This window comes from Streptomyces sp. HD (assembly GCF_028369295.1).
Taxonomy (GTDB): Bacteria; Actinomycetota; Actinomycetes; order Streptomycetales; family Streptomycetaceae; genus Streptomyces.
In genome coordinates this window covers 170,718-228,388 of record NZ_JAQMYP010000006.1, presented here as the reverse complement: position 1 = coordinate 228,388, position 57,671 = coordinate 170,718, and the positions used below count along the sequence as shown (strand labels likewise).

Below are 57,671 nucleotides of genomic sequence, written 5' to 3'. Positions count from 1 at the left end.
GTGGGTGAAATGACATTTGATTCGTTCTATTGGGCTGCATACGGCACCCAGGACGCCCATCTTGACGAGGTTCGTGCCCGCCTCGCCTCCGGGACGGTTGGGGTCGACGGATTCCTGGAGCTGCTGCAGAGTGACTCGGTCGTCGCTGTCGGGGTAGCTCTTGATCACTATCGGTATGAGCAGTCGCTGACCCGGTTCGGCGGGCCTCATCCGTACGAGGAATATGAGTCGACCGTCCTGGAAGTTGCCCGCCGGGTGCTGACCATGCCGCCCTATCCGCCCAGGGATGCCGGGGATGCCGAGGGTGGCGATGTTGGGCTGAATCACGCTAGCGCTTTGCGTGTCCTGGGAGACCTTGGGGATTCCAGTGACGCAAGCGTCATCTCTGCGGTGCTGAGAGCCGACAACTCTCCTGAGGTGTTCGGTGCCGCTCTTTGGGCGGCCGGTGCCGCATTGCTTGATTCGGACGATGTGGACCCCCCCGATGCCCAACTGGTCGATGTTATTGCGGAAGTCATCTTCGATGAATCCAGGAGGATGAAGGACCGGGTTGACGCACTCCTCGCCTTCAATCACGTGCAGAATGCCGACGTGGGGGAGATCCTGGCCAGGGTCGCTCGCTTGCCGCACAAGGAACTGGAGGTCGAGGCGCTCGCCCTCCTCATTGGCTACTACCTGGATGCCCATCGCTCGACGGTTGAAGAAGTCATAGGTTCCTGGTCATCCCACGATGTCGACGGAATCAGGAAGCAAATTTTGCTGGCATTCGAGGCAGCGAAGAATAGGCGCGGCGAGGATGTCTAGTTCATTGGGCCTGAACGTGAATGGAGTAGGTGCATGACCCGCTACGCCGACATCCCCAAACCCATCCGCTCCGGAATAGTCGTGGTCAACCCCGACACCGGCACCCCCCAGCGGATCATCGTCCTGCAGTTCAACCCGGACACCCTGGAGCGCAGCGTCGCCCCCCAGTCCGCCGGGGACAGCGGCGACGCCGGAGGTGGCGGGGCCGGTAGTGGTGACCGCAACGAGGCGCTTCGCCTCAAGGGTCCTGCCCAGGAGACCTGGAAGTTCACCGCCGAGATCGACGCCACCGACCAGTTCGAGGTCGCCGCGCCCGACGGGATCCACCCGCAGCTCGCGACCCTCGAAATGCTGGTGCAGCCGACCGTCGCGCAACTCCGGGCCGCGAGCAAGCTGTCGCAGAAGGGCGCCATCGAGATCAGTCCGATCGAGATGCCGCTGACGCTGTTCACCTGGGGGAGCAAGCGCGTGATGCCGGTCCGGCTCACCGAACTCTCCGTCAATGAGTCGGCCTTCGACGTGAATCTCAATCCGATCCGCGCCTCCCTCAGCATCGGCATGAAGATCCTCACCGTCAGCGATCTGCCTGCCGGTCACCGGGGTGCAGACCTGTACATGGCCCACCTCGCCCAGAAGGAGCGGCTCGCCGCGGCGGCTCGCGGCGGCAGCCTCGGCTCGATGGGGCTCGGTGGAATCGGCACCGGCACCAATGTCATGACCGGAAGGGGCTGAGGAGACACCCATGGCCGAGATCGAGCCCTACGAGAACGCCCTGGACGCCATCCCGGGTGCGCATCCTTACCCCCGCACCAGCCGGTATCACGACGCCGAGATCGGGATCCATCGGCAGCCCGACGGGACCGAGGTGCGGTACACCAAGCGCCGCCTGCTGCCCCCGCTCGACCCGACCGGCCCCGACAGCGACCTCACCCACCCCCACACCGTCGGCGCCGGCGAGCGCCCCGACCTGCTCGCGCAGCGCTACTTCGGCGATCCGGACCAGTGGTGGCAGATTGCCGACGCCAACCCCGTACTCGATCCACGGGAGTTGACCGACGAAGCCGGGCGCGTCATCGACATCCCGCTCGCCGGCGGGTTCCCGGGCGGCAGGGGTGACCGGCGTGTTTGATCTGCCCGTGGGGCAGGGCCCCGTCCACATCACGCTCCTCATGGGGCCCAAGCTCGCCCGGCCCGTCCCGGCCGAGGTGACCGAGGCCCTGCTGTCCGCCCAGATCACGGCCACGGCGGGGGAGCGGAGCGGGTTCCAGCTCGCCTTTGACCTCACCAAGAACGGGATCATCAGCCGACGGCTGCTGCCGGAAGGGTTCTTCGACCCCAAGACGCGGATCATCGTCACCGTCTCGGTGAAGGGCACGCCCGACGTCCTCTTCGACGGGCTCGTCGTCCGGCACGAGGTCGGCGCCAGCAACCAGCCCGGCCACTCCACCCTCACCGTCACCGGCGAGGACCTCACCCTCCTCATGGACCTGGAGGAGCGCACCGCCCGGTACCCGAACCTCCCGCCCTCCGAGCGGGTGCTCGCCATCCTGCGCCGCTACTCCGACTACGGCATCCGGCCCGACGTCTACAACGAGAAGGTCGCCCAGCCCCCGCACCAGGACCTGCGCGTGCACTACCAGACGCAGACCGACCTGCAGTACGTCACCGAGCTCGCGCGGGCGAACGGCTACACCTTCTATCTGGAGCCAGGGCCCAACCCGGGTCAGTCCTCGGCCCGTTGGGGGCCGGAGCTCCGTCTCGGCATCCGCCAGCACGCCCTAAGCGTCAACATGGACGCCAACTCCACCGTCGACCAGCTGACGTTCGCCTACGACGGCACCGCGCGCGAAGAGCCGCAGGCCCGTTGGCAGAATCCCGAGACCCGGCAGTCCGCCCTGCTGCCGCAGCCGTCCATCAGCCCCCTGCGCCCGCCCCTCGGCAAGCGGCCCACCCCCGCCCTCAAGCGCAGGACGCTGGCCGGCACGGCCAAGCAGCAGCGCGAGCAGGCCGAGGCCGAGCTCCTCGCCCGGGCCGCCGTGTCCGCGGACGTCGTCTCCGGGTCCGGTTCGCTCGACGTCATCCGACACGGCTACATCCTCCAGCCGCGCCAGCTCGTCGGCGTACGCGGCTCGGGACGGGCGTACGACGGCGACTACTTCGTCAAGTCCGTGACGCACAACCTGCGTCCGGGCTCGTACCAACAGAACTTCACCCTCTCCAGGGAGGGCCTGGAAGCGCGCAGCGACTACGTCCGGCCATAACGACACACCCAGCAACTCACGACCCATCGACCAGGAGCACCTCCACCATGGCGGCACCCAGCAATCGCTACCTCGGCAAGTTCCGCGGCCGGGTGGTCAGCAACGACGACCCGCTGCGTATCGGACGTATCACCGTCGAGGTCCCGGACGTCCTCGGCGACGAGCCGTCCACCTGGGCGCTGCCTTGTCTGCCGTTCACCGGGCCGGAGTCGGGGCAGTTCGTGGTGCCGCCGCCGGGCGCGGGTGTGTGGGTGGAGTTCGAGCAGGGGGATCCCAGTTTCCCCGTGTGGACCGGGTGTTGGTACGGCGCCGCCGACGAGCTGCCGCCCGACGCGCGCCGTGAGCTTCAGGCGGGCTCGCCGAACAAGCCCGTCGTCGTGCAGACGCCGCAGGCGCACAAGATCGTCCTGAACGACACGGCGGGTGCGGAGCAGGGGATTCTGCTTCAGGCCCAGGGCGGCGCATACATCCGTATCACCAAGGAGGCCGTGGTCATCGCGACCGGCGCGGGGGCGGAGGTCATTCTGCGTGGCCGTGAAGTGACCATCAACGAGGGCCAGTTGACCGTGCTCTCCAAGCGATAAGAAGGACGGGGGACCTGAGAACATGCCCGGGAGTCTGCTCGACGCCGACACCGTGATCGGCTGTCCGCACGGCGGCCGCGCCGCGCCCGCCACCACACCCTCCGGCGGCGTACGCAGCGCGGGCGCCGCCGTCGCCACGGCCGCCCACAGCCACGTCGTCACCGGCTGCCCGCACACCGTCGACGGCGTCCCCTCGCCGTGTGTGGCGGTCCGCTGGACCGCCGACGGCACCGGCGTGACCGTCGACGGCGCGCCCGTGCTGCTCGACACCTCCGCGGCCCAGTGCTTCACCGCGGCCTTCGTGCCGCAGGGACCGCCCGTCGTCCAGGCCGCGCAGCGAAAGGTCACCGTTCGATGAGCCGGCACACCAGCAGGCGCCCCCGCCCGCGCAGCGACATCGCGTTCCCCTTCCACCCCGACCGCCGGGGCCGCACCGCGCACGCCACCCACGGCGAGCACGTGCACGACCTCATCGAGCAGCTCCTGTTCACCAGCCCCGGCGAGCGCATGATGCGTCCCGACTTCGGGTGCGGGCTGCTCGACCTGGTCTTCGCGCCGACCAGCCCCGAGCTCGTCAGCACCCTCGAACTCTCCGTCCAGGCCTCGCTCCAGCGCTGGCTCGGCGATCTCATCGACGTGGAGGCCCTCGACGTGGTCAGCGAGGACAACGTCGTCCGTGTGTACCTGTCGTACGTCATACGCGCCGACGGTGCGCGGCGCGACGACGTCTTCGAAGGGAGGGCCACGGCATGACAGGTACGACCACCACCTCCCGCCGGGCCAAGGTCCGTGCCGCTCAGCTCAACGGAGTCGACTCCGTCGAGGTGAGTGACGACGGCCTGCTGCTCACCGTCACCTTCCTCGGCAAGGCCCCGCACGGCCTGGTCCCCGAGAACGTCCGCATCGACGGCGGCCGCCGCATCACCGGCATCACCGCCGTGGACGTCAGCGTGGAGCGCGAGGAGGACCCCGAGCTCGACGACCGGCTCTACGTCACCCTCGACAAGGCCGGCGACACCTCCCGCTACCGGCTTTCCCTGGTCGAGACCGACCCGTACGGCCGCCCCGGCACCGAGCCCTTCCGCGGCTTCGACCAGCGCTACCACAGCGCCGGCTTCGCCTTCCGGCCCGACTGCCCGACCCCCTTCGACTGCAAGGAAGACGGGCAGGACGGCGCCGACTTCCCGTCCGCGCCCGTCATCGACTACACCGCCCGCGACTACGACACCATCCGCAAGCTGCTCCTCGACCGGCTCGCGCTCACCACCCCGGACTGGGTCGAACGCAACCCCGCCGACCTGGGAATGACCCTGGTCGAGCTGCTCGCCCACACCGGCGACCAGATCAGCTACCAGCAGGACGCGGTCGCCACCGAGGCCTATCTCGACACCGCCCGGCGCCGTGTCTCCGTACGGCGGCATGTCCGGCTCATCGACTACGCGATGCACGACGGCTGCACGGCGCGCGCCTACGTCGCCGTCGAGACCGCCGGTGACCACACGCTGGCCCCGGGCACCTACCGCTTCGCCTCCGTCGACGTCCGAACCCTCGACCCGCACGACCGCCCCGAGCCCGGCACGGTCGTCGACGAGGCCGACCTCGGCGACCTCGACGAGCGCGGCTCGGTGGAGGTCTTCGAACCCGTCGTCACCGCCGACCCGCTGGAGCTGCGCGTCGCCCACAACGCGATCCGCCTGTGGACGTGGGGCGGCGAGGTCTGCACCCTGCCGAAGGGCGCCACCGCGGCCACCCTGCGCGACGAGTGGGTCGACCAGGAGACCTGCCGGGAACGCCAACTCGACCTCAGGCCCGGTGACCTGCTCGTCCTGGAAGAGGTCAGGGGCCCGCGCACCGGCACCCCCGGCGACGCCGACCCCGGCCACCGGCAGGCCGTACGCATCACCTCCGTCACCCCGGCCGTGGACCGCATCGAGGACCAGCCGGTCCTGGAGGTCACCTGGGACGCCGGGGACGCCCTGCGCTTCCCGCTCTGCCTGACCACGCGCGGCGGCCGCGACTGTCTGCCCGTCGAGGACGTGAGCCTCGCCCGCGGCAACGTCGTCCTCGTCGACCACGGCCGCACGCTCCACACTCTTCCCGAGACCTTCACCGTCCCGCAGGTGCCCGCCGAGGTCGCCCCCTGCGATCCTCCCGCCTTCGGCTGCTACGACCGTGACGAGGGCAACGCACCCGCCCGGCTCATCAACTCCCTCACGGACAAGGCCGAGTCCGGCGAGGCGCTGGCACCGGACGACGTCCGTGAGCTGTTCCAGGTGGTCGGTGAAGCGGCGGTCAACCGCGCCGGAATCGGTCTGGAACGCGCCGGCCAGCGGCATGAGCGCGTAGTGCCCGGCACCGCGTACGCCCAGGCCGCCGCCTTGCGCACGCTGCTCGCCCAGTCGGTCTACCCGGGAATCCAGCCCCGGTTCCGTCCCGTCCTCGGCCGCGCGCCCGTGGTGCAGGCGGTGCCGTTCCCGGACCTCGGCACCGTCGCTGCCGGACAGGCCGAGCGGATCGGCGCGATTCCGGGGCGGGTGCGGCAACGGCTCGTGGAGCTATGGCGCAGCGCCCGGGACCGGGACGGCCTCGCGGACGCCGAGATCGCCGAACTCGCGGTGATCTACGGACTGCGGATCCTGGAGCGCATCGAGCTGCGCCGCCATCCCGTCCGCGCCCTGCGTGAACTCCTGTTCCGCAGCGACCAGTTGCTCGACGCCAAGCTGCGCCGGATCGAGGTCCTGACGGCGCGCGCCCGCGCCGGCACCGTCCTCGACGGCGACATCGCCTGGGAGATCGCCCACAGCTGGGGGCCGTCGTACGCCGCCGGACTGCACCCCGAGGAAACGGTGCTGCGCGGCCCCGCGACCGCCGCGCTCGACCAGGACCCGCGTCGCGCCCTGCCCGCCGTACGCCTCCATACCGGCGAGGACGAAGTCTGGGAGGCGCGCCGCGACCTGCTCGACGGCGGCCCGCGCGACCGGCACTTCGTCGGTGAGCTGGAGGACGACGGCCGGCTCGCCCTGCGCTTCGGCGACGGACGGCACGGCGCGAAGCCCACGCCCGGGTCCCGGCTCGCCGCCCACTACCGGCTCGGCGGCGGAACGGCCGGCAACGTCGGCGCGGAGGCCATCAACCACCTCGTCGTCCAGTCCGACTGCGAGCAGCCGCCCGCCGCCGTGGTCCGCAACCCGCTGGCCGCCGTAGGCGGCACGGAACCCGAACCCGTCGAGCAGGTACGCCAGTTGGCCCCGCTCGACCTGCGCCGCACCCGGCTGCGCGCGGTCACCGCCGAGGACTACGCGGCCCTCGCCGCCGCCCTGCCCGGCGTCCAGCGCGCGGCGGCGGAGCTGCGCTGGACCGGCAGCGTCCAGGAGGCGCACGTCTCGGTCGACGCGTACGGCACCGCCGCCCCGTCGGTCGAGCTGCTCACCTCGGTCGCGCAGGCGCTGGAGCCGTACCGGCGGATCGGCCACGACCTCGTGGTCGGCGCCGCACGTCTGGTCCCGCTGGACATCGCGCTGACCGTGTGCGCCAAGCCGGGCCATCAGCACGGGCAGATCCTGGCCGAGCTGTACCGCGTCCTGGGCAACGGCCGGCTCGCCGACGGGCGCCTGGGCTTCTTCCACCCCGACGCGCTGACCTTCGGCGAACCGGTGCGGCTCAGCCGGCTGGTCGCCGTCGCGGCGGCCGTGTCCGGCGTGGAGAGCGTCGAAGTCACCCGGCTGCGGAAGCTGTTCGAGCCGGACCGAGGAGAGAGGGAGGACGGCGTGCTGCGGCTCGGCCCGCTGGAGATCGCTACCTGCGACAACGACCCGGACCGGCCGGAGAACGGTCGGCTGGCGATCTCGCTCGGAGGTGCCCGATGACGCAGACCCCCATGACCGAGGGCACGTTCATCGACGACTGCGGCTGCGGCGGCTCCTGCCACGGCGGCCACGACGAGCGCCTCGCCCCGGCCCCCGTGCACAACCCGCCCGGCCGCACGGCGCTCGACTACCGCGTCGGCGAGTACGGCTCCTTCCGGGCCGCACTGCTGGACCGCCTCGCCTCACCGGCGTACCCGGCACTCAACGGCCTGACCGTGCGCACCCCGGACGACCCGGCGATCGGCCTGCTCGACGCCACCGCCGTCCTCGGCGACCTGCTCACTTTCCACTCCGAGCGGATCGCCGACGAGGCGTACATCCGCACCGCCAACGAGCACCGGTCCCTGGTGCTGCTCGGTCGGCTCGTCGGGCACCGGCCGCGGCCCGGTGTCGCCGCCGCGACGCATCTGGCGTACACCCTGGAGCGCGACCCGCGCGCCGAGGCGCTGCCGGTGCTGATTCCGCGCGGTGCGCGTAGCCACAGCGTGCCGGCTTCCGCCGATGAGCAGTCCCTCACCTTTGAGACCAGCCGTGACCTCACGGCCCGCTGGGACTGGAACGAGCTGAAGGTACGCCGCCGGCGCCCCTCCCTCGTTACGCCCGAGGACCTGGAGCGCCGCTCGGAGCTCTTCGTCGAAGGCACCGCGAACTCCCTCCAGACCGGCGACCAGCTGCTCTTCGTCTTCGGTGAACAGGCGGGCGGCGAGCGCAAGTTGCTGCCGGTCGCGAAGGCGCGGGTCGACCGGGAGGACGAGATCACGGCGATCTCCCTGCCGAAGTCTGCGCCGCCCACACTGAAGGAGCTTGTCGACGAGGTGCGGCGCTGGACCGCCGACCCCGCGGTGCCGGGTGAGCCCGGCGACGAGCCGCCGACGCCCGAGGTGCCGAACCCTCGGCCCGTCAGCCGGCTGATCGAGGACTTCGAGGATCAGGTTCTCGCGCCGCTGCGGGGGGATCTCGATGGGATCAAGAGTCCTGAGCGGTTTGCGGCGCGGCTTGCGGAGCCGGTTGCGCGTCTTGGCGAGGCTCAGGTGTTGGCCGAGCCGTATGAGGATGTCGCTGCCTGGTTGGAGCAGTTGGAGGCGGTGCTGGCGGAACTGGCGGTGCGTGCCTTGGAGTTGGCACCGGCGCAGACGGAAGAGACAGGTAGTCGGTCGTCTGCTGCTGCGTTGGGGCTGGTCGCGCAGTTCCCCGCGCCCCTGAAAAGGAGGGGCGATGCGCGTGCTGCTGCTCTAGAAGCTCTCGGCGCTGTGCTTCCCGCCCTGCGTGGCTCCGCACCTGCCCCGCGTGGTGGTGCCGGCCAGCAGCTTCCGGGCAGCGACACCGCCCGCCTGCTCTCCGCCCTCAACCCCACTCTCGGCACCCTCTACCCCGCCTGGCGCACCGCCGCCGCCCCCAGCACCCCCCAACTCCTGCGCGAACTGCTCGCCATGCGGGTCACCGCCGCTCCCTTCGGTGCCACGGCCCCGCTCAAGCCGGTCCAGGACGACCGCGGGCGGGTCATCCGCACCGCCGACTGGCCGCTCACCGGGGCCGTCCTGGTCAGCATGCGCGTCGTGTACGACCCGGCGGGCCGGACGCAGGTCCGGGCCGAGTTCCAGTACGTCGAGGGCAGCAACTCCGACCAGCGGGCCGAGAACCTGCCCGTCGCCCAGCCGGTCCGGTTCGACCTCGGCGCGGGCAAGGTCGACCTGTCCGGGGTCGGCGCGCAGGACCGCGAAGTGCACTGGCTGGGCCGCCGCGCCGCGGACGCCCAGGAGGTGGGGGTGCGGGCCCGGCTGCATTCGGGCCTGCCCGAGCAGACCCTGTTCGTGTCCGGGCCGGACGACGACGGACTCGTCCATGTGAAGGTCGGCGACGCCGCGCCGGTCGCCCTGCGCCCGGGCGACAACAAGCCCCTCCACCTCGGCGAGTACGAGATCAGCCTCCGGTACACCGTGGGCAGCACCGAGCCCAACGTCGAGGTCGCGATCGCCAGCAAGCCGGAGCCGCTCAACCGCCGCGTCCTCCAGCTGGACACGGTGCACGCCGGCATCACCGTCGGCAGCTGGGTCGCGGTCCGGCGTCCCGCCAAGGGTGCCGAGAACGGCATCCCCGGCGACAAGAAGCTCGCGTTCGTCACCACCCAGGTCGTCGCGGCGCGTACGGCGGCGTACAACAACTACGGCATCACCGGCCGGGGCACCGAACTCACCCTCGCCGACCCGTGGCTGGACGAGTTCGACGTCCTGCTGTCGCACATCCGTGACACGACCGTCCACGCGGCCGGCGAGCCGCTGCGCCTGGCCGACGAACCGCTCGGCGAGGACGTGCACGGCAACGAGATCGAACTGGCCGAGCTGTACGACGGGTTGCGGCCCGGGCGCACGCTCATCGTGGGCGGCGAGCGCAGTGACATCCCGGGGACCAGGGGCGTGCGGGCCACCGAGGTCGTCACGATCGCCGCCGCCGACCCGGCCGTCGACCCCCAGCTGCCCGGCGACCACGTCCACACCCGTCTGACCCTGACCGCCGACCTCGCTCACCGCTACCGCCGCGAAACGGTCAGGATCCTGGGCAACGTCGTCGAGGCCACCCACGGCGAGAGCCGCGAGGAGGCCATCGGCAGCGGCGACTCGGACCGGGTGAACCAGACGTTCGCACTGTGGCAGTCCCCGCTGACCTGGCTCGCGGACGACAACCCTCCCCCAGCCTTCGGCCGGGGGTACCCCCATCTCGCTTCGCTCGGCGCCACCCCGGTGCTGGAGATCCGGGTCGACGGCGTCCAGTGGCACGAGGTCGACAGCCTCGCGGGACGCGGCCCCGGCGAGCGGGTCTACATCACCGGCTCCACCGCCGACGGCCGTACGACGGTGACCTTCGGCGACGGCATCAACGGCGCCCGGCTGCCCTCCGGCCACGAGAACATCCGCGCCCGCTACCGCTTCGGCACCGGCAAGGCCGCCAACGTCGCCGCCGACCGCGTCACCCAGCCCCTCACCCGGCCGCTCGGCGTCACCCAGGTGACCAACCCGCGCCCGGCGAAGGGCGGCGCGGACGCGGACGGCCCAGGCCTGACCCGCCGTACGATCCCGCTCGCCGTGTCGGCGCTGGACCGGCTGGTGTCTGAGTCCGACTACGAGGACTTCGCCCGCTCCCGCGCCGGAATCGGACGGGCCGCCGCGCGTGAACTCTTCGACGGACGGCGCCGGGTGCTGCACGTGACGGTCGCGGGCACGGACGACGTGCCGATCGACGGCGACTCGGACACGCTCAGGGCCCTGCGCGGCGCGCTCACCGAGTACGGGGACATGAACCTGCCCGTCCGGGTGGACGTGCGCGAGCTGGTCCTGCTGCTGATCGCCGCCAAGGTGAAGGTCGCTCCCGACCATGCCTGGGAGGTCGTGGAGCCGCGGCTGCGTCTGGCCATGCTGCGCCGACTCGGCTACGAGGGACGGGAGTTGGGCCGCCCGGCCCGGCTCTCGGACGTCCTCGCCACGGCCCACTCCGTGCCCGGCGTCGACTACGTGGACGTCGACGTCTTCACCGGCGTCCCCGCGTCCGCCACCCCCGAGGAACTCACCGGCATCCTCACCGACCCCGGCCCGCCCAGGGCCTCGGTCCCGGCGCACCCGGCGACGTACGACGAGAAGACCCACACGGTCCGCGCCGCGAACGGCGAGACCCTGTCGGAGATCTGCGCCAGGTACGGCGTCCCGCTCGCCGAACTCCTGCGCCTCAACCCCGACATCACCGACACCCGGCGCCTGGCGAAGGGCCGTTCGGTGTTCGTCTTCCGCGGTATCCGCCCGGCCCAGCTCGCGATGCTGTCGCCGAAGGCCGCGGACACCCTGATTCTGACGGAGGTCAAGTGATGGCCGCGCATTCAGCGGATGTTGAGTTGGAGGCCGCGGCCCCGGTGACCACCTCCAGGGAACCCGACGGTCTGGCCGCGCTGCTGCCCCGCTGGCATCTGCTGCGCGACGCCGAGGAGGGCGAACCGCTGCGCGCGCTGCTCGCGGTGATCACCGAGCAGCTCGACCGGGTCCGTGACGGGGTCCAGCAGGGCTACGAGGACCTGTTCGTGGAGACGGCCGCGCCCTGGGTGCTGCCGTACCTCGGCGACCTCGTCGGCTACCGCACCCTGCCCGGCTACGAGCGGGTCCTCACCACCGGCCTGCACGAGGGTGGCCGCGCCGCCCTCGCCGAGGCCGTCGCCCCGCGCGCAGACGTCGCCGCCACCGTGGCCAACCGCCGCCGCAAGGGCACCCTCCACCTCCTGGAGGAACTCTCCGACCAGGTCACCGGCTGGCCCGCCCGCGCCGTCGAGCTGTCCCGGCAGGTCTCCCACACGCAGCCCGTGAAGCTGTACGGCGACACCGGCGTCCACCGCGGCGGGCGCGGCCGGCTCGTGGACCTGCGCGACAGCTCCGCCCTCGACCTGGCGGGCGGCCCCTTCGGCGCGATGGCCCGGACGGTCGACGTACGCCGTGCCAACTCCCGCCACAGGCAAGGGGGTTGGACGCCCGCCGGAGTCGCCCTGTTCGTCTGGCGGCTGAAGGCGCACTCGCTCACGCAGTCCCCGGCGTACTGCATCGACCGCGCCCGCAACCTCTACACCTTCTCGATCCTGGGCAACGACACCCCGCTGGTCACGAAGCCGTTCCCGGAGCCGTCGCCCACGCACATCGCGACGATCGACAACGTCCCGGCGTTCATCACGCGTCGCCAGCTGCACGACCGGCTCACCGACTACTACGGCCCCGGCAAGAGCCTGGTCATCCGGCGCGACGGCGAGGATCAGCCGGTGCCGCCGTCCGACATCGTGGTCGCCGACCTGTCCGAGTGGCGCTACCGGCCGCGGCGCGGGCAGGTCGCCGTGGACCCGGAGCTCGGGCGGATCGCGTTCGGGTCACGGTCGGCCCCCCGGCAGGGCGTGTGGGTGGACTACCACTACGCGTTCGGCGCGGACATGGGCGGCGGCGAGTACGACCGCCCCGACCGCGAGCCGCGTCCCGAGGCGGACGTCTACCGGGTCGGGCCCGGGCAGCAGTACCGGCAGATCATGGACGCCTACCGGGCCTGGCAGCACGACCGCCGGGCCGAGCGGACCGGCCCCGACGGCATCATCGAGATCACGCACAGCGGCGCCTACCAGGAGCAGCTGGACTTCGACCTCGACCCCGGCGACCGCCTGGAAGTCCGGGCCGCCGAGGGCACCCGGCCGGTGATACGGCTGCTCGACTGGTACAGCAACCGCCCCGACGCCCTCAACATCCGCGCGGTGTCCGAGGACTGCGCCCCGCACGAGCGTCCGCGCCTTGTCCTCGACGGCCTGCTGGTCGCCGGACGCGGCATCAACGTCACCGGCCCCATGGGCGCCGTCGTCGTACGGCACTCCACACTCGTGCCCGGCTGGTCGCTGGAGCCCGAGTGCGAGCCGCACTCGCCGGAGGAGCCCAGCATCGTGCTGGAACGCACCACCGCGTGCCTCCAGATCGAGCACAGCATCCTCGGCACCATCGAGGTCATCGGCGACGAGGTGAGCGAGGAACCCCTCGACATCCACCTGCGCGACAGCATCCTCGACGCCACCGGCCCCGGCCGCGAGGCCCTGTCCGCGCCGGACTGCCGCCATGCCCACGCGGTGCTGCATCTGCACCGCACCACGGTGATCGGCGAGATCTACACCCATGCCGTGGAGATCGCCGAGAACTCGGTCCTCACCGGTCGCCTCCACGTGGCCCGGCGCGGCGTCGGCTGCATCAGGTACTCGTATGTGCCGCCCGGCTCGCGCACCCCGCGCCGGTACCGCTGCCAGCCCGACCTGGCCGGGCCCGAACAGGCCGGTCGGGTACGGCCGTTGTTCACCTCCGAGCGCTACGGGACACCCTGGTACGGGCTGCTCGCCGACCGGTGCGCCGAGGAGATCCGACGCGGTTCGGACGACGGCGCCGAGATGGGCGCCTTCCACGACCTGTACCGGCCGCAGCGCGAGGACGGCCTCAGGGCACGGCTCGCGGAGTACACCCCGGCGGGTACCGACGCCGGGATCTTCTTCGTGACGTGAGGCGGGACATGAGCCAAGACATGCGCGCCGCCGTAAGCCCTACCCGCACTTTCCTGAACCAGGGGGACCCCTTTCATGCACGCTGATCTCTCCCGCCTCACGTTCCGCCCGCAGCGGCGCTACTCGGCGGTCATCGCCCAGCAGGGGCGCGTCCAGCTCGACGCCGACCTCAACGAGCAGACCGCGATCCAGCTGCACCAGGCCCGCACCCTCGCCGCCGACCTGATCGGCCGGCACGGCGGGCCGCGCGACGCCGCGGGCTTCAAGATCCAGTACGTCGGTGGCAAGCACGACATCGACACGCTCCACATCCACGGCGGCCGCTACTACGTCGACGGCATCCTGCTCGACGCGACCCGCCCCGCGCCCGGTGTGCCGGTCCCGGACGAGGACGCCGAGGACTCCGCGGAGCAGGACACCGCCGCCCCGCCCGCGTACTGGACGTACTGGGACCAGCCCGACGGCTTCCGCGACCCGGAGAAGCCCGGCGACCGGCTGCCCTCGCCCGCCACATCGCCGTTCGTGGTCTACGTGAGCGTGTGGGAGCGTGCCGTCTCCGCCGCCGAGGACCCGGCGCTGCGTGAGGTCGCGCTCGGCGCCGCGATGCCGGACACCGCCGCCCGCGTGAAGGTCGTCTGGCAGGTGCTGCCGCTGTCGCTGGCCGCGCTGGAGATCGAGGACGGCAACCCGTCCAAGGAGGTCGTCCGGGCCGCCTTCGACAAGTGGGCGCAGAAGCAGGCCACACCCACCGCGCGACTCGCCGCCCGCAGTGAGCGGCCCGACCACGCCGACGAGGACCCCTGCCTGGTCAAGCCGAACGCCCGTTACCGCGGGCAGGAGAACCAGCTGTACCGCGTCGAGGTGCACGCGGGCGGCGAGGTCAGGGACGCCACCTTCAAGTGGTCCCGCGAGAACGGCTCGGTGGTCTTCCCGGTCGACGAACTCGACGGCACCTGGGTGCAGTTGGCGTCCCTCGGCCACGACGACAAGCTGGACCTGGACGTCGGCGACCACGTGGAGCTCGTCGACACCGCGTACGCCTCCCGCCTGGAGCCCCTGCCGCTGCTGCGGGTCGAGGAGCTGGACCTGCCGGGCCGCCGAGTCCGGCTGAGCGCCGAGCCCGACCAGTCCGTCGGCCGGCTGCCCCACCTCAACCCGTACCTGCGCCGCTGGGACCACCACGAGGGACCGAAGCGCAAGGGCCGTACGACCGCCCTCAAGGGCGGCGCCGTGCCCGTCACGGAGGGGGAGTGGCTGCCGCTGGAGGACGGCGTCGAGGTGTACTTCGCCAAGGGCGCCTCCTACCGCACCGGCGACCACTGGATCATCCCCGCCCGCACCGCCACCGGCGGCGTCGAGTGGCCCGCCGACACGGCCCGGCGCCCGCTCCTCCAGGGCCCGGCCGGCATCGTCCGCGGCTTCGCGCCGCTGGCCCTGGTCAAGGGCGAGGACGGCACCGTCGATCTGCGCCTCGCCTTCAGCCCGCTGGCCAGCAGCATCCCGGCTGCCGACGAGGCGACGCTCGCCGCGGAGGAGCAGGCGCGCCGTGAGGAGCAGCTGGCGGAGGACCCGTCGGGCGGGAGGTCGCAGACCACGGCGGATGCGGAGGCTGCGGCGGAGGGAGACGAGTAATGGCCAAGCCCCTGAGCGCGTCCAAGTTGGTGGAGATACTCCGCGCGGAGGGTCTCACGGTCCACGAGGTCCGCAGCTGGCGCACCCACAACCGCAACAGCAAGGGCCCCTGGGGCCCGGTGAACGGCGTGATGATCCACCACACCGTCACCAAGGGCACCGAGAACTCGGTGAACATCTGCTACAACGGCTACTCCGGCCTGCCCGGCCCCCTCTGCCACGGTGTCATCGACAAGGAGGGCCACGTCCACCTCGTCGGCAACGGCCGCGCCAACCACGCCGGTCTCGGCGACAGCGACGTCCTGCGCGCCGTGATCAACGAGTCCAGGCTGCCGCACGACAACGAGGCCGACACCGACGGCAACGCGCACTTCTACGGCTTCGAGTGCATCAACCTCGGTGACGGGAGGGACCCCTGGCCCGAGGCGCAGAAGGAGGCCATCGAGAAGGTCTCCGCCGCGATCTGCCGGCACTACGGCTGGAGCGAGCGCTCGGTCATCGGGCACAAGGAGTGGCAGCCGGGCAAGCAGGACCCGCGCGGCTTCACCATGGACGGCATGCGGGCGCGCATCGCCCAGCGGCTGAAGGGCGGCGGGGGAGGCGACCCCGAGCCGGATCCCAAGCCCGCGCCCAAGCCGAAGCTGGAGCCCTTCCCGGGCAGCGGCTTCTTCCACGTCGGCCAGAAGTCCCCGATCATCACCGCGATGGGACGCCGCCTGGTCGCCGAGGGGTGCGGCCGCTACGAGGAGGGCCCGAGCCCCGAGTGGACCGAGGCCGACCGCCGCTCCTACGCCGCCTGGCAGCACAAGCTCGGCTTCAAGGGCAAGGACGCGGACGGCATCCCCGGCAAGGTCAGCTGGGACAGGCTCAAGGTGCCCAACGTGTGACGGTTTCTCCCCGCCGCAGAACGGCCCAGGTACCCCTCGGGGGTGTCCTGGGCCGTCTTCGTGCACGTCAAGGGTCTTGCCCGGGCACCGGAAACAGGTCACACTAAGACCGAACGAATGGTCGGTTGGGAAGCTGGTTATCGATGACGGAGCAGCTGCAGGAGCACTTCGAGGCGACGATCTCGCGCGACCAGCGGATCGAGCCGCGTGACTGGATGCCGGACGGCTACCGCAAGACGCTGATCCGGCAGATCGCACAGCACGCCCACTCGGAGATCATCGGCATGCAGCCGGAGGGGGAGTGGATCACCAAGGCGCCGTCCCTGCGCCGCAAGGCGATCCTCTTCGCCAAGGTGCAGGACGAGGCCGGACACGGGCTGTACCTGTACTCGGCCGCGGAGACCCTGGGCACCGACCGCGCCGACCTCACCGACCGGCTGATCGAGGGCCGCCAGAAGTACTCGTCGATCTTCAACTACCCGACCGTGAACTTCGCCGACGTCGGGGTGATCGGCTGGTTCGTGGACGGCGCCGCGATCTGCAACCAGGTACCGCTGTGCCGCAGCTCGTACGGGCCGTACGCGCGCGCGATGGTGCGGATCTGCAAGGAGGAGTCGTTCCATCAGCGGCAGGGCTATGAGCTGCTGATGACGATGATGCGCGGCACCGAGGCCCAGCGCGAGATGGTGCAGGACGCCGTGAACCGCTGGTGGTGGCCCTCGCTGATGATGTTCGGCCCGCCCGACGACGCCTCGCCCAACTCGGCGCAGTCGATGGCCTGGAAGATCAAGCGGCACAGCAACGACGAACTGCGCCGGCGCTTCGTCGACATGACCGTCCCGCAGGCCGAGAAGCTCGGCGTGACGCTCCCCGATCCGGAGCTGCGCTGGAACGCCGAGCGCGGCCACCACGACTTCGGCACCCCCGACTGGGACGAGCTGATGCGGGTCATCAAGGGCGCCGGGCCGTGCAACGCCCAGCGGATGGAACGGCGCAGGAGCGCCCACGAGGAGGGCGCCTGGGTGCGGGAGGCGGCCACCGCCCACGCGGCCAAGCAGGCCGCCCGCGCGGAGAAGGGAGCGGTGGCATGAGCACCGAGAAGTCGTCCGAGAGGCCCTCCGACAAGCAGGGGTGGCCGCTGTACGAGGTGTTCGTGCGCGGCAAGCGCGGGCTGAACCACGTCCATGTGGGCTCACTGCACGCCGCCGACGACCGGATGGCACTCACCCACGCCCGGGACCTGTACACGCGGCGCAACGAGGGCGTGTCGATCTGGGTGGTCCGCTCCGAGCACATCACCGCCTCCACCCGCGACGAGAAGGACCCCTTCTTCGAGCCGAGCGCCGACAAGGTCTACCGCCATCCGACCTTCTACGACATCCCCGACGACGTCCCGCACATCTGAAGGAGAGGGCATGAGTGACGACCACGTCTACCTGACCCTCGCCGAGGGACACGAGGACGACTCCCGCTGGGCCTACGGCACCGGCTTCGAGGACCCGCTGCACGGCGTGGACACGACCGTCCCCGAGGGCATCGACGCCGCCGAACTGGCCGCCCTCTGCGTCGCGTTGGCCGACGACGCGCTGATCTCGGCCCAGCGCCTGGGCGAATGGGTCACCCGCGCCCCCGAGCTGGAGGAGGAGGTGGCCCTGGCCAACATCGGCCTCGACCTGCTCGGCCAGGCCCGCCTGCTCTACTCCCGGGCCGGCCAGGCCGACGGCACCGGACGCGACGAGGACGCCTACGCCTACTTCCGCGACGCCGGCGACTTCCGCAACGTACGCCTCGCCGAACTGCCCAACGGCGACTTCGCGTTCTCCATCGTGCGGCTGCTGGTGCTCTCCAGCTGGCGCCTCGCGCACTTCGAGCGGCTCGCGTCACACCCGGACCCCGTGCTCGCGGCGATCGCCACGAAGGGCGTCAAGGAGCTGGCCTACCACCGGCAGTACGCGGCGGAGTGGGCGGTGCGCCTGGGCGACGGCACACCGGAGTCGCACCGCCGGATGCGCCGGGCGCAGGAGCAGGTGGCGCCGTATCTGGGCGAGTTGTTCACGGCGTTCGACGTACGCGACGAGGTCGTCGCCGTCCTGCGACAGGTCACCGAGGCGGCCGGACTGCCCATGCCGGTGTACCGGCCGATCCCCGGCTCCGGCCGCGACGGCGAGCACACCGAGCATCTCGCCCCGCTGCTGGCCGAGTTGCAGGGCGTGGCCCGCGCCCACCCGGAGGCGACATGGTGACCACCCTGCTCGACGCCCGGCGCGCCCGGCACATCGCCGCGACCGTGCCGGACCCGGAGCTGCCCATGCTCACCCTGGCCGACCTGGGCGTCCTGCGGGGTGTGGAGCTCACCGAGGACGGCACGGTGGTCGCGAGCCTCACCCCGACCTACTCCGGATGCCCGGCCATGGCCGAGATGCGGGCGGACGTGGCGGCGCGGCTGCGGGACGCCGGGTACGCGCGCGTGGAGATCCGTACCGTCCTCGATCCGCCGTGGACCAGCGACTGGATCACCGCGGCCGGCCGCCGCAAGCTCGCCGAGCACGGCATCGCCCCGCCCGGTCCCGCACCGCGCGGCGGCCCCGTCGCGCTGGTGCTGTCACCCACCCGGCACGCGGTGACCTGCCCCCGCTGCGGCTCGGCGGACACCGAGGAGACCTCACGCTTCGCCGCCACCTCCTGCAAGGCGCTGTGGCGCTGCCGCGCCTGCCGTGAGCCGTTCGAGTACGTCAAGGAGATCTGAATGGAAGGCCTCACCGAAGCACAGACGGCCGCCGCGGTACGCCCGCGCACCCGCCGCCGTCCGGCCTTCCACACCCTGCGCGTCGCCGCCGTACAGCCGCTGTGTGCGGACGCGGCCGCCGTGAGCTTCGACATCCCGGCAGAGCTGGCCGAGGAGTTCGCCTTCGAGCCGGGTCAGTCGCTGACGGTGCGGCGCGAGTGGGACGGGCGGGACGAGCGGCGGTCGTACTCGATCTGCTCGCCGGTCGGGACGAGTCCGCGCATCGGCGTACGGGTCGTGCCCGGCGGACTGTTCTCGTCGTGGCTGGTGAATGACGTACGCCCCGGCGACCTCGTCGAGGTGATGGCCCCCACCGGCGCCTTCACCCCCGATCTCAGCACGCCCGGCCACCATGTGCTGATCGCCGCGGGCTCCGGCATCACCCCGATGATGTCCATCGCCGAGTCCGTCCTGGCCGCCGACTCCCGCTCGACGGTCACGCTCTTCTACGGCAACCGCCGCAGCGACACGGTGATGTTCGCCGACGAGCTCGCGGACCTCAAGGACCTCTACCCGACCCGGTTCCAGCTCGCCCACGTGCTCTCCCGGGAACCCCGTGAGGCCGAGGTGCTCTCCGGCCGGATCGACGCCGAACGGCTCGCTACGCTCGTCGAGGCGCTGGTCGACGTACGCGGTGCCGACCACTGGTGGCTGTGCGGCCCGCACGGCATGGTCCGGGACGCGCAAGGGGTGCTGGCGGGGCTCGGGGTCCCGGACGAGCGGGTCCACCAGGAGCTGTTCTACGCCGACGACGAGCCCGTGCGCGAGGTGCACCACGAGGAGGGCGGCCCGCAGGGGCCCGTCAGCCAGGTCACCATCACCCTCGACGGACGTTCCACGACCGCGGCCCTGCCGAGGGAGCGGACCATCCTCGACGGCGCCCAGCGCACCCGCCCCGACCTGCCGTTCGCCTGCAAGGGCGGCGTCTGCGGCACCTGCCGGGCCCTGGTCACCGATGGCAAGGCGGACATGCGGCGCAACTTCGCGCTGGAGCCGGCCGAGGTGGACGCGGGTTACGTGCTGACCTGCCAGTCGTACCCGGTGTCGGAGACGCTGACGGTGGACTACGACAGCTGACCCGGCGGAAAGAAGCTGAGTGGCGAGGAAAGCGAAAGGGCTAATTCAAGGAGGTTGTGAGAAGGAAGCCCCTTCATGGCCTCGCCACGTCAGACGCTATCAGTCACGCCGGGATCAGGTCGCGCATATTTTCGGGGGTCACGACCCGCGAGTCAGGGTGCAGTCCGTCGGGACGCTGCAGACCGATGTAGGTCACGGGCCCATCCGGGACCGTCTTGCCGTCCCACAGGGTCGTCGTCGTGGCGTCCATCAGACCGGTGAGGTACCGGATCGTCAGTTGCTCACGCTCCACGATGCCGCGCAGCAGCGTCGCCACCGACACCTGGTTCCCCTCGACCTGGTTGGCGGTGGGGCTGCCCTTCAGGTACAGGTGCAGCCACTTGGCACTCCACCGCCCGTCGGCACCGCGCCGGAAGGCCAGCGGTAGCGCCACCCGGCCGGGACCGCGCAGCTCCGACTTCATCCGCACGGTACGAGCCTCGAACGGACGCCCCTGCTGCTCGCCCTCGCGCAGCATGAACCCGAAGAACGACTCCTCGACGTCCTCGAAGCCCTCCCCGGAGTACAGGTTCACCTGCGGCACCACGAAGGTGCCGCGCACCGCGCCCAGCCGCAGGTTGATGAACTCCGAGGCCCCGTCGGGCGCTTCGGTGATGTCGCCGGAGTGCTCGCCCTCCAGCTCACCGAGGTTGGTGTACGACAGCCAGGACACGGTCTGGTAGTCGGCGTCCAGCATCAGCGCCGACAGGTCGTAGTCGGTGTCGCGGCTCTTCTGCTTCCAGTACACGAAGAAACGCAGCAGCTCACCGTCGACCGGCGACACCGAGCCGCGTGGCAGCACACCGAGCCCGGACGAGACCGCCTTGCCGCTGAGCGGCAGCGCGACGTCCAGGACGTCCGGATCGATCAGCAGATGTCCCGGAGCCGCCAGCCGGCGCCGCAACTCCGCGTCGAGCGCGGCGATCAGGCGTTCCCGCTCGGCCGGCAGCACGGGCGGGCGGGTGTCCCCGGTGACCCAGGCGCTGCCGAGACGGTTGACGAAGACCCGGCGCTCGCCGGTGTCCCCGGCCCGGTTGTGCAGATGCTCGCGCACCGACAGCACGACCCGCCCCGCGACCTGCGGAACGACCTCCTCGGCGGCGGACACGACCGCATCCCGCTCCTCCTGCGTGAGCGCCATGCGCAGCAGCCGGTCCAGCACGCGGAACAGCTTGCCCGGCGCGGACTTCAGCAGTTTCACCGCGCCGGTGATGTCGTGCATGCCGAGCAGTTCCTCGACCAGGCTGTCGAAGGAACGCGCCCGCTTCTCGCCCCGGGCGACCGCGAACACGTCGGCGGCGTGCGGCCACTGCGGGTGCTCGTGCGGGTGCAGCCGCTCGCCGAGCCGCTTCCACTCCTCACGGTGTGCGTGGACGTCCGCGAGCTTGGCCGGCGCGGCGGCGACCACCGAGTCGAGACCCGCCAGCAGAACGCGGCGCACCGGCCGGGACAGCCCCCGGAACCGCGTCGGCTCCAGCAGCGTCACGTCACCGCCCGACAACGCGCAGGCCAGCCGCAGCACATCGGTGACCGTGTCAAGGAGCGGCTCCGAACCGGCCCGCAGCCGGGCCCGGTTGATCACCGCACGGTTCTCCCGGACCGGGATCACCTCGGGCTGCGGCCCGTCCACGCACGCCTCGGCGAGCACCTCCAGATCACGCAGGGTGTCCTCGCCGAGCGGAGTGGTGCTGCCCGCCAACGCCAGGTACAGGGCGGTGACTTCGGCCTCGGCCTCGGCACCCCCGTGCAGCACCGTCAACCGGTCGCCCGCCGCCGCGATCAGCTCCTCGTGGTGGCCGAGCATCTCGGCGTACGTGTGCTGGTAGCGGCCGTACGACGGCAGGGTCAGCAGGTTGACGACGCCCTCGCTCAGCTGCTCCAGAACGCCCGGGCGCGCCGCGTCGTCGGTGAGCGCCTCGGCGACGCAGCGCATCCAGAAGTCGTACGTGTCCGGCACATTGGCCGGGAAGTCGATGAAGTAGACGTTGTGCCGCACATGGTCGCCGACCATCTCGCGGACCGTGCCCAGGGTGCGCACGGCGGTGTCGACGACCGTGTGCTCGGACAGCCCCGACAGCCGGGTCAGCAGCTCCGCCGAGAGCTTGAAGCCCACGGACATCAACGCGGCGTCGAACTGCCGTGCCGCGACGGCGCCTTCCCCGGCGGGTCCCGCGGGGGTGGGGAGACGGTGGACGTGCCGGATGACCAGGGGTTCGAGACGGTGGACCATTCCGGGATGGTCCCAGACCCACACGTGCGTTCGCATGCGGGTTTTCGCCTCGGACAGGCCCCTTCCCGCACCCGTCGCACCGGCCGGATGTGCGGAAATTCGGCGGGTATCGTTCGCTGTTCGGCCGGGCATCGTTAGTTGGCGGGGTTTGAGGGTGAGAGGGGAACCATGCCGTCGTCGTCTATACGGTGGGCCGGTGCGCAGCCACAGCCGGTGCTCAGCCCGCCGGCGCCCGTAGCCGTCTTCCTGGTGGTCACGATCAGGCCCGGGCGCGAATCGGAGGTACGCGAACTGCTCGCCGGGCTCGCCGGCCTCGTCCGTGCCGTCGGGTTCCCGAGTCCCGACGGCGGCCTGTGCTGCGTCGCCGGAGTCGGGTCCTTGGCGTGGGACCGGCTCTTCGGCGAGCCGCGCCCCCGGGAACTGCATCCCTTCAGGGAACTGGACGGCTCCCGGCACCGCGCCGTGGCCACCCCGGGCGATCTGCTCTTCCACATCCGTGCCGCCCGCACGGATCTCTGCTTCGCCCTGGTCGCCGAGATCATGAAAAGGCTGCGCGACGCGGTCACCGTCCAGGACGAGGTCCAGGCCTTCGCGTACTTCGACTCGCGCAACGTCCTCGGCTTCGTCGACGGCACCGAGAACCCGGTGGGCCAGGCGGCGGCCGAGGCGGCGATCGTCGGTGACGAGGACGCCGCGTTCAGCGGCGGGAGCTACGCGATGGTCCAGAAGTACGTGCACGACGTGGACGCCTGGGAGGCCCTGGCGGTCGAGGCCCAGGAGAAGGTGATCGGCCGCTCCAAGCTGACCAACATCGAACTCGACGTCCCCGGTTCCCACATCGACGTGAACACGGTCACCGGCCCGGACGGGGAGGATCTGGAGATACTGCGCGGCGCCATGCCGTTCGGCAGGCCCGGGCACGGTGAGTTCGGTACGTACTTCATCGCCTACGCCCGGACACCCGAGATCCCGGAGAGCATGCTGCGCAAGATGTTCCTGGGCGGCCCCGAATCCGGCCCCGACCCGATCCTCGACTACTCCCAGGCCGTGACCGGAACCCTCTTCTTCATCCCCTCGGCCACCTTCCTGGAAGCGATCGAGGAAGGCGACGGCACGGACTGAGCGGTCAGGGCGGCCCGGGCGGGGTCAGGACTGCTGTGCCGAGCGCTCAGCGTCCCGCTTCTTGATCCGGGCCGTCTCCTTGCGGACCTCGGCCTGGGTGGCGCGCTCCTTGAGCAGCCACTCGGGCTCCTCCTGCTTCAGCGCCTCGATCTGCTCGGTGGTGAGCGGCTCGGTGACACCGCCGCGGGCGAGTCCCGCGATGGAGATGCCCAGCTTCTGCGCGACGACGGGGCGCGGGTGCGGGCCGTTCAGTCGCAGCGTGCGCAGCCACTCGGGCGGGTCGGCCTGCAGCGCGTTCAGCTCCGCGCGCGTGACGACACCCTCCTGGAATTCGGCGGGGGTGGCTTCGAGGTACACACCCAGCTTCTTCGCCGCGGTCGCGGGCTTCATGGTCTGGGTGTTTTGGTGCGACGTCATGCTCCCCAGGGTATCGACTGGGTGAACGCCCGCCGACCACGCCCGCCGCCCGCCGACCGGCGCCGCCGGCCACGCCGGTAACCTGGCCAGGTGACAGGCTCGGAAGTACCCCCGCCCTCCCCGGAGGCCTCACCGTCGTTCCGGCTCGCGTACGTCCCCGGAGTGACCCCTTCGAAGTGGGTGCGGATCTGGCACGAGCGCTTCCCCGACGTCCCCCTGACCCTCCACGCCGCGACCGCGGCCGAGGCACCCGAGCTGCTCCGGGACGGTGACGCCGACGCCGGTTTCGTACGGCTCCCGGTCGACCGTACGTTCTTCAGCGCGATCCCCCTCTACACCGAGACCACGGTCGTCGTCGTCCCCAAGGACCACGTGGTCGCCGCGGTCGACGAGGTGACCGCCGAGGAGCTGGCCGACGAGGTTGTCTTCCACCCCCTCGACGACGTCCTGGACTGGGAGCGGCCCCCGGGACAGCCGGCCTTCGAGCGCCCCGCGACCACCGCGGACGCCGTCGAGCTGGTCGCGGCGGGCGTCGGCCTGCTCGTCGTACCCCAGTCGCTGGCCCGCCTCCACCACCGCAAGGACCTCACCTACCGGCCGCTCGTGGACGCCCCCCAGTCGAGCATCGCCCTGTCCTGGCCGGAGGAGGCGACGACCGACCTGGTCGAGGACTTCATCGGCGTCGTCCGGGGCCGCACGATCAACAGCACCAGGGGCCGTGCGACGTCCCAGACCCCGCCCGCCACGGAGCAGCCGAAGCGCAAGCGCCCGGCCGCCAAGAGCGGCAGGGGAACCCAGGGATCCAAGGGCGCCCAGGGCTCCAAGGCGAACCAGGGCTCCAAGGGAACCAAGGGCGCCCGGCGCGGCAAGCCCCGTCGTCGGTCGTAACGGCCTCAACGGACTCACTTCGGCGGCAGGCCCGCCGCGAAGCCGTACCCCTCGTCGATCCACGCGCCGAGCACCGCGTCGTCCATGAGTGAGTCCCCGGCGACCAGGATCCAGCCCCGCATCGGCCGCCCGGTCATGTCGAAGATCCGCGTGCCCGGCCTGGCCAGGGCCGCGTCGGTGCCGTCCGGGCCGACGCGGACCATCAGATCGTCGCCGCTCACGCCGACGGCCATGTTGCCGTGCAGCAGGAAGGCGATGCCGCCGAACATCTGCTTCTCGCTGACGCCCGAGTCCGCGCCGAGCCGCTCCCGGACCCGCTGGGCGAGCCCCTCGTCGTAAGCCATGAGAGCCCCTCACTCGCTGTGCTGTGTCAGCCTGCGCTCCAGGTCGCGCAGGTCCTTGCCGATGTTGGTGCGGACCTGGCGGGCCATGAGCGGTGCGAGCAGCCGTGCCAGGCCGCCGGGGCCGCCCCGGACGCGGATGCGGGCGAGGGTGTCGCCGTCCGGGTACGGGTCGAAGGCATAGGTGACGTGCATCGGCATCGGCCCGGCCACGGACACCATGTCGAGCAGCCGGGGGAAGTCGTACGAGGCCACGCGCAGCACATAGTTGATGCGTCGGCCGAGGAAGTACGCGGTCCGGGTGACCTCGGCGCCGACCCCGAAACCGCCCCCGTCGGCCTCACGGGTCAGCTCCGCCGACCGGATGCCCTGGGTCCAGTCGGCATCATGGCGCCAGTCCATGGCGTACTCGGCCACCTGCTCGGGAGGGAGCGGGATCACCCGCTCCGCCTCCACGTCGATCGCCATGGCCCCACCTCCTGGTCGAAGGCACCCGCTGCTGACTCCAGGATCCCCGCGCCGGGCGGCGGGCGCGCGGCGCGGGGATCCGGGTCGGCGGATCAGGGGGCGTACGTCGCCCCTTCGGCCGTACGCACGACCGTCTGCCCGTCGGCCTGGCTGAGCAGACCGGCCGTCACCCAGGCGTTCACTGTGGACCGGACGCGGGCGACCAGCGCGCTCTTGGTGCCGAACGGAGCCCCGGCCCAGATCTCGTCCAGCAGCGTGGTGTCGTCGGACTTGGCCGGGTTGGCGACACCGGAGTCGGTGTTGCCGAAGACCACCCGGGGTTCGGAGTGCCGGAAGTAGGCCTGGGTCGGGTTCTCGGTGCCCTCGAAGAACGGGGCGAACTCGGTGCCGCTGAGCGTGAAGTGCAGCGGCTTGCCGCTCACCGGGGCGAGCGACGGCAGCAGGTCGCCGGAGAGACCCGCGTTGCGGTACAGGCCCAGCTGCAGGTGGCTGGTGGCGGAGTTGCGGCCGACGAGGTTGATCGACCCGTACTGGAGCGTCTGCAGCGAGGGAGCGCCGATCGCCTTCTCCACCCGCAGCCGGAAGGGCATCGAGATACGCACGGTGTCCCCGCTCCGCCACGTCCGCGACACGCTGAAGTAGCTGCCCGGCGTCGGAGTACCGCTGACCGCGCTCCCGTTGACCGTCACGCGGAACCCGGCGGTCGCCCACGACGGCACCCGCAGCCGCAGTGCGAAGGCCGCGCTGCCGCCGTCGATGGTGAGCGTGGTGCTTTGCTCCCGGGGGAAGGAGGTGGTCTGAGTGTCCGTCACACTCCTCTCGGGCCAGGTCAGTTGAGACAGGCTGTACTGGTTGACTACAGCGAATTGCCGTCGGCGGCCTTGAAGTACACCGAGTCCTGGTACTTGGTGGCGCTCTCCATGCCGGTGCCCTCGCAGCAGGTCGTGCCCTGCTTGGGCGTGAAGTCCCGCACATGACCCGGCGTCAGCCCGATGAAGTACGTGACCAGCGGTTTCTCGGCGTCCGCCGTGTCCTGCTTGGAGCCGAGGACCTGGTTGTACAGGGCCCGCTCGTAGTAGTCCATGTACTTCGGCTGCTGCTCGTGGAAGAACAGGGTCCGGCTCAGCTTCAGCATGTTGTACGCGCAGCACGTCTCGGCGTTGGTGTCGCTGATCGTGCCCGCGATCACGTCCCGCGCCTTCCAGAACTCGCCGCTGCTGGTGCCGCCGATGCCGTACATGCGGTGCGGGACGACCATGCCCCAGAAGTTCCGGGCGGCGTCCAGATGGCGCTGCTCGCCGGTCGCGTGGTACAGCCGCAGGTACCCGGTGAAGATCGGTATGTGCGGGTTGGCGTGCAGCCCGTCGAGGATGTCGGTGTTCGCGGCGCAGTTGTCGATGAGCCGGTCCAGGTCGAACAGCTGGGCCAGCGCGAGGTGTTCGGCCTTGCCTGTGATCGTGTGCAGCTCGCAGATCGCCTCGACGATGCCACCGAACTCGCCGCTGGAGAACAGCCCCCACATCCGCTGGAGGGTGGCCTCGGGCAGCTTGGACAGCCGTGAGTACATCCAGTCGCACAAGCCCGACGCGAGATCGAGGGCCCGTGCGTCGTCCGTGGCGAGGTAGGCGTCCAGGATGCCCTTGGTCGACCAGACGATAGGGAGGAGACGGGTGGGGGTCAACGGGTCCGCAGCGTTCTGACTCAGGTCAGTCCCGGAGCCAGTCGTACGCCGCTCGCGCCGTGAACTCCCGCTGCCCGCCCCGCAGGAGCAGACCGGCGGTCGCGAACTCCGGGGCGTCGGCCTGTGCGGTCACGTAGGGGATCGCGATGCACCGCATTCCGGCGGCGTGTGCCGCGGCGGCGCCGGGGGCCGCGTCCTCCACGACGACACAGTCGGCCGGTGCGACGCCGAGCCTGCGAGCCGCTTCGAGGAAGACGTCCGGGGCCGGTTTGCCGTGCTCGACCTCGTCGGCCGAGACGACGGTGCGCAGATGGGCGTCCAGGCCGGTGCCGGCCAGGATCGCGGTGATGGCCTCGGGGGACGAGCCCGAGGCCACGGCCATCGGTACGCCCTCGGTCGCCAGCAGTTCCACGAACTTGCGCATCTCTGGGTACACGCGCGTGGAGGTGCGGGCCAGTTCCAGATAGCGGCGGTTCTTGGCGGCGAGCAGTTCGTCGACGGAGACGCGAAGGCCGTACTCCCGCTGCCAGAGCGTGACCGTCTCCAGCGTGCTGATGCCGACGTACCGCTCATGGTCGGCCCACGTGAAGCCGGGGACCCCGTGCGCGGCCAGGACCTGGCGGCCGGCCTCGTAGTAGTTGGGCTCGCTGTCCACGAGCGTTCCGTCGAGATCGAAGATGACCGAAGTGCCGCTCAGACCGCTCATCGTCCCAGGATGGCAAAGGTCATTTCCGGGCCGCCGCCCGCCCGATCGACTCCACCAGCGGCAGCAGCCGGTGCGGGACACGCTCGCGCAGGGCCACCTCGCTGCGGGTGCGGACGACGCCGGGGAGGCTGATCAGCTTCTGGATCACGTCCTCCAGGTGGGCGTTGTCGCGGGCCACGACGCGGGTCAGCAGATCCCCGCCGCCGGTGATCGAGAAGGCCTCCACGATCTCAGGCACGGCGGCGAGTGCGTCGCCCACGTCGTCGAGATGACCCTGGGTGACCTCGATGTGCACGAACGCCAGCACCGGATGGCCGAGGGCGGCGGGGGAGAGCGTCGGCCCCGTGCCGGTGACCACGCCGTCCCGCTCCAGCCGGTCGAGCCGCGCCTGCAGTGTGCCGCGCGCGACACCGAGGACGCGGGCGTACTCGCGCACGCTGGTGCGGGGCTGCTCCAGGAGCAGGCGCAGGATGCGGGTGTCGAGCTCGTCGACGGGCATGGTGTTCCGGCCTTCCTCCGCCTGTGGTCCGTTGACTCGCCCATGGACGCGTGAGGACCGATATGTCTGTGCCAATGGCTCAGCATATGTGAGGACACTTGAGCCAGTCTCCTCGGGTGAGTCCGCAATGGAGCGGTCGATGGCGCTGCGGACCTCCGCGGCTAGGGGGCGGGGAAGACGTTGCGCAGGGCGCCGGCGCGGTGTCGTGCGTCCGCGTCCCACAGGCTGCCCCGGCCGGTTCGGCCGCCGACGGCGAGACGGGAGCCGTCGGGGGAAGGCAACGCCGGTCCGGCCAGGTAGGCGAGTGTGTATGCCTCAACAGCACGGCACGTTGCCCCGGGTAAGCGTGCTTCAGCTCATGACGGATGACGCGGCCCCGCCGGGTTGAGGTGAAGCCTGATCCATTGGCTTTCCATCGGTCGACATTCAGGCAGATCTACTGCGCCATTGGCACAGTCGATGGTGCGACAGTTGAGCCAGTGAGCTCGAAGGTGGTTATCTTTGCCCTATCCATGTACTTGCGGCGCCGCGTAGCGCCGGACGGCGACGAGGCCGGGTCCGGACCGCGGCGCCTTCGTCGTGCCTGCTCGTCGTCCGCCACCCGGGACGACCGTGGGCAGGACGCGTACCACCGCAAGGGAGGTGGCGCACCGCCGTGAAGAGGATGTTCGTGGCTCCGGACCCGGGGCGCTTGAGGCTGCGGAACGCGACCCGCGCTGTCATCGGTGTCGCCGCCGCCGTCGCCGTTTCCGAAGTGTGTGGGCTCTCGCTCACCGCATCGATCACCGGAGGGCTCGCGGCACTGCTCGCTCTCTTCACGGTCACCGATGCGACCGTCCGTGACCAGCGGATCACCACCGCCCTGCTTCCATTGGCCGGATTCCCCGTGCTGGCGCTTGCCGCCACCCTGCACGGCACCACCCCGGCCCGTGACGCCGCGTTCCTGGCCGTCGTCTTCGGTGGGGTCTATGCCCGCCGCTGGGGCCCGCGGGGCCACGCGCTCGGGATCTTCGCGTTCATGAACTTCTTCATCACGCAGTTCCTGCACGCGGTTCCCGCTCAACTGCCCGAGCTGTACACCGCCGTGAGTCTTGCCCTCTTCGCGGCCGGCGCCACACGCTTCGTGTTCTGGCCCATCGAGCGTCGTACCCCACCAGCGGCAGTCCCGGCGGCCCTGCCCGGCACCGGATTGGCGCGGCCCACCACCCGGCAGGCCTTCCAGGCCACTGTTGCCTCGGCTCTCGCGCTCTTGGTCGGGCAGCTACTCTCCGAGGACCGCTGGTACTGGGCCGTCGGTACTGCCTGGTGGATCTTCGTCAACACGGCTTCTCGCGGTGAGACCTTGATCCGCGGTTTCCGCCGGGTCTTCGGAACTGTGACCGGTATCGCCGTCGGCCTGCTGGTCGCCGTTCCGCTGCATGGCGCGCCCGCCCCGACGGCCGCTCTGGTCGCTGTCTGCGTCTTCGGCATCTTCTACACCGCCGCCGTCTCGTATTCCTGGATGATGCTGGCGGTGACGGTCATGGTCAGCTCGCTCTACGGCCTGCTGGGCGTGCTGGACCCCGGCCTGCTCGGGCTCCGTCTTGCAGAGACCGGTGTGGGCGCCCTGTGTGCCGCGCTGGCCGTGGTTCTCGTTCTGCCGGTCACCACGCACGCCACGAACGATGCCTGGATCCAGCGGGCACTGCACTGCGTCCACGCGGCCACCGCAGAGGCCGCCGCCCGGCTCGCCGGGGACGAGACCGCCGACCCGGCCTCACGGCTGGCCGAACTGGAGCAGTTGCTCGGCCGGGTACGGCTCTCCGTCGCCCCGCTGGTGCACCCGCTGAACCTGGTGCCGGCCCGCAAACGGCGCGCCCGCCGGGTACTGGCCCTGCTCGACGACTGCGCCCGGGAGATCCGCGGCCTGGCCGCCGTCACCGCCGACCCGGAGGCCTCGCACGACGCCCGCCTGGCCGCCGCGTGCTGGCGGGTGGAGGCCGCGGTCGAGGCCCTGACCGGCGGCACGGACGTCACCGCCCCCACCGCGCAGCCGACGGCGACGGACCCCGCCCTGGCCCATCTGCACGGCCTGGAGCGGGCCCTGGCCGAGCTGGCCCAGCCGCTGCGCACGCCGTCCGGCTCGCGGCTCGTGACGCAACCCACGTAGCTCCCGCGCGCGGATTCGGGCGAAACCATGTCGAACCGTAGGTCGACACGCCGCTCCCGCACTTCAGTGGATCCCGGAGGGTGGATCAGTCCTCCCGTCGGGTAACTCCGCCCCGTCGGGCGCACGCAGCCCGCGTGCCGTGCGGGAGCGGTCCGCGGGTGTGCCCCCGGGGGATGCGCAGTGCCCCGGGATGTGCGGTGGCCCGGGATGCACCGTGCCCCCGAGAAGTGCCGTCGCGCCGCCCGAGGCGTTGCCGCGCGGAACCTCCCTTGCCGCGCGGAACCTCCCTCGCGGTGCGGCGTCCTGGTCTGGGCCGAAAGATCCACTGCTACCGTCGCCCCGACGGCACCCGACCGGAAGGGGACAACGGTGGCAGACGTGGGCATGCGGGGAGCACGGGCCTACATCGGGTCATTCACGGCAGCCGGTGGACAGGGCATCACCATGGCCGCCGTGGCACCGGGCAGCGGCGCACTGACCGTCCTGAGTCACCTGGACGACGTACCCGACCCCGCGTACCTGGCCCTGTCGCCCGACGGCGACACGCTCTACGCGGTCAGCGAGACGGCCGAGGGCGCGGTGGCCGCGTACCGCGTGACCGGGGACACGCCGGAGCCGCTCGGGCCCGCGGTCCCGGTGGACGCCGGCGGGCCCGTGCACCTCAGCCTGTTCGCCGGCCACGTCCTGACCGCCAACTACGGCTCCGGGAGCGTCACCGCCGTCCCCGTCCGCGCCGACGGCACCCTCGCGTCCGCCCCGTCCGCCGTGCTCCGGCACACCGGCTCCGGCCCGCACACGCCCCGCCAGCAGAGTCCGCACGCCCACCAGGTGCTGCCCGAGCCGGGCGGCCGCTGGGCCGTCAGCGTCGACCTCGGCACCGATTCGGTGCGGGTGTGCACGCTGACCGACGGTACCCTCGACGTGCATCGCGAGACCGCCCTGCGCCCCGGATCGGGCCCCCGCCACCTGGCCTTCCATCCGCACGGCCGGTACGCGTACGTCCTCAACGAACTCACCCCGACCGTCACCGTCTGCCACTGGGACGCCGACGACGGGACCCTGAAGCCGCTGGTGGAGGTCCCCGTACTGCCGGGCGCCCCGGCGGGCGACGCCTACCCCTCCGGCATCGTCGCCTCGCCCGACGGCCGCTTCGTCTGGACCGCCACCCGGGGCGAGGACGTCCTGTCCACGTTCGCCGTCGAGGGCGAGGAACTGCGCCTGATCGGCACGGTGACCTGCGCCGGACACTGGCCGCGCGCGATCACCGAGGCGGGCGGGATCCTGTACGTCGCGAACGAGCGCTCCGGTGACGTGTCCTGGTTCGCCCTGGACCCGGACCGGGGGCTCCCGCGCTACGAGGGCTCGATCGAGGTACCCGCGGCGTCCTGCGTGGTCGTCGGCCCGGACACCGGCAGGGCCTGACCGTAGGCCGAAGGCCCGCTCCCGGTGGAGGAGCGGGCCTTCGGCGTTGGAGCCTGTGACTGCGACCTGTGCGTCAGCGGACCGGCGTGCCCTGCGGCTGCTGCGGGGCGATGCCCAGCGCCGTCGTGTACTTCGACAGGGCGAGCTTGCCGATCGCCGGATACGGGCCGAGCGCCTCGGCGGCGGAGCAGCCCGCCTCCCGTGCGGCCTCCGCGACCAGGCTGGGGTCGATCTCCGGCCCTATCAGGTACGGCGCCAGCGCCAGCTGCTGCGAGCCCGAGGACCGAAGCTGCTCGGCGACGGCCGTGATCGAGCCCTCCTGGTCCAGGGCCGCCGCCATCACCGGCACCGCCAGGCGGGCGGCGAGCAGCATGCCGGTGATCCCGGCCGCCTGCACGGCCTCCTCGCCGCCGACGGAAGCCAGGATGATGCCGTCCGCGGCCGTGGCCACGGTGAACAGGCGGGCGCGGTCGGCGCGGGCCAGACCGGCCTCCGACAGGCGCACGTGCAGCGCCTCGGCGAGCAGCGGGTGCGGGCCCAGCACATCGGTCAGGTCGGCCGCGACCCGGCTCTCCATCACGGCCTGGCGGATGACCCGCAGCAGCGCGCTGTCCGGACCGGCGAGCAGCGGCACGACAACGGCGACGGGGCCCTCGGGCTCCTTGACCTCCACACCCGCGGCGAGCGCCTGCTCGTAGCGGGCGGTGCGCTCGTCGGCGGCGTGCACGAGCACCGCCTGGAGCGTGGGGAACTCCACGTCGTCACCGTCGACGTACCCGATCCGGGCGTCGAGGCCGGGGAGCTCGGAGCGGGCGATGCTCACGACCTCCTCGGCGAGACCGCGGGTCGCGGCGCTCGGCGTGCCCGGCACCGCGAGGACGAGCGCGGGTGCGCCCTCGGGAGCCGCCAACGGCTCGGGTCGGCGGTGCCGCCCGGGCTGACGAGGTCGCGGCATTCGTACTGGCAGGCCGGACGCGGGCCCAGTGGGGGAGCTCATGGCGACGCATGTTACTGGCTAATTGGGCTCCCCTGTTCGGGGAGGGTGCAGGTGAGCGGTATCCGTCCGCTTTTGTCTGATTGAGTTACCTACAGTGCGGAACCGAACGGCGTATGGGGATCAGTCCCTCTTTCCGGTCGTCACGCAGAGCAGCGTCTCGTCACCCGGCAGAGTGAGCGCCTCCGTCGCCAGATCGGTGGCGATCCGCACCGACCCCTGCAACGGATCCCCGGCGGCCGGCACCCGCCGCGCCTGCGGCAGCCGCTTCGCCAGCTCCTCCTCCAGAGGTACGAGGAGGGGGTCGCCGATCTTGAACAGGCCGCCAGTGAAGGCGACTTGGGGCTCCCCGGTGCCGGGGCACACGGCGGCCGCGGACTCGGCCATGTGCCGGGCGGCGGCGCGCAGGATGTCCGCGGCGACCGGGTCGCCGTCGGCGCAGGCGGCCACCTGGGGAGCGAAGGAGGCGAGGACGGCGGGACGGTCCGGGCGCGGATACAACCGGCCGGGCAGCCCCCGCATCGGGCCGAACAGTTCCTCGGCGCGGGCCAGCAGCGCGACCGACCCGCCGGGCCGCTCGTCGTACGCGCGCAGGGCCGCCTCCAGCCCGGCCCGCCCGATCCAGGCACCACTGCCGCAGTCGCCGAGCAGATGGCCCCAGCCGTCCGCACGGCGCCAGCACGTCAGATCCGTGCCCGTCGCGATCAGCCCCGTACCGGCGGCGACGACGGCACCGGGCCGGGGCCCGAGGGCGCCGACGTAGGCGGTCACGGCATCGGCGACCAGCGCGAGGTGCCCGATGCCGAACTCCCGCGCCAGCGCGGCCGGCAGTTCGGCGCGCAGCGCGTCCCCCAGGGAGGCGAGCCCGGCGGCCCCGATCGCGGCCGCACCCAGCTCGGCGACGCCGCTCTCGCCCATCGACGCGCGCACCATGGGCACCAACTGCTCCATGAGGTGCCCGGGGTCGATGCCCCGCTCCCCGGTGCGCACCGGTTCGCGGGTCTCCCGCCGGGCCAGGACACCGTGCTCGACGGTCCCGACGACGACCCGCATCCCGGACCCTCCGGAGTCGACCGCGAGGAACCCGGCGGCCTCGGTCACGGCAGACGCCAGTCCACCGGCTGTCCGCCCTGCCGGATCAGCAGGTCGTTGGCCCGGCTGAACGGGCGGGAACCGAAGAACCCGCGGTCGGCGGACATGGGGGAGGGGTGGGCGGACTCCACCGACGGGAGGTTGCCGAGCAGGGGCCGGAGGTTACGGGCGTCGCGGCCCCAGAGGATGGAGACCAGCGGCTTGCCGCGTGCGGCCAGCGCACGGATGGCCTGCTCCGTGACCTCCTCCCAGCCCTTGCCCCGGTGGGCGGCCGGTTTGCGCGGGGCCGTGGTGAGCGCCCTGTTGAGCAGCAGCACGCCCTGCTGGGTCCACGGCGTCAGATCGCCGTTGGACGGCTGCGGCAGCCCCAGGTCGGTGTTCAGCTCGCGGTAGATGTTGATGAGACTGCCGGGCAGCGGACGTACGTCGGGCGCCACCGAGAACGACAGCCCCACGGCATGTCCGGGCGTCGGATACGGGTCCTGTCCGACGATCAGGACCCGAACGTCGTCGAAGGGCTGTTGGAAGGCCCGCAGGACATTGGGGCCGGCCGGTAGATAGGTGCGTCCCGCGCCGATCTCCGCGCGCAGGAAGTCGCCCATCGAGGCGATCCGTTCGGCAACGGGTTCCAGGGCCTTCGCCCAGCCCGGTTCGACGATTTCATGCAAGGGTCGTGGTGCCACGGGCGTCACCCTACTGCCGTAGTGGCGCCGCTGATCAACCAGTGGCCAAGGCCGGTCGCACCACCCGCCCGTAAGTTCTGACGGTTCATCCGACCACCGCGGCCCGTACGCACAGCACGTCCGGCAGATGCGACGTCAACTGTTGCCAGCTGTCGCCGTCGTCGGCCGAGGCGAACACCTCGCCGTTGCGGTTGCCGAAGTACACGCCCGCCGGGTCGGCGTCGTCGGTGCACATCGCGTCCCGCAGCACCGTGCCGTAGTGGTCGTCCTGCGGCAGGCCCGCCGACAGCGGCTCCCAGGTCTTGCCCGCGTCCGCCGTGCGGAAGACGCGACAGCGGTGCTCGGCGGGGACGCGATCCGCGTCGGCGTTGATCGGGAAGACGTACGCCGTCTCGCCGCGGTGCGGGTGTGCGGCCGCCGCGAAGCCGAACGTGGACGGCAGGCCCTCACCGATGTCCGTCCAGTGCGCGCCCGCGTCGTCGCTGCGGTACACGCCCCAGTGGTTCTGCAGATAGAGGCGGTCCGGAGTCGACGCGTCCTGCGCGATCTTGTGCACGCACTGACCGAACTCCGGGTTCGGATCGGGCAGGAACACCGCGGAGACACCGGAGTTGGACGGTGCCCAGCTGGCTCCGCCGTCGGCGGTCCGGAACACCCCGGCCGTCGACACGGCGACCGTCACGGCCCGTGCGTCGCGCTTGTCGGTGATCACGGTGTGCAGGCCCTCACCGCCGCCGCCCGGCACCCACTTCGACCGGGTCGGGTGCTCCCACAGCGGGCGGACGAGCTCGAAGGTCTCGCCGCGGTCCTCCGAGCGGTACAGCGCGGCCGGTTCGGTGCCCGCGTACACCACATCCGGCTCCGCGGCCGCCGGGTGCAGCTGCCACACCCGCTCCAGGGAAGCCTCCGTGTCCTTCGGGAACTTGACGGCCGGCTTGGCCGGTTCGGTCCAGGTGCGGCCCAGGTCGTCGGAGTGGAACACGGACGGGCCCCAGTGCGCGCTGTCGCCGCCCGCCAGCAGCCGCGGGCGCTCGCCGCGGGTGTCGACGGCGACCGAGTACACGGCCTGGGCGTTGAAGTAGGGACTCTCGTCGAACTCCCAGGTGCCACCTCGCCTCCGCCCGATGAACAGGCCCTTGCGGGTGCCCACGGCGAGCAGTACCTCGGTCATGCCGACCACCTCCGCTGCGCTTTCTGCGGCTTTGCCTCAGGTACCGGCCAGTCTGCACCCCGGCACTGACAGTCACCTCCGGAAACGCCTACGTCGCAGGTCAGGGCGGCGATGATAGCCCGCTGCCGTGCGCCGCGGGTCCCTTTCGCCAAGACACCGGTGGGCGCCGAGTGACGCGTGCCACCGTCGACTTCCGGTACGTGGCGTGAGTATCCGCCTGCCGTCTCCCGTAAGGGAGGAGGGGCTGGTCCGGCATGTTCGTGCACTCATGAGGAGGAAGCCTTCGATGGCGTTCCGTGGTCCGAAGGTGTGGCTGTGGCGATGGCGGCGCAATCCGCTCAAGCGCCGGGCCGACGCGGTGGAGGCCTGGGTACTGCTCGCCGGCTGGGCGCTCACCGTCCTCGCGGGAGTGCTCGCCGGCCTCACGACGGCGCACACGGTGGAGCAGGGCATGGCGCGGGAGCGTGTCGAGTGGCGGCCCGTCGTCGCCCTGCTCACCGAGCAGGCACCGGGCACGGCGGACTCGCGCACCGGTACGTCGAGCGCCGCGAGCGTGTGGGCGAAGGTCCACTGGAGCGCGCAGGACGGCTCCGCGCACACCGGCCAGGCCCGCGTCCGGCCCGGCAGCGGCGTCGGCACGCCGGTCACCGTCTGGACGGACCCCCAGGGCCGCCTGGTGACCAGGCCCGCCACCCCGTCCGAGGCCCGCTCACGGGCCGCACTGGTCGGCGGCCTCGCAGGCCTGTGCGCCGCATCCGTACCCTTCATCGCCGGCCGCGCCCTGCGCACCCGGCTGGAGAGCCGCCGAATCGACCAGTGGGGGTACGAGTGGGCGCGGTTCGGCCCGTTGTGGGGTGGGCGGACGACGGGGTGACGGTTGCTTGAGGAGCGGGGCGACCGGGGGGAGAGGGGGACGGAGTGGGGTTGGTCGCCACGGCCTGGTCACCGGCCCGGTCACCAGGTGTGCCCCTGGTCAACCAGTCGCGCCCCACCATCAGGCCGTAAGCGCGCCGCACCACCGGGTCGTGGCCGTGCCGCACCACCGGGTCGTGGCCGTGCCGCACCACCGGGCCGTGGCCGTGCCGCACCACCAGGCCGTAGCCGCCCCGCAACACCAGGTCGCAGCCGTGCCCTGCCGCCAGGCCGTGTGCGTCGCCTCACCACCAAGTCATGCCCGTCGCCTCACTCCACGCCCGGCAGTGCCCTCCCCAGGATCCCGTCCACGTCCGCCGCGTCCGGCAGCGTTCCGAAGGCGTGCCCCCAGTCGCCGCCGAGCCGGGTCGCGCAGAAGGCGTCGGCTACCGGGGTGGGGGCGTGGCGGATCAGGAGGGAGGCCTGGAGGGTCAGGGCCATCAGTTCGACCAGGCGGCGGGCGCCGGCCTCGGAGCCCGTGGCAAGTTGGCCCTTCAGGCGGGTGACGGCAGCGTCGAGACTGGTGTCCGCTCCCTGCGCCAGGGCGAGTTCGGCGAAGAGGGCCTCGGCCGCGCCCGGCTCCCTGCTCAACGCCCGCAGCACGTCGAGGGCGTTGACGTTCCCCGAGCCCTCCCAGATGGACAGCAGGGGCGCCTCGCGGTAGTGGCGGGGCATGCCCGAGTCCTCGACGTAACCGTTGCCGCCCAGGCACTCCAGGGCCTCCGCGGTGAAGGCGGGGCCCCGCTTGGTGACCCAGTACTTGCCGACGGCCGTGGCGATCCGGCGGAACGCCGTCTCGGTGCCGTCCGCGTCGTCCCCGCGCACCGCCCGGTCGGCCGCGCCTGCCAGCCGTAGCGTGAGCGTCGTCGCCGCCTCGGACTCCAGTGCCAGGTCGGCCAGGACGTTGCGCATCAGCGGCTGGTCGACCAGCCGTGCCCCGAACGCGCTGCGGTGGCGCACATGGTGCCCCGCCTCGACCAGGGTCTTGCGCATCAGGGTCGCCGAGGACATCACGCAGTCCAACCGCGTGCAGTTGACCATCTCGATGATCGTCTTCACGCCCCGTCCCTCGGGCCCGACCAGCCAGGCGACGGTCCCGTCGAACTCCGGCTCGGAGGACGCGTTGGAGCGATTGCCCAGCTTGTCCTTCAGCCGCTGGATGCGGAAGCTGTTGCGGCTGCCGTCCGGCAGGATCCGCGGCACGAGGAAGCAGGACAGGCCGCCGGGAGCCTGGGCCAGCACCAGGAAGACGTCGCACATCGGCGCCGAGGTGAACCACTTGTGCCCACGCAGCGTGTACACGCCGGGCTCGGCGGTGGGCCAGGCCGTGGTGGCGTTGGTGCGGACGTCCGAGCCGCCCTGCTTCTCGGTCATCCCCATGCCCGCGAGCAGGCCCCGCTTCTCGGTCGGTACGCGCAGCCCCGGGTCGTACTCCCGGCTGGTCAGCAGGGGTTCGTACACCTTCGCGAGCTCGGGCTGCCGGCGCAGCACGGGGACGGCCGCGTACGTCATCGACGTCGGACAGCCGTGCCCGGCCTCGGTGTGCCCCCACACCAGCCCGCCCGCGGTCCGGGCGACGTGCGCTCCGGGACGTTCGTCCGCCCAGGGCGCGGCCGCCAGCCCCTCGGCGACCGCGACCCGCATCAGGTGGTGCCAGCTCGGATGGAACTCGACCTCGTCGACGCGATGGCCGTACCGGTCGTGCGTACGCAACTCCGGCTCGTGCCGGTTGGCCTGCTCACCCCACTCCTGCGCCTCGGCGCTCCCGGCCCGCCGGCCGAGCCGCCGGATGTCCTCCTCGGCCCATCCCGCGCCCTCCCGGCGCAGCCCTTCGAGCAGGGCCGTGTCCTCGGACGCGTCGTACGGCGTCAAGGGAGGGGGCTGGTTGGTGACGTCGTGGGTGGCGTACTGCCCGGACTGCTCCTGCGCGAGTATCGAGACCATGCCGCCAATGTTGCATCAGGTCTACGGTTGCAGCAATCCTGTAATACGTCCTCGTGCCCCGTACAGTCGTGACCATGCCGAACAACGCGTCACTGCAGGCCGACGACGTGGAACTGCGCCCGCTGCCCGCGCGCTCGGTCGTCCTGAGCCTGCTGCTGGGGCTGCATCCCCCCGAGCTGCCGGTCAAGGAGCTGGTCGGCGCCGTGGAGCCGTTCGGTATCGCGGGGTCCACGCTGCGGGCGGCGCTCAGTCGGATGGTGGCGGCCGGGGACCTGCGGCGCGCGGACACCGTCTACGGGCTCAGTGAACGGTTGCTGGAGCGGCAACGCCGCCAGGACGACGCCGTCCATCCCGAGACCCTGTCCTGGACCGGCGACTGGGAGATGGTCGTCGTCACGGCCACGGGTCGCGGCCCCGCCGAACGCGCCGAACTCCGCACCGAGTTGACCCGGCTCCGGCTCGCCGAACTCCGCGAGGGCGTCTGGCTGCGGCCGGCCAACCTGCGCCGCACCCTGCCGGACGACCTCGATGACGTGACGGAGCGGTACACGGCCCGCCCCGACCGGCCGGTGCGTGAACTGGCCGCGAGCCTGTGGCCGCTGGACGAGTGGGCCGGCACGGGGCGCGCCCTGCTGGCCCACGTCTCCGGCGCACGCGAACCGTCCGATCGTTTCACCGGCTTCGCGGCCGTCGTACGACACCTGCTCGCCGACCCGGTGCTGCCCCCCGAACTCCTTCCCGCCCACTGGCCGGGCGAGCGACTGCGTGCCGCGTACGCGGAGTACCGGCGGGAGGTGTCGCGGGACGTACGCGCGCGTGGGGGTCGTTGAACGAACGGCGACTCACGCGCGCGTGCCCGACGGACCGCGGCGCCCCGGCCCGCGCATGGCACGGCGGCCGCCCGGAGCGTCGTGCGGGGACGCTCCGGACGGCCGCCTTCACCGTGGGGGGAGGACTACCTGCGGGCGGGGACTACCGGTAGGTGATGTCCGAGCTGGAGTACAGACAGTTCGTGCTGTCCGGCCCCGTGCCCACGGCCGTGTTGTTGTTGTTGTACTTCTGGCAGGGGACGACCTTGCGGGCGGCGTCGTTGAGGATCGTGATGCCGCGCAGCGTCGCCACGTCGTTGCGGTTGACGTTGATGCCCACGAGGCGCGCCGTCGACCCCGTGCCGGTCACCTCGATGTTGCTGAGGTTGACCTTGCGCGTGTACTGCGTGGAGCAGTCACCGCACGAGCGGTACAGCGTCTTGAACTCGCTGACCGCGAAGTTGGAGACGTTCAGCGTGCCGGGCCCGTTGTGCTGGAAGACCTTGTCGGCGGCCTTCTTGGCGCCGCCGCCGGTCACCGTGTAGGTCGAGCCGCCCCGGAAGGTGGCCGCGTCCTCGCCGACGTCCTCCCACCACACGTTCTGCAGCGTGCAGTTGCCCTCGCAGTGGATGCCGTCGGCGCCGGGCGCGCCGATGATGACGTTCTTCAGCGTCGCGCCGGCCGCGAGCTCGAAGATCGGGTCCTGGCCCTCCTCCTGGCCGTCGCCGGCCAGGTCACCGCTGCCGTAATAGCGGACCATGCCGCCGTCCCGGACGCCGGAGACCTTGATGGTCGAGCTCACCGGCCGACTGCTGGTGGGCGTCGGCCAGGAGGCGGCGCTCGCCGGCTGAGCTCCGAGTGTCGTGATCATGACAGATGAGAGGCCGAGTGCCGTCAGACCGCCGGTCAGCGCGCGCCGGCGGGCGCGGGGCTTTGCTGGTGAAGTCATGTCCCGATGCCTTCTTCCGGTTGGGGGGTGGTCAGAGCTTTCCGGCGCCCGCGCCGGACGTCACCGAGGCGACGACGGTGGACGCGGACTCGGCGGTGTAGCTGTAGGGCGGCGTGAAGCTGCCCGCCTGGGAGATCTCGGTCGCGGCCCCGCCGAGATCGTTGCCGCGCAGCGTGGCGTAGCCGTCGACGTCACTGCTGCGGTTCGTGGTGACGGCGACCTTGGTGTCGCGGAAGACGTTGTTCTCCACGAGCATCTGGGCGCCCATGCGCGAGTGGCAGGCGGTGTCCGCGCCGGCCACGTAGTTGTTGTAGAAGTGCCCGGTGCCGAACCGCAGGCTGGGGATGCGCGAGTAGACGTTGCTGAAGTGGTTGTGGTGGTACGTCACCTTCAGGTGCCCGGTGTCCTCGCTCGCGTTGTTGTCGCTGTGACCGACGAGCGAGCCCTTGAAGTGGTCCTTGAAGGTGTTCCAGGACACCGTGACGTTGTCCGAGCCGTGATTGATGTCCAGCAGCCCGTCGTAGTAGTCCTTGTCGTGATCGCGGTCGGCCGAGAAGGAGTTGTGGTCGATCCACACCTTGGTCGACGCCTGGACCGTGATGCCGTCGGACGGCGCGACCGGCTTGCTGATGTTCAGGTTGCGGACGACGACGTTGCTGACGTTCTTCAGCCGTAGCCCGCCCCCGGTGAACCCCGACGACGAACCCACGCCCAGCACCGTGGTGTTGGAGCCTACGTCGACCTGAGCGCTCAGCGAGATCAGGCCGTTGACCCGGACGACCTTGGCCGAGTTGCCGGTCACCGCCGACTTGAAGGCGGGCAGCGTCGAGACAGTGACCGCCGAGGTGCGGCCGCCGCCGGTCGTCCCGGCGCCGAACCCGATCGGCGAGGTCTCGGCCGCCCCGGCGTGCTGCGGCAGGACCAGGACGGCCGCGGTGGCGAGGGCGGCTGCGGCGGCCGTCACCAGTGCGGTTCTTTGCGGGCGTGTACGTGGGGGGAGAGTACGCATGCGGTGCGTCCCTTCAGAAGGACCTAATCGATCGTGTACGTGAACGATGTGCGTCATACAGAACGCCGCGCGCGGGCAGAGTGGCCGTGTGGGGGTTGGTGCCCTGGGGCTCGGTCACACTGCTGAACGGAACGTAGGGTGCAAGCGCTTTCTAGTCAACGCCTTGCGCAGAAGAATTCAGTCAGTCCTGGTTGGGGTAAGGGCTCTCTTAAGGGCTTGGTTCGAGGTGGCGTGGGAGCGCTTCCAAGATGGGCGTGTCCATGCCACGATGCCTCTCCGGGTGCTTTCCCTGCGAGAGGACGAGTCCATGCCGTCCCCACATATGCGTACGTCGATCAGCGGGCCGGCGCTCACTCTGCCGGCCTTCGGAGCCGTGGCCGGATCCCCGGACCGCGCGGCCGTCGGCAGCCCCCTCCCAGACCGGTCCGGCCGATCACCCGGCTCCTTCACCTGGTCGTCCAGCGGCCCGCTGATCGCGCCGAAGCCGGACGTCGCCCACCCGATCGTCTCCGTCAAGGACCCGACCGTCTTCCGCCATGGCGACCGGTGGCACGTCTACATGACGACCTCCGACACCTCCGGCCGCTGGAGCCGTGGCCGCCAGACCGGTCCGCCGTCCTTCTCCGCCACCAACGACCCGGCGAACCCCGGCAGTTGGAGCGCGCCGCGGAACTTCGTCGACGCCGAGCCGCCGATCGTCACCGAGAACAAGGGCCAGGGCGGCCGGCTCGACTTCTGGGTCATCTGCGACGACACCGACTGCTATCTGTTCTCCTCCGACGGCAACGGCCACCAGTGCCGCTCGCGCACCACGGTCGCCGAGTTCCCGAACGGCTTCCGGGACACGACCATCGTGCTGTCCGAGCCCAGCCGCTTCGACCTCTTCGAGGCGGGCAACGTCTACCGGCTCGGCGCCGGCTCCACCAACGTGACCTTCGGGCCGGGACAGCCCGCGTGGACAACGGACTTCAGCCACGGCGAGATGATCCGCGAGGACAACGACCAGCCCCTCACCATCGACCCGTGCCGCCTCCAGTACCTGTACCAGGGGATGGACCCCGCCTCCGGCGGCGACTACTCCCAACTCCCCTGGCGACCGGGCCTGCTGCCCCAGACGAACAGCTCCTGCTGAACCGTATCGACAGCGCCAGAAGGGACAAGGACGTGCCCACCCCCACCCCCACCGGCACCACCGTGAGAAGCCCGCTCCCCGCGTTACTCGTCGCCCTCTTCGGAGCGCTCCTGCCGCTCCTCGCGGCACTGCTCGTCACCGCCCCCGCGGCCGCCGCCCGCACCGCGGCCGCCGACGCGGTCCCCACCGCGACGCTCACCGAGGTCACCGACTTCGGCACCAACCCCAGCAACCTGCGCATGTACGTGTACGTGCCGGACAGCGTCACCGCCAACCCTGCGGTCGTGGTCGCCGTGCACTGGTGCACCGGCTCAGGACCGGACATGTACAACGGCACCGAATACGACACCCTCGCCGACCAGTACGGCTTCGTCGTGGTCTACCCGTCCGTCACCCGCAGCAGCAAGTGCTTCGACGTCTCCTCGCCGCAGACCCTGAAGCGGGGCGGCGGCAGCGACCCGGTCGGTATCAAGTCCATGGTCGACTGGGTCACCCGCACCTATGACGCCGACACCGACCGCGTCTTCGCCACCGGCATCTCCTCCGGCGCGATGATGACCAACGTCCTGCTCGGCGACTACCCCGACGTGTTCGCCGCGGGAGCCGCCTTCTCCGGCGTCCCCTTCGGCTGCTTCGCCACCACCGACGGCTCCGAGTGGAACAGCGCCTGCGCACAGGGCACGATCACCCGCACCGCACAGCAGTGGGGCGACATCGCCCGCGCCGCCTATCCCGGCTACACCGGACCCCGGCCCCGCATGCAGCTGTGGCACGGCACCGCGGACGACGTCCTGCGCTACCCCAACTTCGGGGAGATGATCAAGCAGTGGACGAACGTCCAGGGCGTCAGCCAGACCCCCGCCGCCACGGACACGCCCCAGTCCGGCTGGACCCGCACACGCTACGGCGGCACCGGCGACCGGGCCCCCGTCGAGGCGATCAGCCTCCAGGGCGTCGGCCACAACCTCTACGCGAACGGCATGGCGGCCCGCGTGCTCACCTTCTTCGGCCTGGACAGCGGCGGCCCCGCACCCCAGCCCCAGCCCGGCGCCTGCAAGGTGACCGCCACCACCAACGCCTGGAACACCGGCCTGACCGCCTCGCTGACGATCACCAACACGAGTACGACGCCGGTCAACGGCTGGCGGCTCGGCCTCACCCTGCCCGCCGGGCAGACGATCACCAACGGCTGGGGCGCCACGTACACCCCGGCCGCCGGCGCGGTGACGGCGACCAACGCCTCGTACAACGCGGCGCTCGCCCCAGGAGCGAGCGTCAGCATCGGCTACCAGGCGAACCACACCGGGAACAGTGCGGCACCGGGCACTTTCACCCTCAACGGGACGGCCTGTACGGCCGGCTGACCCGCGGATCAACGTCGGGGCCGGGGGCGTGGCCCCGCGGCCCCGAAGATCCGCCGCACGATGCGACGAACCTCGTCCCAAAGGTGTCCCGGCATGCCGTGCCGGGACACCTCTGGGCGGATGACATGCCGTTTTGCGGGAACCCGGGCCGCACGGAAGGCGCTGTCGAGCGAGGTGGAGTGAGGGCGAGCGATGGTTCTGGGACTCCTCACACGTCCGACCGCCGCCGCAGCCGGGCTGCTCATGACCGGGCCCCGGCTGCTGGCCGGCACAGCCGCACCTGCGGTGGGAGCCGCCGCGGGCGCCGTGGCCTCCACGGCCCGGGCCGGGGTACGCGGTGCGGACACCGCGGCACGCGTCGTGCGGGTCGCCCGCAACACGCTGCCCGTCGGCCCGCGCCCCTGGCGCTCCGGCACCCGGACCCACCTCGCGCTGCGGCCCGAGACGCCGGACCGGGTACGGCGGCAGGGCGGGATCGGGCGTGCGGCGCGCCGGGTCGCAGCGGCGCTGGCGGAGCGGCCCGACGTGGCCCTCGCCTACTGGGACGGCGGACTGCGCCGGCTGGTGGTGATCGCCGTCGAGGAGGCGGCCGGCGACCAGGTGCTGGAGAAGGCGACCGACCTCGCGGCGCGGTACGGTCTGGCCGCGACCGACCAGGTGACGGACGAGGCGGTGGAGGAGCCCGTCCATCCGGCCGACCCCGCCGGAGTACGGGCCGCCGCCGTGACGCTCGCCGCCGACGGGATCGGCATCGCCACCGCGTTCACCGGCTATGCCCTGCGTCTGCCCGCCGCACCCCGCTCGGTGACCGCACTGGTGACGCTGCTGCGGGAGAACCCGCGCTTCCGGGCCTGGCTGCGGACGAGAATCGGCCGCTCCCGGATGGACCTGGCGCTGGCCGTCGCGAACGCGGCCGCCCACGGTGCCGGCCGGACCCCGGCCGCCCTGGTGCTCGACGGCGTGCTTCGCTCACTGCAACTGGCGGAGACGGTGGCCCGCGCGGCGGCGTTCGACATGGTGCACGACGAGATCTGTGTGCCGGAGCGGCCCAGTGTGGCCGGGGACCACCGCGCGCGCCCGCCGCTGCGCACCTCCCCGGCCCAGGAGTACGCCCTGCACGCCGAGGCCGGCAGCCTGGTGGGCGCGGTGGCCACGCTGCTGGTCAAGCACGACGGCAGCGAGGCTGCGGAGGCGGTGCTCGCGGGCTCTCCCAAGGCCGCGCGCTACGGGCCCGCCGCCTTCCATGCCGTGCTGAGCGCCACGCTGTCCCGCACGGGCGTCCTGGTGCGCGACACCGAACGGCTGCGGCAACTGGAGATGGCCGACACCGTCGTCCTGCATCCGAGCGCGCTGCGGTCCCCGGGCAATGGTGCGGACGCCTGGGCCGAGGCCGTGCTGGACGCGGCACGGCGCGCCGGTCTGCGGGTCGTGATGGTGGACGATCCCGCACTGGCCGATTTCACGGGTCTCGCCGACCAGGTGGTGGGGGACGGGCGGTCGCTGAGCGATGTGGTGAACGCGGCGCGCGGCGAGGACGGCATCGTCGTCACGGTCGCCCGGCCGGAAGCGGGCGACGAGGATGTGTTCACGGGGCTGCTCGCCGGCGATGTGGCCGTCGCCCTCACCGACCGCGACGGGGCCGTCCTCTGGGGCGCCGACGTGCTGGCCCTGCACGGCCTGGCCGACGTGTGGCGGCTGCTGCGGGCGGTGCCCGCCGCGCGCGGGGTCGGCCGCAGGTCGCAGATCCTGGCCCGGTCCGGCGCCGCCCTGTCCGGGCTCCTGGTGGCCGTCGGCAAGTCCCGGCGCAGGCGCCGTACGCCCTGGCCCGGGCTGCGGCACACACCGGTCGACGCGAGCGCGGCATGGGCCCTGCTGACCGGAGTCCGAGCGGCCCTCGGTGTGGCCGTGGCCCGCGCTCCGCACCCCCGCCCGCGCGTGGCCTGGCACGAGCTGCCGCCCACCGAGGTCCGCGACCGGCTGGAGCACGAGCGGGGCCCCGAGCCGACCCTGTCCGAGCAGGCCACCGACCGGGTGCGTGGTGTGCTTCGCACCCTGGGCCGACAGCGCGTCCTCGCACCGGTCAGCGGCCCGCTGCGGCTCGCCCGGGCGGTGCGCGGCGAACTCGACGACCCCCTCACCCCGGTACTGGCAGTCGGCTCGGCCGCCGAAGCCATCCTCGGCTCCGTCGTGGACGCCCTGCTGGTCATCGGCGCGCTCGACCTGAACGCGCTGGTCGGCGGCGTCCAGCGGATGCGGGCCGAGCGGGCGCTGTCCGGGCTGCTGGCCAAGCAGAAGCAGAAGGCCCGGGTCACGACCGAGGAACCGTCGTCCCGGGCACATGTCGTGGACGCCACCAAGCTGAGCCCTGGCGACGTCATCGAGCTGAGGGCGGAGGACGTGGTGCCCGCCGATGCCCGCCTGCTGTGGGAGGACGGCCTGGAGGTGGACGAGTCCGCGCTGACCGGGGAGTCCCTGTCCGCCGACAAGGGCACCGACCCGACACCGGACGCCGCCGTGCCGGACCGCCGCTGCATGGTGTTCGAGGGCACCACCGTGGTGGCCGGGCACGCCCGGGCCGTCGTGGTGGACACCGGGGACCGCACGGAGGCCGCGCGGGCGGTGGCCCTCGCCGCCCGTACGCCACCGTCGGCCGGAGTGCAGGCCAGGCTGCGCGAACTCACCGACAAGGCCCTGCCGTTGACCCTCGCGGGCGGCGCCGGGGTGACGGCACTGTCGCTGCTGCGCGGCACGCCGATCCGGAGGGCGGTGAGCGGCGGGGTGGCCGTCGCCGTGGCAGCGGTCCCGGAGGGGCTGCCGCTGGTGGCGACCGTGGCGCAGTTGGCGGCCGCCCGCCGGCTGAGCCGCGGCGGAGTGCTGGTCCGGGCGCCGCGCACCCTGGAGGCGCTCGGCCGGATGGACACCATCTGCTTCGACAAGACCGGCACACTCACCGAGAACCGGCTGCGGCTGGTGCGCGTGACCGACGCGGACGGCACGGTCCGCACCCGGGACGATTCGGCGGCCGGCACCACGCTGCGGATCGCGGCCCGCGCCTGCCCCCAGCTCGACGGCGGCTCCGGCAGGCCCGTCCACGCCACCGACGAGGCGGTCCTGGACGCCGCCGCCCCCGACCCCGAGTGGTCCCAGACGGAGGGCCTGCCCTTCGAGGCCGGCCGCGGTTACGCCGCCGCCGTGGGCCGGGCCCGGGGCGACACCCCGGTGCTCGTGGTCAAGGGCGCCCCCGAGACGGTCCTGCCCGCCTGCCCCGGCCTGCCCGAGGCGGCGACGGAGGCGGCCCAGGCCCTCGCCGCCGACGGACTGCGTGTCCTGGCGGTGGCCCGGCGTCCGCTCGACGCACCGGACAAGGCGGCGGACATCCTCGAACAGCCCCTGGAGGAGCTGGAGTTCACCGGACTACTCGCCCTCGCCGACGTACCGCGCGACACCTCCACCGCCCTCGTCGAAGGCCTGCGCAAGGCAGGCGTACGACCCGTCATGCTGACCGGCGACCATCCGCAGACCGCCCGCGCGATCGCCGCCGAACTGGGCTGGCCCGAGGACACCGGCGTGGTCACCGGCGACGAACTGGCGTCCGCCGACCGGGAGGCACGCACCCGGATGCTGGACGACATGGGCGTGGTGGCCCGGGTCGCGCCCGAGCAGAAGCTCCAGGTCGTCGAGGCGTTGCGGGACGCCGGGCGGGTGGTCGGCATGGTCGGCGACGGCGCCAACGACGCCGCGGCCATCCGCGCCGCCGACATCGGCGTCGGCATCAGCGCCCGTGGCTCCGCCGCCGCCCGCAACGCGGCCGACGTGGTCCTCACCGACGGCGACCTGACGATCCTCGTCGAGGCCGTCGCCGAGGGCCGCGCCCTGTGGCACAGCGTCGCCGACGCCATCGCCATCCTGATCGGCGGCAACGCGGGCGAGGTGGGCTTCGGCCTCCTCGGCACCGCCCTGTCGGGCGCGTCGCCCCTGTCCACCCGTCAGATGCTGCTGGTGAACCTGTTCACGGACCTGTTCCCGGCGATGGCGGTGGCGGTGACGCCGGACGGGGCGGTGACGCCGGAGGGGGTGGGGGAGCCGGAGGGGGCGGGGGAGCCGGACACCGAGCCGCTGGGCGACTCCGTCCTCGGCGCCCCCCTGATCCGCAAGATCCGCCACCGCGCCCTCACCACCAGCCTGGGCGCGACCGCCGCCTGGTTGTTCGGCCGCTTCACCCCGGGCACGGCCCGCCGCTCGACCACGATGGCGCTGTGCGCAGTGGTGGGCACCCAGCTGGCCCAGACACTGACCGACCGGCGCAGCAGCCCGCTGGTCCGCGCCACGGTCCTCGGCTCCGCGGCCGCCCTGTTCGCCGTGGTCGAGACCCCCGGCCTGAGCCACCTCTTCGGGTGCACCCCGCTGGGCCCGGTGGCCTGGGCGGGCGTCGCCGCGGCGATCACCCTTGCGGTGTCCGGCCAGCGCGCCGTGCCGTACCTGGAGCGGGCGGTCCTGCGGTCGGCGCCCTGGGCGCAGCGGCAGGACGGGACGAGCCACCCCGACGCATAGGCGATCAAACGGACCGGTGGTACTGGTCCGGCACATGCACGTCCCCACCGAGCTCCCGTGCCGCGTGCCGCGCCCACGAGGGGTTGCGCAGCAACTCCCGCCCGAGCAGCACCGCATCCGCCTCCCCGTTGGCCAGAATCTTCTCCGCCTGCTCGGCCTCGGTGATCAGGCCCACCGCGGCGACCGGCAACGAGGTCTCGGCCTTCACCCGTGCGGCGAACGGCACCTGGTACCCCGGCCCGACGGGGATACGGGCCCCCGCGGCGTTGCCGCCGGTGGACACGTCGAGCAGGTCGATGCCATGTGCCCGCAGGTCGGCCGCGAAACGGACCGTGTCATCGGCGGTCCAGCCGTCGTCCTCCAGCCAGTCGGTCGCCGAGATACGGAAGAACAGCGGCTTGTCGTCCGGCCACACCTCCCGTACGGCGTCCACGACCTGGAGGGCGAACCGGGTGCGGTTGTCGTACGAGCCGCCGTACGCGTCGGTGCGGCGGTTGGAGTACGGCGAGAGGAACTCGTTGATCAGATAGCCATGGGCGCCATGGATCTCGGCGATCTCGAACCCGGCGGCGAGCGCACGGCGGGCGGCGTCCGCGAACTGGCCCACGATCTCCTGGATCTCGGCCACCGTCAGCTCGTCCGGCACCGGGTGCCCGTCGGCGAACGGGACCGCGCTCGGCGCGACCGGCTGCCATCCGTACCCGTCCGGCCCGACCGGCGCACCGCCCTTCCAGGGCTGGTCGGTCGAAGCCTTGCGGCCGGCGTGGGCCAGCTGGATCGCCGGCACGGTGCCCTGCGACACCAGGAACCGAGTGATCCGGCGGAACGCCTCGACCTGGGTGTCGTTCCAGATGCCCAGGTCGTAAGGGGAGATGCGGCCCTCGGGGCTGACCGCGGTGGCCTCGACGATGATCAGCCCCGTGCCGCCGGCCGCGCGGGCGGCGTAGTGCGCGAAGTGCCAGTCGCCCGGGACGCCCATGTCGGGGCCCAGCGGTGCGGCCGAGTACTGGCACATAGGGGGCATCCACACCCGGTTCGGGATCGTCACATCGCGCAGGGTGTAGGTCTCGAAGAGCGCACTCACGGCGGACTCCAATCGTCACGGGGACCAGTGGCCGACTCGTACGATAGTCATCGTAGTACGGGAGATGTCAAACTACGAGGGGTCTCGTACAATGGTGGAACCCGGCGAGGTGGGCCGGGGCAGGGAACCCGAGGAAGTGGAGCCGCCGTGACCAGCCCCGCTGTCAGCAGCCGAGACCTCCCGCACCCTGCGCGCGCGGAGATCCGTCTGGAAGGCGTGCTGCACGCGCTGTCCGACCCACTGCGGTTGCAGATCGTGCGAGAGCTCGCCGCCGTCGGCGACGAGCTCTCCTGTTCGCACTTCGACCTGCCCGTCACCAAGTCCACCACCACGCACCACTTCCGGGTGCTGCGCGAGAGTGGTGTGATCCAGCAGATCTATCGGGGCACGGCCAAGATGAACGGCCTGCGCAAGGACGACCTAGACGGCCTCTTCCCGGGACTTCTCGACGCCCTCCTCGACGCCGCCGCCCGCCAGGCCGTCCGGCTCGGCGGCGCCTGAATCCGCCTCCGAGGCCTCTGAACCGGCCTTCGCGGGCAGGTGATTGAAGAGCAGGTTCAGCACGATCGCCGTCAGACAGCCCGCGCTGATGCCGCTGTTCATCACCGTCTGGAACCAGTCGGGGAACTTCTCGTAGATCGTCGGCACGCCGACCGGCAGCATGCCCATGGCCACGGAAACGGCCACCACCGTCAGGTTGTTGTTGCCCTTGAAGTCCACCCCGGCCAGCGTCCTGAGCCCGCTCGCGGCGACCGTCCCGAACATCACCAGGCCCGCCCCGCCCAGCACCGGCGCCGGGATCGCCGCCACCACCGCGCCCAGTTTGGGCAGCAGGCCGAGCAGCACGAGGATGCCGCCCGCGGTCGCGACCACCCAGCGGCTGCGCACCCGCGTCATGCCGACGAGACCCACGTTCTGCGCGTACGCCGTGTACGGGAAGGTGTTGAAGACGCCGCCCAGCACGGTCGACAGTCCGTCCGCGCGCAGGCCGTCCGAGAGCGACCGCGGCTCGACCTTGCGGCCCGTCATCTCGCCGACCGCGATCAGGTCACCGGTCGTCTCGGTCATCGTCACCAGAGCCACCACCAGCATCGACACGATCGCCGAGAACTCGAAGGTGGGCGCCCCGAAGTGGAACGGCGTGCTGATGCCGAGCCAGTCGGCGTCGCCGACCCCGCCGAAGTCGGTGAACCCGAACGGCACCGCGACGCCGAGCCCGACCGCGATGCCGATCAGCACGGCGATCCGGCTGAGGAACGCCGGCGCGAACCGCTGCACACCGAGCACGACCGCCAGGACGAACGCCGCCAGCGCGAGGTTCTTCGGCTCCCCGAAGTCCGCCGAACCGACGCCGCCCGCCGCCCAGTTGCCCGCGACCGGCAGCAGGGAGAGGCCGATGATCAGGATCACGGTGCCGGTGACCAGAGGTGGGAAGAAGCGGAGGAGTCTCCCGAAGACGGGTGCCAGCAGAACGATCGCCAGTCCCGCGACGATGACCGAGCCGTAGATCGCGGGGAGCCCGCCGCCCGTCGTGCCGATCAGCACCATCGGGGAGACGGCGGCGAAGGTGCAGCCCTGCATGATGGGCAGGCGCACGCCGAAGCGCCAGAAGCCGATGCACTGGATCAGCGTGGCTATGCCGCACACCAGGAGGTCGGCGGTGATCAGGTACGCCAGGTCGGCGGGTGGCAGCTTCATGGCGCCGCCGACGATCAGGGGGACGGCCACGGCGCCGGCGTACATGGCGAGTACGTGTTGGAGGCCGAAGGCGGCGAGGTGGCGTGCGGGTGGGACTTCGTCGACGGGGTGTGCGGTTGTGGTCATGCGCGGACCGTAGACTCCTTGAACAGTTTGTTGATTTCGGGGGTGTTGCTGATTCGTGTCTCGCTGCGGGTTGTGTGTGGTTGCTCGCGCAGTTCCCCGCGCCCCTAAACGGCGTTGTCGTGCGCGGCGTTCAGTAGGGACTGCCAGTCGGGAAGCTTCACTACCCCTCGCCCCAGAGATGCCCCAAGTGCCGCCTCAGCCCGCTCGATCGCACACCAACCCGTCCACTCGACCGGCTCGATCCCCTCGGCGCGGAGTGCCGTGAGTGGGTCCTCGGGCACTTCGTTGCGTACGAGTACGGAGGCGTCGGCCAGCAGCGAGGTCACCGTCTCCTTGGCGTCCGAGCGGTTGGTGCCGATGACGCCCGTCGGGCCCCGCTTGATCCAGCCCGCCACGTACTCGCCCGGCGCGAGGAGGCCCTCGCGCAGTACGCGTCCGGCGTCGTGCGGCACCGTGCCGGTCGCCGTGTCGAAGGGCAGGCCCTCCATCGGTACGCCGCGGTAGCCGACCGAACGCAGGACCAGGTGGGCCTCGATGTCCTCGTACCGGCCTGTGCCCGTGACTCCGCCGCGGCCGTCGGGTGCCGTCCGTTCGAAGCGCACCGCGGACACGTGGCCGGCGTCGGCGAGGAGTTCCACGGGGCGCAGGAAGAAGCGCAGCCGGATGCGGTGGCGGGCTTCCCGTGCCGGTGCCTCGGCCCAGGCGCGCAGGGCCTCGATGTTGCGGCGCTGCGGGGCGGGCAGGCCGGAGGGGTCGGCGTAGGCCGGGTCCAGGGCCAGTTCCGCGGGGTCGACGGTCACCTCGGTGTCCGGCAGGGTGCCCAGCTCGCGCAGCTCCTTGGTGGTGAAGCGGGCCTGCGAGGGGCCGCGCCGGCCGACCATGCTGATGTCCGTGACCCGGCTCGCGGCGAGGGCGGTGAGCGCGGCCTGGGGCATGTCGGTGGGGGTCAGCTCCGCCGTGCCCCGCGCCAGCATCCGGGTGACGTCCACCGCGACGTTCCCGATGCCGATGACCACCGCCGACCGCGCGCCGATCACGAAGCCGTCGTCCACGGCGTCGGGGTGGGCGCTGTACCAGGACACGAACTCGGTCGCCGACCAGCTGCCCGGCAGATCCTCGCCGGGAATCCCGAGGTGCCGGTCGGTGGCGGCGCCCACGCAGTACACGACCGCGTGGTACAGCTCGCGGAGCCTGGCGGTCGGCACCCCGTCCGGTCCGACCTGGACGCCGCCGAGGAACCGCACCCGCTCGTGCTCCAGGACCGTGCGCAGATTGTTCTGCAGGGACTTGATCTTCTCGTGGTCCGGCGCCACCCCGTACCGCACCAGGCCGTACGGGCACGGCAGCCGGTCCAGGACGTCGACGACCACGTCGGGATCCTGCTGTACAAGGCTCTGGGCGGTGTAGCACCCGCTCGGCCCGGAGCCCACGACGGCGACATGCAGCACGGCGGAACTCCTTGTCCGAGGGTGTCCGAGGGATCTTCGGGGAACTTCAGGAGTCGCTCTCAGGTCCAGCATCGCACCGCCGCCGCTCCGCTGACAGGGTGCTGTGCGTCGGCAGGGGCGCGTGTTCGTTCAGTATGGAATGTGATCATGCGGTTACGTTGCGTGTGTGCTGGAAGCATCCTTTCTTAATCTTTCCGATCGTCGTCCGGCGGAGGGCGCCGTCTCCGTGTGGCCCGCGTGGGAAGTGCGGGACGGTGCCGGTGCCACGACATGGTTCGGTGTCCGGCTGGAGTTCGGTGACGGTGCCCGGGTCGACGCGCATGCCGTGCTGGCCAAGGGGTGCGTCTCCATCGAGGACGTGCGGGCCGAACCGGCGCTGTCCCTCGACGACCTCGCGGCGCTCGCCGACTGGATCGAGGATCCGCTCTTCGATGCGTGCGGGATCGGGGTGGCGCCCGAGGGCGTCGAGGCGGAGGGCGGTGAGGCGGACGGCGATGATCCCCGGCCGGGCTGGCCGCGGGGCGCGGAGGGGCGGTGGCTCGTCGCGCAGAAGTACCGCGAGGCCCAGGAGCAGGGCGTCGACCCGGTCCTCGCGGTGATGCGGGCGACGGGGTACGGCCGCCGCAAGTCGCTCAGGCTGATCGGTGAGGCCCGCGACGCGGGCTTTCTGACCAGGCGCCGGGCCCGTCGCTGAGCCCGGTCCCGGCGTCGCGGGGCGGGTCGCGCGGGTCGGTCAGAGCATGCCGCGCATCCGCGTGATCTCGCTCGTCTGCTGAGCGACCACCTCGTCCGCCATCTCCTCGATCACGATGTTGTTGCCCTGCCCCTTCACATCCGTGGCCATGGTGATCGCGCCCTCGTGATGGGTGATCATCAGGGTGAGGAAGAGCTGGTCGAAGGCCGTTCCGTGCGCGGCGCGCAGCTTCTTCAGCTGTGCCTCGGTCGCCATGCCGGGCATCGAGGCGTGGTGGTGGCCCTCGCTCCCGTCGGCCTTCTCGGACTTGCCGTGGTTCTTCAGCCAGCCCTTCATGGCGCTGATCTCCGGGCCCTGCGCCGCGGCGATCCGCCCGGCGAGCGCCTTGACCTTCCTGGACTCGGCGCGGTCCGGCGCGAGTTCGGTCATTTTCAGTGCCTGGGCGTGATGCTCGATCATCATCCGCGCGTAGGTGACGTCTGCCGAGTTGGGGGAGTCGTCCTCGGCGCGCTGCCGTGCGGCCTCCTCGGCGGACAGCTTCTGGTTCGACTCGCCGGGCTTGCCCGGCACGATCACCGAAGGCCCGCTTTCCGGGGCCGACCTGGCGTCCGAGTCGGAGTCGCAGCCGCCGAGCGCGAGCACGGCCAGGGCGGCCAGCGAGGCCAACGCGGCCCTGGCGAGGGCCACTTGGCGCGAAGGCGACTTGGTCACATGTGCATGGCCCCCTGTTGATATGCGCATGGCGAAGACCATACTCGGGCGTGCGTGAACCGTTCCAGTGCGAACGGAACAAGGGAGGAAAACAGTGATCCTGTTCAGCAGTCCCCGAACGCGGCGCAGACGCCTGGCAGTTGCCGCTGCCGCCGCCGGGCTCCTTGCCGCGTTACTCAGCGCGCAGCCGGCCGCCGCGACCCCCGACCCGGGGGACGGCCCCGTCGCGGAAAAGAAGGTCTCCGAGAGAACCCGCGCCGAAGTCCGTGAGGCACTCGCGGACGGCGAGATACCCGGCCAGGACGAGATCGTCCACTCCGACAACATCGAGCATCTGGCCCACGTCCCCAAGGACGCGCTCCAGGGCACCAATTCGGACCTCGCCTTCCAGGGCAGGTACGCCTTCGCCGGCAACTACGACGGCTTCACCATCTATGACATCGGCAACCCGAAGGCACCGAGGACGGTCGCCCAGGTCCTCTGCCCCGGTTCCCAGAACGACGTCTCCGTCTCCGGCGACCTGCTCTTCCTGTCCACCGACTCCTCGCGCAGCGACAGCAGTTGCAACAGCACCACGCAGCCCGCGACCGAGAAGTCATCGTGGGAGGGCATGAAGGTCTTCGACATCAGCGACAAGACCAACCCGAAGTACGTCGCCGCCGTGGAGACCGCCTGCGGCTCGCACACCCACTCGCTGGTGCCCGAGCGCAAGAACGTCTACATCTACGTCTCCTCGTACTCGCCGAACGCCACCTATCCCGACTGCCAGCCGCCGCACGACGGCATCTCGGTGATCAAGGTGCCGCGCAAGGCTCCCGAGAAGGCGGCGGTCGTGGGCTTCCCGGTGCTGTTCCCCGGTGAGGGCCCCGACGGCGGCGGCAACCCGGGCTCGCCCACCAACCCCGGCGTCTCGAAGACCACCGGCTGCCACGACATCACGGTCCTGCCCGGGAAGGACCTGGCCGCGGGCGCCTGCATGGGTGACGGCATCCTGTTCTCCATCGCCGACCCGGAGCACCCGAAGATCATCGACCAGGTCCAGGACAACGTGAACTTCGCGTTCTGGCACTCGGCGACCTTCAACCAGAAGGCCAACAAGGTCGTCTTCACCGACGAACTGGGCGGTGGCGGAGCGGCCACCTGCAACGCCGCGACCGGCCCGGACCGCGGTGCCGACGGCATCTACGACATCGTCGGCAAGGGCGACAAGCGCAAGCTCGTCTTCCGCAGCTACTTCAAGATCCCCCGCCACCAGGCGGACACCGAGAACTGCGTCGCCCACAACGGTTCGCTGATCCCGGTCAAGGGCCGCGACATCATGGTCCAGGCCTGGTACCAGGGCGGCATCTCGGTCTGGGACTTCACCGACTCCAACAAGCCGAAGGAGATCGCCTACTTCGACCGGGGTCCGCTCTCCACCGACACCCTCAAGTCGGGCGGCTCGTGGTCGGCGTACTACTACAACGGCCACATCTACTCGAACGAGATCGCCAGGGGCTTCGACATCCTGAGGATCAACGACAAGCGCACGGACCCGGCCCGCTGGGTCCACATGCGCGAACTCAACGTCCAGACACAGCCGGACTACTTCGACTGACCCTCCGGGCAGCCGGGTGAGGACCCGGTCGCGAAGAACCGCGACAGATCCGTGTCGCACGTCCCGCCGGGCTCGGTCCCCGAATCCGGCGGGACACCCATCTCCCACTCCAGCCGGTAGCGCTTGAACAGCTCGGCCCGCAGCACCGGCACGGACATCGGCACCCCCGGCACCAGCGCCGCGTAGACCGCGCCCATCAGCAGCGCCCGCAGCATCGGATAGTCGGCGTCGACGTCCCGCGAGCCGTACCGCACGCAGGTGTCCCGCAACAGCTCGGCCAGCTGCCGCTGCTCCGGGCACTGTACAAAGCCCTCGCCCAGCAGGATCCCCGCCATGTGCTGGCGCATCAGCACCGGCCGGTCCCGGGCCAGGCCCAGGATCGCGTCGATGGCCCGGGCCAGCCGCTCCCGGCCGTCCTCGCTGCGCGGCTCGCGTTCCAGCGCCTCCTCCAGCGTGCGGTGCATCAGCCGGTGCACGGCGGACTGCACCAGCTGCCGCTTGCCGGGGAAGTAGTACGACACCAGACCGCGCGCCGAGCCCGCCCGGTCCGCGATGTCCCCCAGCGTGGTGGCCTCGTAGCCGCGCTCGGCGACGATCTCCACCGCCGCCTGCAGCAGCCGCTCCCGGGACCGCCGCCGCAACTCTTCATTGACCGAGGCGCTGCGCGGGGACATGCTGTAACTCCTGCGTTGACTGGCTGCCAGCCAACTATACTCAGCGCTTCCGGCCCGGTCCCGAATCGGCCTGGTCGGGGTTGCTGTCTGCCCTGGGCGACGCGGGGGATCGTCCAGGGCGGGCTCGACCCCCCGGATGGTGGCCGGAGGCTACTTCTTTCGCAGCGGGTCGGATCCATTGGCCCGCGGGACGCCGCCCACGAGATCCAGCACCGGCCGCAGCCCGTCCGGCCGCTGCGCCGCCGGCAGATGGTCCACGAAGTGCACCGCACAGCCCAGCGCCGCGGCACCCCCGTCGGCACGCCGGTCGTCGCCGACCATCACGACGTCCCGCGGATCGGCGCCGAGCTCCTCGCAGGCGGCCCTGAACAGCCGCGGGTCGGGCTTCTGGATGCCGTGCTCGTACGACAGCACATAGCTCTCCACGTACGGGTCGAGACCGTGCTCCCGGAACACCGGACGGATGTCCCAGCCGACGTTGCTGACCACGCCGACGCCGATGCCGCGCTCGCGCAGCGTCCGCAGCACCTCGGCGGTGTCGGGATACGGCGCCCATGCCGACGGCGACATGTGGCGGTCGTACAGCATGTCGGGCAACCGCTGGTCGGGCAGCCGCACATGCCGGGAGAGCCCGGTGTAGGCGGCCCGGTGCAGCTCCGCGCTCTTGTCCCGCACCCCCCAGACGCTCGCGACGTCCTCGGGGAGCCAGGACGGATCGCCCCCGCCCGGCAGCGCGCCCATGGCCTCCAACGCCCGCGCCGCCTCGGTCAACTCGGCCTCTTCGAGCTCCAGCCGCGCCTCGGCGAGCGTTCCGCGCAGCCAGGACTCGGTGGACTCGATACGGAAGAGGGTTCCGGAGAAATCGAACAGAACTGCGGTCATGATCCGGATCCTACGGGGCCGCCTTCCGCCGCGCGGGCGGTTCGCGGCCACGGAACGCTCGGACGGTTTCAGTCCCGCCAACGGATGTGCACCCACACCGCCAGCACCACGACCAGCGCGCCCAGCAGCCAGCCGCCGACGACATCGGTGGCCCAGTGGACGCCCAGCCACACCCGGGTCAGACCGACGCCGGCCACGGAGACCGAGACCACGGCGACGGCCGTACGCCACAGGGCGCGT

50 protein-coding genes and 1 pseudogene (2 of these 51 cut by a window edge) are annotated in these 57,671 nt (G+C 71.6%); 30 read left to right on the top strand and 21 right to left on the bottom strand.

Going from position 1 to position 57,671, the window contains the following annotated elements:
• On the top strand, positions 1–8 hold the 3' portion of the coding sequence (locus tag POF73_RS08720) for an eCIS core domain-containing protein (protein WP_272113957.1). 6,844 nt of this gene lie to the left of the window's left edge; only the last 8 of its 6,852 coding nucleotides appear in the window; its start codon lies off the left edge, out of view; its stop codon occupies positions 6–8.
• Positions 1–804, top strand: coding sequence for a hypothetical protein (locus POF73_RS08715; RefSeq protein ID WP_272113956.1), 804 nt, complete (start codon positions 1–3; stop codon positions 802–804). Before POF73_RS08720 ends, POF73_RS08715 begins: the two co-directional genes overlap by 8 nt.
• A gap of 33 nt (positions 805–837) precedes the next feature.
• Positions 838–1,536 (top strand): hypothetical protein, encoded by a 699-nt coding sequence (locus POF73_RS08710; RefSeq protein WP_272113955.1) that lies wholly within the window; start codon positions 838–840, stop codon positions 1,534–1,536.
• Positions 1,537–1,546: 10 nt separating this feature from the next.
• Positions 1,547–1,933, top strand: coding sequence for a hypothetical protein (locus POF73_RS08705; protein WP_272113954.1), 387 nt, complete (start codon positions 1,547–1,549; stop codon positions 1,931–1,933).
• Entirely contained in the window at positions 1,926–3,065 is a 1,140-nt protein-coding gene (locus POF73_RS08700) for a hypothetical protein (protein ID WP_272113953.1), read from the top strand. Before POF73_RS08705 ends, POF73_RS08700 begins: the two co-directional genes overlap by 8 nt.
• 47 nt (positions 3,066–3,112) lie before the next feature.
• Positions 3,113–3,649: a phage baseplate assembly protein V gene (locus POF73_RS08695; protein WP_272113952.1), complete on the top strand. Its 537-nt coding sequence runs from the start codon at positions 3,113–3,115 to the stop codon at positions 3,647–3,649.
• A gap of 22 nt (positions 3,650–3,671) precedes the next feature.
• Entirely contained in the window at positions 3,672–4,007 is a 336-nt protein-coding gene (locus tag POF73_RS08690) for a hypothetical protein (protein ID WP_272113951.1), read from the top strand.
• Positions 4,004–4,402, top strand: coding sequence for a GPW/gp25 family protein (locus tag POF73_RS08685; RefSeq protein WP_272113950.1), 399 nt, complete (start codon positions 4,004–4,006; stop codon positions 4,400–4,402). Before POF73_RS08690 ends, POF73_RS08685 begins: the two co-directional genes overlap by 4 nt.
• Positions 4,399–7,515, top strand: coding sequence for a putative baseplate assembly protein (locus POF73_RS08680; protein ID WP_272113949.1), 3,117 nt, complete (start codon positions 4,399–4,401; stop codon positions 7,513–7,515). Before POF73_RS08685 ends, POF73_RS08680 begins: the two co-directional genes overlap by 4 nt.
• Positions 7,512–11,369 (top strand): putative baseplate assembly protein, encoded by a 3,858-nt coding sequence (locus POF73_RS08675; protein WP_272113948.1) that lies wholly within the window; start codon positions 7,512–7,514, stop codon positions 11,367–11,369. Before POF73_RS08680 ends, POF73_RS08675 begins: the two co-directional genes overlap by 4 nt.
• Positions 11,369–13,564, top strand: a complete 2,196-nt coding sequence (locus POF73_RS08670) for a hypothetical protein (protein ID WP_272113947.1) — start codon at positions 11,369–11,371, stop codon at positions 13,562–13,564. Before POF73_RS08675 ends, POF73_RS08670 begins: the two co-directional genes overlap by 1 nt.
• Positions 13,565–13,639: 75 nt before the next feature.
• Positions 13,640–15,196: a DUF6519 domain-containing protein gene (locus POF73_RS08665; protein WP_272113946.1), complete on the top strand. Its 1,557-nt coding sequence runs from the start codon at positions 13,640–13,642 to the stop codon at positions 15,194–15,196.
• The gene (locus POF73_RS08660) at positions 15,196–16,083 is read left to right on the top strand and encodes a peptidoglycan-binding protein (RefSeq protein WP_272113945.1); all 888 of its coding nucleotides are present in this window, start codon (positions 15,196–15,198) and stop codon (positions 16,081–16,083) included. Before POF73_RS08665 ends, POF73_RS08660 begins: the two co-directional genes overlap by 1 nt.
• Before the next feature lie 143 nt (positions 16,084–16,226).
• A complete protein-coding gene (paaA, locus tag POF73_RS08655) occupies positions 16,227–17,174 on the top strand; it encodes a 1,2-phenylacetyl-CoA epoxidase subunit PaaA (RefSeq protein WP_272113944.1) in 948 nt (315 codons plus the stop codon).
• Positions 17,171–17,488: a 1,2-phenylacetyl-CoA epoxidase subunit PaaB gene (gene paaB, locus POF73_RS08650; RefSeq protein ID WP_272113943.1), complete on the top strand. Its 318-nt coding sequence runs from the start codon at positions 17,171–17,173 to the stop codon at positions 17,486–17,488. The genes paaA and paaB overlap by 4 nt, the downstream gene beginning before the upstream one ends.
• A 10-nt stretch (positions 17,489–17,498) precedes the next feature.
• The gene (gene paaC, locus POF73_RS08645; RefSeq protein WP_272113942.1) at positions 17,499–18,326 is read left to right on the top strand and encodes a 1,2-phenylacetyl-CoA epoxidase subunit PaaC; all 828 of its coding nucleotides are present in this window, start codon (positions 17,499–17,501) and stop codon (positions 18,324–18,326) included.
• Positions 18,320–18,829, top strand: coding sequence for a 1,2-phenylacetyl-CoA epoxidase subunit PaaD (paaD, locus tag POF73_RS08640; RefSeq protein ID WP_272113941.1), 510 nt, complete (start codon positions 18,320–18,322; stop codon positions 18,827–18,829). Before paaC ends, paaD begins: the two co-directional genes overlap by 7 nt.
• Positions 18,830–19,945, top strand: a complete 1,116-nt coding sequence (gene paaE / locus POF73_RS08635) for a 1,2-phenylacetyl-CoA epoxidase subunit PaaE (protein ID WP_272113940.1) — start codon at positions 18,830–18,832, stop codon at positions 19,943–19,945.
• Between the two features lie 103 nt (positions 19,946–20,048).
• On the opposite strand, the gene POF73_RS08630 is transcribed toward paaE, so the two are convergent.
• Positions 20,049–22,214 carry a TerD family protein gene (locus tag POF73_RS08630; RefSeq protein ID WP_272113939.1) on the bottom strand — a complete coding sequence of 722 codons (2,166 nt, stop codon included), beginning with the start codon at positions 22,212–22,214 and terminating at the stop codon, positions 20,049–20,051.
• Positions 22,215–22,382: 168 nt separating this feature from the next.
• Here POF73_RS08630 and POF73_RS08625 point away from each other — a divergent pair, with 168 nt between their 5' ends.
• Positions 22,383–23,336 (top strand): Dyp-type peroxidase, encoded by a 954-nt coding sequence (locus POF73_RS08625; RefSeq protein WP_272113938.1) that lies wholly within the window; start codon positions 22,383–22,385, stop codon positions 23,334–23,336.
• A 24-nt stretch (positions 23,337–23,360) separates the two neighbouring features.
• Here the strand turns inward: POF73_RS08625 and POF73_RS08620 are convergent, their stop codons facing one another.
• Positions 23,361–23,753, bottom strand: a complete 393-nt coding sequence (locus POF73_RS08620; protein ID WP_272113937.1) for a DUF5997 family protein — start codon at positions 23,751–23,753, stop codon at positions 23,361–23,363.
• A 90-nt stretch (positions 23,754–23,843) separates the two neighbouring features.
• Between POF73_RS08620 and POF73_RS08615 the strand changes: the two genes are divergently transcribed.
• Entirely contained in the window at positions 23,844–24,641 is a 798-nt protein-coding gene (locus POF73_RS08615) for a LysR family substrate-binding domain-containing protein (RefSeq protein WP_272113936.1), read from the top strand.
• Between the two features lie 14 nt (positions 24,642–24,655).
• Here POF73_RS08615 and POF73_RS08610 read toward each other — a convergent pair whose 3' ends face one another.
• The 5 genes and pseudogenes from POF73_RS08610 to POF73_RS08590 form a co-directional block, all read right to left on the bottom strand.
• On the bottom strand, positions 24,656–24,985 hold the full coding sequence (locus tag POF73_RS08610) for a TfoX/Sxy family protein (RefSeq protein WP_272113935.1): 330 nt from the start codon (positions 24,983–24,985) through the stop codon (positions 24,656–24,658).
• 9 nt (positions 24,986–24,994) lie between these two features.
• Positions 24,995–25,450 (bottom strand): SRPBCC family protein, encoded by a 456-nt coding sequence (locus POF73_RS08605; protein WP_272113934.1) that lies wholly within the window; start codon positions 25,448–25,450, stop codon positions 24,995–24,997.
• A 92-nt stretch (positions 25,451–25,542) separates the two neighbouring features.
• Positions 25,543–27,092, bottom strand: a pseudogene (locus tag POF73_RS08600) (beta-L-arabinofuranosidase domain-containing protein); the annotation flags it as partial.
• 64 nt (positions 27,093–27,156) lie between these two features.
• Complete coding sequence (locus POF73_RS08595) at positions 27,157–27,837, bottom strand: HAD family hydrolase (RefSeq protein WP_272113933.1); 681 nt, start codon at positions 27,835–27,837, stop codon at positions 27,157–27,159.
• A 19-nt stretch (positions 27,838–27,856) separates the two neighbouring features.
• On the bottom strand, positions 27,857–28,336 hold the full coding sequence (locus tag POF73_RS08590) for an Lrp/AsnC family transcriptional regulator (protein WP_272113932.1): 480 nt from the start codon (positions 28,334–28,336) through the stop codon (positions 27,857–27,859).
• Between the two features lie 664 nt (positions 28,337–29,000).
• On the opposite strand from POF73_RS08590, the gene POF73_RS08585 reads away from it, so the two are divergent.
• Positions 29,001–30,485, top strand: coding sequence for an FUSC family protein (locus POF73_RS08585; RefSeq protein WP_272114003.1), 1,485 nt, complete (start codon positions 29,001–29,003; stop codon positions 30,483–30,485).
• A gap of 369 nt (positions 30,486–30,854) precedes the next feature.
• Positions 30,855–31,907 carry a lactonase family protein gene (locus tag POF73_RS08580; RefSeq protein ID WP_272113931.1) on the top strand — a complete coding sequence of 351 codons (1,053 nt, stop codon included), beginning with the start codon at positions 30,855–30,857 and terminating at the stop codon, positions 31,905–31,907.
• A gap of 73 nt (positions 31,908–31,980) precedes the next feature.
• Here the strand turns inward: POF73_RS08580 and POF73_RS08575 are convergent, their stop codons facing one another.
• From POF73_RS08575 to POF73_RS08560, 4 genes are all read right to left on the bottom strand, one after another.
• Positions 31,981–32,904 (bottom strand): sirohydrochlorin chelatase, encoded by a 924-nt coding sequence (locus POF73_RS08575; protein WP_272113930.1) that lies wholly within the window; start codon positions 32,902–32,904, stop codon positions 31,981–31,983.
• A 120-nt stretch (positions 32,905–33,024) separates the two neighbouring features.
• Positions 33,025–34,002 carry an N-acetylglucosamine kinase gene (locus tag POF73_RS08570; RefSeq protein ID WP_272113929.1) on the bottom strand — a complete coding sequence of 326 codons (978 nt, stop codon included), beginning with the start codon at positions 34,000–34,002 and terminating at the stop codon, positions 33,025–33,027.
• Positions 33,999–34,676 (bottom strand): uracil-DNA glycosylase, encoded by a 678-nt coding sequence (locus tag POF73_RS08565; RefSeq protein ID WP_272113928.1) that lies wholly within the window; start codon positions 34,674–34,676, stop codon positions 33,999–34,001. The genes POF73_RS08570 and POF73_RS08565 overlap by 4 nt, the downstream gene beginning before the upstream one ends.
• 85 nt (positions 34,677–34,761) lie before the next feature.
• Positions 34,762–35,847: a WD40/YVTN/BNR-like repeat-containing protein gene (locus tag POF73_RS08560; RefSeq protein ID WP_272113927.1), complete on the bottom strand. Its 1,086-nt coding sequence runs from the start codon at positions 35,845–35,847 to the stop codon at positions 34,762–34,764.
• 286 nt (positions 35,848–36,133) lie between these two features.
• Here POF73_RS08560 and POF73_RS08555 point away from each other — a divergent pair, with 286 nt between their 5' ends.
• Positions 36,134–36,721 carry an Rv1733c family protein gene (locus tag POF73_RS08555; RefSeq protein WP_272113926.1) on the top strand — a complete coding sequence of 196 codons (588 nt, stop codon included), beginning with the start codon at positions 36,134–36,136 and terminating at the stop codon, positions 36,719–36,721.
• Between the two features lie 308 nt (positions 36,722–37,029).
• Here the strand turns inward: POF73_RS08555 and POF73_RS08550 are convergent, their stop codons facing one another.
• Entirely contained in the window at positions 37,030–38,703 is a 1,674-nt protein-coding gene (locus POF73_RS08550) for a DNA alkylation response protein (protein WP_272113925.1), read from the bottom strand.
• A 74-nt stretch (positions 38,704–38,777) separates the two neighbouring features.
• Between POF73_RS08550 and POF73_RS08545 the strand changes: the two genes are divergently transcribed.
• Positions 38,778–39,533: a PaaX family transcriptional regulator C-terminal domain-containing protein gene (locus POF73_RS08545; protein WP_272113924.1), complete on the top strand. Its 756-nt coding sequence runs from the start codon at positions 38,778–38,780 to the stop codon at positions 39,531–39,533.
• Positions 39,534–39,675: 142 nt separating this feature from the next.
• Here the strand turns inward: POF73_RS08545 and POF73_RS08540 are convergent, their stop codons facing one another.
• Together POF73_RS08540 and POF73_RS08535 are read right to left on the bottom strand one after the other, a co-directional pair.
• Positions 39,676–40,461, bottom strand: coding sequence for a pectate lyase (locus tag POF73_RS08540; RefSeq protein ID WP_272113923.1), 786 nt, complete (start codon positions 40,459–40,461; stop codon positions 39,676–39,678).
• A 31-nt stretch (positions 40,462–40,492) separates the two neighbouring features.
• On the bottom strand, positions 40,493–41,470 hold the full coding sequence (locus POF73_RS08535) for a pectate lyase family protein (protein ID WP_272113922.1): 978 nt from the start codon (positions 41,468–41,470) through the stop codon (positions 40,493–40,495).
• 307 nt (positions 41,471–41,777) lie between these two features.
• Between POF73_RS08535 and POF73_RS08530 the strand changes: the two genes are divergently transcribed.
• The 3 genes from POF73_RS08530 to POF73_RS08520 all read left to right on the top strand — a co-directional run bounded on the left by POF73_RS08530 (position 41,778) and on the right by POF73_RS08520 (position 48,517).
• On the top strand, positions 41,778–42,602 hold the full coding sequence (locus POF73_RS08530; RefSeq protein WP_272113921.1) for a non-reducing end alpha-L-arabinofuranosidase family hydrolase: 825 nt from the start codon (positions 41,778–41,780) through the stop codon (positions 42,600–42,602).
• Between the two features lie 32 nt (positions 42,603–42,634).
• Positions 42,635–43,966: an extracellular catalytic domain type 1 short-chain-length polyhydroxyalkanoate depolymerase gene (locus POF73_RS08525; RefSeq protein ID WP_443049464.1), complete on the top strand. Its 1,332-nt coding sequence runs from the start codon at positions 42,635–42,637 to the stop codon at positions 43,964–43,966.
• Between the two features lie 192 nt (positions 43,967–44,158).
• Positions 44,159–48,517: a cation-translocating P-type ATPase gene (locus POF73_RS08520; RefSeq protein ID WP_272113920.1), complete on the top strand. Its 4,359-nt coding sequence runs from the start codon at positions 44,159–44,161 to the stop codon at positions 48,515–48,517.
• A 4-nt stretch (positions 48,518–48,521) separates the two neighbouring features.
• Here the strand turns inward: POF73_RS08520 and POF73_RS08515 are convergent, their stop codons facing one another.
• A complete protein-coding gene (locus tag POF73_RS08515; protein ID WP_272113919.1) occupies positions 48,522–49,601 on the bottom strand; it encodes an NADH:flavin oxidoreductase/NADH oxidase in 1,080 nt (359 codons plus the stop codon).
• Between the two features lie 147 nt (positions 49,602–49,748).
• Between POF73_RS08515 and POF73_RS08510 the strand changes: the two genes are divergently transcribed.
• The gene (locus POF73_RS08510; RefSeq protein WP_272113918.1) at positions 49,749–50,102 is read left to right on the top strand and encodes an ArsR/SmtB family transcription factor; all 354 of its coding nucleotides are present in this window, start codon (positions 49,749–49,751) and stop codon (positions 50,100–50,102) included.
• Here the strand turns inward: POF73_RS08510 and POF73_RS08505 are convergent.
• Positions 50,022–51,425 carry a nucleobase:cation symporter-2 family protein gene (locus POF73_RS08505; protein ID WP_272113917.1) on the bottom strand — a complete coding sequence of 468 codons (1,404 nt, stop codon included), beginning with the start codon at positions 51,423–51,425 and terminating at the stop codon, positions 50,022–50,024. The genes POF73_RS08510 and POF73_RS08505 overlap by 81 nt on opposite strands.
• Before the next feature lie 104 nt (positions 51,426–51,529).
• The gene (locus POF73_RS08500) at positions 51,530–52,873 is read right to left on the bottom strand and encodes an FAD-dependent oxidoreductase (RefSeq protein WP_272113916.1); all 1,344 of its coding nucleotides are present in this window, start codon (positions 52,871–52,873) and stop codon (positions 51,530–51,532) included.
• 166 nt (positions 52,874–53,039) lie between these two features.
• Between POF73_RS08500 and POF73_RS08495 the strand changes: the two genes are divergently transcribed.
• Positions 53,040–53,567 carry a DUF6214 family protein gene (locus POF73_RS08495; protein WP_272113915.1) on the top strand — a complete coding sequence of 176 codons (528 nt, stop codon included), beginning with the start codon at positions 53,040–53,042 and terminating at the stop codon, positions 53,565–53,567.
• Between the two features lie 39 nt (positions 53,568–53,606).
• Here POF73_RS08495 and POF73_RS08490 read toward each other — a convergent pair whose 3' ends face one another.
• Positions 53,607–54,308, bottom strand: a complete 702-nt coding sequence (locus POF73_RS08490; RefSeq protein ID WP_272113914.1) for a DUF305 domain-containing protein — start codon at positions 54,306–54,308, stop codon at positions 53,607–53,609.
• A 64-nt stretch (positions 54,309–54,372) separates the two neighbouring features.
• Here POF73_RS08490 and POF73_RS08485 point away from each other — a divergent pair, with 64 nt between their 5' ends.
• Positions 54,373–55,875: an LVIVD repeat-containing protein gene (locus tag POF73_RS08485; RefSeq protein WP_272113913.1), complete on the top strand. Its 1,503-nt coding sequence runs from the start codon at positions 54,373–54,375 to the stop codon at positions 55,873–55,875.
• On the opposite strand, the gene POF73_RS08480 is transcribed toward POF73_RS08485, so the two are convergent.
• The 3 genes from POF73_RS08480 to POF73_RS08470 form a co-directional block, all read right to left on the bottom strand.
• Complete coding sequence (locus POF73_RS08480; RefSeq protein ID WP_272113912.1) at positions 55,863–56,549, bottom strand: TetR/AcrR family transcriptional regulator; 687 nt, start codon at positions 56,547–56,549, stop codon at positions 55,863–55,865. The genes POF73_RS08485 and POF73_RS08480 overlap by 13 nt on opposite strands.
• A 150-nt stretch (positions 56,550–56,699) precedes the next feature.
• Positions 56,700–57,431, bottom strand: a complete 732-nt coding sequence (locus POF73_RS08475; protein ID WP_272113911.1) for an HAD family hydrolase — start codon at positions 57,429–57,431, stop codon at positions 56,700–56,702.
• Positions 57,432–57,499: 68 nt separating this feature from the next.
• Positions 57,500–57,671: the 3' portion of a phosphatase PAP2 family protein gene (locus POF73_RS08470; RefSeq protein ID WP_272113910.1), read on the bottom strand. The gene runs 500 nt beyond the window's last position; only the last 172 of its 672 coding nucleotides appear in the window; its start codon lies off the right edge, out of view; it ends in the stop codon at positions 57,500–57,502.

Coding starts and splice junctions, on each gene's coding strand:
- POF73_RS08710 (WP_272113955.1), top strand. CDS start 838: ATGACCCGCTACGCCGACATCCCCAAACCCATCCGCTCCGGAATAGTC.
- POF73_RS08705 (WP_272113954.1), top strand. CDS start 1,547: ATGGCCGAGATCGAGCCCTACGAGAACGCCCTGGACGCCATCCCGGGT.
- POF73_RS08695 (WP_272113952.1), top strand. CDS start 3,113: ATGGCGGCACCCAGCAATCGCTACCTCGGCAAGTTCCGCGGCCGGGTG.
- POF73_RS08690 (WP_272113951.1), top strand. CDS start 3,672: ATGCCCGGGAGTCTGCTCGACGCCGACACCGTGATCGGCTGTCCGCAC.
- POF73_RS08685 (WP_272113950.1), top strand. CDS start 4,004: ATGAGCCGGCACACCAGCAGGCGCCCCCGCCCGCGCAGCGACATCGCG.
- POF73_RS08680 (WP_272113949.1), top strand. CDS start 4,399: ATGACAGGTACGACCACCACCTCCCGCCGGGCCAAGGTCCGTGCCGCT.
- POF73_RS08675 (WP_272113948.1), top strand. CDS start 7,512: ATGACGCAGACCCCCATGACCGAGGGCACGTTCATCGACGACTGCGGC.
- POF73_RS08670 (WP_272113947.1), top strand. CDS start 11,369: ATGGCCGCGCATTCAGCGGATGTTGAGTTGGAGGCCGCGGCCCCGGTG.
- POF73_RS08665 (WP_272113946.1), top strand. CDS start 13,640: ATGCACGCTGATCTCTCCCGCCTCACGTTCCGCCCGCAGCGGCGCTAC.
- POF73_RS08660 (WP_272113945.1), top strand. CDS start 15,196: ATGGCCAAGCCCCTGAGCGCGTCCAAGTTGGTGGAGATACTCCGCGCG.
- paaA (WP_272113944.1), top strand. CDS start 16,227: ATGACGGAGCAGCTGCAGGAGCACTTCGAGGCGACGATCTCGCGCGAC.
- paaB (WP_272113943.1), top strand. CDS start 17,171: ATGAGCACCGAGAAGTCGTCCGAGAGGCCCTCCGACAAGCAGGGGTGG.
- paaC (WP_272113942.1), top strand. CDS start 17,499: ATGAGTGACGACCACGTCTACCTGACCCTCGCCGAGGGACACGAGGAC.
- paaD (WP_272113941.1), top strand. CDS start 18,320: ATGGTGACCACCCTGCTCGACGCCCGGCGCGCCCGGCACATCGCCGCG.
- paaE (WP_272113940.1), top strand. CDS start 18,830: ATGGAAGGCCTCACCGAAGCACAGACGGCCGCCGCGGTACGCCCGCGC.
- POF73_RS08630 (WP_272113939.1), bottom strand. CDS start 22,214: ATGGTCCACCGTCTCGAACCCCTGGTCATCCGGCACGTCCACCGTCTC.
- POF73_RS08625 (WP_272113938.1), top strand. CDS start 22,383: ATGCCGTCGTCGTCTATACGGTGGGCCGGTGCGCAGCCACAGCCGGTG.
- POF73_RS08620 (WP_272113937.1), bottom strand. CDS start 23,753: ATGACGTCGCACCAAAACACCCAGACCATGAAGCCCGCGACCGCGGCG.
- POF73_RS08610 (WP_272113935.1), bottom strand. CDS start 24,985: ATGGCTTACGACGAGGGGCTCGCCCAGCGGGTCCGGGAGCGGCTCGGC.
- POF73_RS08605 (WP_272113934.1), bottom strand. CDS start 25,450: ATGGCGATCGACGTGGAGGCGGAGCGGGTGATCCCGCTCCCTCCCGAG.
- POF73_RS08595 (WP_272113933.1), bottom strand. CDS start 27,837: ATGAGCGGTCTGAGCGGCACTTCGGTCATCTTCGATCTCGACGGAACG.
- POF73_RS08590 (WP_272113932.1), bottom strand. CDS start 28,336: ATGCCCGTCGACGAGCTCGACACCCGCATCCTGCGCCTGCTCCTGGAG.
- POF73_RS08585 (WP_272114003.1), top strand. CDS start 29,001: ATGTTCGTGGCTCCGGACCCGGGGCGCTTGAGGCTGCGGAACGCGACC.
- POF73_RS08575 (WP_272113930.1), bottom strand. CDS start 32,904: ATGAGCTCCCCCACTGGGCCCGCGTCCGGCCTGCCAGTACGAATGCCG.
- POF73_RS08560 (WP_272113927.1), bottom strand. CDS start 35,847: ATGACCGAGGTACTGCTCGCCGTGGGCACCCGCAAGGGCCTGTTCATC.
- POF73_RS08555 (WP_272113926.1), top strand. CDS start 36,134: ATGGCGTTCCGTGGTCCGAAGGTGTGGCTGTGGCGATGGCGGCGCAAT.
- POF73_RS08550 (WP_272113925.1), bottom strand. CDS start 38,703: ATGGTCTCGATACTCGCGCAGGAGCAGTCCGGGCAGTACGCCACCCAC.
- POF73_RS08545 (WP_272113924.1), top strand. CDS start 38,778: ATGCCGAACAACGCGTCACTGCAGGCCGACGACGTGGAACTGCGCCCG.
- POF73_RS08540 (WP_272113923.1), bottom strand. CDS start 40,461: ATGACTTCACCAGCAAAGCCCCGCGCCCGCCGGCGCGCGCTGACCGGC.
- POF73_RS08535 (WP_272113922.1), bottom strand. CDS start 41,470: ATGCGTACTCTCCCCCCACGTACACGCCCGCAAAGAACCGCACTGGTG.
- POF73_RS08530 (WP_272113921.1), top strand. CDS start 41,778: ATGCCGTCCCCACATATGCGTACGTCGATCAGCGGGCCGGCGCTCACT.
- POF73_RS08520 (WP_272113920.1), top strand. CDS start 44,159: ATGGTTCTGGGACTCCTCACACGTCCGACCGCCGCCGCAGCCGGGCTG.
- POF73_RS08505 (WP_272113917.1), bottom strand. CDS start 51,425: ATGACCACAACCGCACACCCCGTCGACGAAGTCCCACCCGCACGCCAC.
- POF73_RS08490 (WP_272113914.1), bottom strand. CDS start 54,308: ATGCGCATATCAACAGGGGGCCATGCACATGTGACCAAGTCGCCTTCG.
- POF73_RS08480 (WP_272113912.1), bottom strand. CDS start 56,549: ATGTCCCCGCGCAGCGCCTCGGTCAATGAAGAGTTGCGGCGGCGGTCC.
- POF73_RS08475 (WP_272113911.1), bottom strand. CDS start 57,431: ATGACCGCAGTTCTGTTCGATTTCTCCGGAACCCTCTTCCGTATCGAG.